This window comes from Paenibacillus soyae (assembly GCF_024623455.1).
GTDB lineage: Bacteria > Bacillota > Bacilli > Paenibacillales > Paenibacillaceae > Pristimantibacillus > Pristimantibacillus soyae.
In genome coordinates, this window is the sequence record NZ_JANIPJ010000015.1 from 57,672 (window position 1) to 113,785 (window position 56,114).

The 56,114-nt window shown below is 55.0% G+C and carries 57 protein-coding genes and 5 tRNA genes (2 of these 62 cut by a window edge); 49 read left to right on the forward strand and 13 right to left on the reverse strand.

Translation table 11 applies throughout. The features are described 5' to 3' along the window. From NQZ67_RS19680 to NQZ67_RS19715, 8 genes are all read left to right on the forward strand, one after another. Positions 1 to 500: the 3' portion of an alpha/beta hydrolase gene (locus NQZ67_RS19680; RefSeq protein ID WP_257449246.1), read on the forward strand. 355 nt of this gene lie to the left of the window's left edge; only the last 500 of its 855 coding nucleotides appear in the window; its start codon lies off the left edge, out of view; the stop codon is at positions 498 to 500. A gap of 28 nt (positions 501 to 528) precedes the next feature. Continuing rightward, positions 529 to 2,208 (forward strand): two-component system sensor histidine kinase NtrB, encoded by a 1,680-nt coding sequence (locus NQZ67_RS19685; RefSeq protein WP_257449248.1) that lies wholly within the window; start codon positions 529 to 531, stop codon positions 2,206 to 2,208. A 61-nt stretch (positions 2,209 to 2,269) separates the two neighbouring features. Next, a complete protein-coding gene (locus tag NQZ67_RS19690; RefSeq protein WP_257449250.1) occupies positions 2,270 to 2,404 on the forward strand; it encodes a hypothetical protein in 135 nt (44 codons plus the stop codon). A gap of 16 nt (positions 2,405 to 2,420) precedes the next feature. Next, on the forward strand, positions 2,421 to 2,774 hold the full coding sequence (locus tag NQZ67_RS19695; RefSeq protein ID WP_257449253.1) for a DUF3905 domain-containing protein: 354 nt from the start codon (positions 2,421 to 2,423) through the stop codon (positions 2,772 to 2,774). Between the two features lie 101 nt (positions 2,775 to 2,875). Next, positions 2,876 to 3,310 carry a BrxA/BrxB family bacilliredoxin gene (locus tag NQZ67_RS19700; RefSeq protein WP_257449255.1) on the forward strand — a complete coding sequence of 145 codons (435 nt, stop codon included), beginning with the start codon at positions 2,876 to 2,878 and terminating at the stop codon, positions 3,308 to 3,310. A gap of 13 nt (positions 3,311 to 3,323) precedes the next feature. Next, positions 3,324 to 4,133, forward strand: a complete 810-nt coding sequence (nadE, locus tag NQZ67_RS19705; protein WP_257449257.1) for an NAD(+) synthase — start codon at positions 3,324 to 3,326, stop codon at positions 4,131 to 4,133. A 139-nt stretch (positions 4,134 to 4,272) separates the two neighbouring features. Further along, positions 4,273 to 4,671 (forward strand): holo-ACP synthase, encoded by a 399-nt coding sequence (acpS, locus tag NQZ67_RS19710; protein ID WP_257449258.1) that lies wholly within the window; start codon positions 4,273 to 4,275, stop codon positions 4,669 to 4,671. Between the two features lie 63 nt (positions 4,672 to 4,734). Beyond that, on the forward strand, positions 4,735 to 4,962 hold the full coding sequence (locus tag NQZ67_RS19715; RefSeq protein ID WP_257449259.1) for a hypothetical protein: 228 nt from the start codon (positions 4,735 to 4,737) through the stop codon (positions 4,960 to 4,962). A 63-nt stretch (positions 4,963 to 5,025) separates the two neighbouring features. Here the strand turns inward: NQZ67_RS19715 and NQZ67_RS19720 are convergent, their stop codons facing one another. Beyond that, positions 5,026 to 5,385, reverse strand: coding sequence for a c-type cytochrome (locus NQZ67_RS19720; RefSeq protein WP_257449260.1), 360 nt, complete (start codon positions 5,383 to 5,385; stop codon positions 5,026 to 5,028). A gap of 96 nt (positions 5,386 to 5,481) precedes the next feature. On the opposite strand from NQZ67_RS19720, the gene mutY reads away from it, so the two are divergent. The 3 genes from mutY (at position 5,482) to NQZ67_RS19735 (ending at position 8,624) form a co-directional block, all read left to right on the forward strand. Continuing rightward, on the forward strand, positions 5,482 to 6,654 hold the full coding sequence (mutY, locus tag NQZ67_RS19725) for an A/G-specific adenine glycosylase (RefSeq protein ID WP_257449261.1): 1,173 nt from the start codon (positions 5,482 to 5,484) through the stop codon (positions 6,652 to 6,654). 17 nt (positions 6,655 to 6,671) lie between these two features. Continuing rightward, a complete protein-coding gene (locus NQZ67_RS19730) occupies positions 6,672 to 7,304 on the forward strand; it encodes a bifunctional 4-hydroxy-2-oxoglutarate aldolase/2-dehydro-3-deoxy-phosphogluconate aldolase (RefSeq protein WP_257449262.1) in 633 nt (210 codons plus the stop codon). Between the two features lie 132 nt (positions 7,305 to 7,436). Next, entirely contained in the window at positions 7,437 to 8,624 is a 1,188-nt protein-coding gene (locus tag NQZ67_RS19735) for a transglutaminase domain-containing protein (protein ID WP_257449263.1), read from the forward strand. Between the two features lie 83 nt (positions 8,625 to 8,707). On the opposite strand, the gene NQZ67_RS19740 is transcribed toward NQZ67_RS19735, so the two are convergent. Further along, entirely contained in the window at positions 8,708 to 9,850 is a 1,143-nt protein-coding gene (locus NQZ67_RS19740) for a conserved virulence factor C family protein (RefSeq protein WP_257449264.1), read from the reverse strand. A 254-nt stretch (positions 9,851 to 10,104) separates the two neighbouring features. Here NQZ67_RS19740 and NQZ67_RS19745 point away from each other — a divergent pair, with 254 nt between their 5' ends. From NQZ67_RS19745 to NQZ67_RS19765, 5 genes are all read left to right on the forward strand, one after another. Then, positions 10,105 to 11,214, forward strand: a complete 1,110-nt coding sequence (locus NQZ67_RS19745) for an MBL fold metallo-hydrolase (protein WP_257449266.1) — start codon at positions 10,105 to 10,107, stop codon at positions 11,212 to 11,214. 69 nt (positions 11,215 to 11,283) lie between these two features. After that, a complete protein-coding gene (locus tag NQZ67_RS19750; protein WP_257449268.1) occupies positions 11,284 to 12,351 on the forward strand; it encodes a Gfo/Idh/MocA family protein in 1,068 nt (355 codons plus the stop codon). A gap of 178 nt (positions 12,352 to 12,529) precedes the next feature. Then, positions 12,530 to 14,149 carry an ABC-F family ATP-binding cassette domain-containing protein gene (locus NQZ67_RS19755; protein WP_257449270.1) on the forward strand — a complete coding sequence of 540 codons (1,620 nt, stop codon included), beginning with the start codon at positions 12,530 to 12,532 and terminating at the stop codon, positions 14,147 to 14,149. A 203-nt stretch (positions 14,150 to 14,352) separates the two neighbouring features. Then, entirely contained in the window at positions 14,353 to 15,258 is a 906-nt protein-coding gene (locus tag NQZ67_RS19760; RefSeq protein WP_306812968.1) for a cation diffusion facilitator family transporter, read from the forward strand. 376 nt (positions 15,259 to 15,634) lie between these two features. Then, complete coding sequence (locus NQZ67_RS19765) at positions 15,635 to 16,723, forward strand: C40 family peptidase (RefSeq protein WP_257449272.1); 1,089 nt, start codon at positions 15,635 to 15,637, stop codon at positions 16,721 to 16,723. 88 nt (positions 16,724 to 16,811) lie between these two features. Here NQZ67_RS19765 and NQZ67_RS19770 read toward each other — a convergent pair whose 3' ends face one another. Beyond that, positions 16,812 to 17,477 (reverse strand): YqaA family protein, encoded by a 666-nt coding sequence (locus tag NQZ67_RS19770; RefSeq protein WP_257449274.1) that lies wholly within the window; start codon positions 17,475 to 17,477, stop codon positions 16,812 to 16,814. Positions 17,478 to 17,791: 314 nt separating this feature from the next. Here NQZ67_RS19770 and NQZ67_RS19775 point away from each other — a divergent pair, with 314 nt between their 5' ends. Continuing rightward, the gene (locus tag NQZ67_RS19775) at positions 17,792 to 19,012 is read left to right on the forward strand and encodes an MFS transporter (RefSeq protein ID WP_257449276.1); all 1,221 of its coding nucleotides are present in this window, start codon (positions 17,792 to 17,794) and stop codon (positions 19,010 to 19,012) included. 47 nt (positions 19,013 to 19,059) lie between these two features. Here NQZ67_RS19775 and NQZ67_RS19780 read toward each other — a convergent pair whose 3' ends face one another. Next, on the reverse strand, positions 19,060 to 20,475 hold the full coding sequence (locus NQZ67_RS19780) for an NAD-dependent malic enzyme (protein WP_257449517.1): 1,416 nt from the start codon (positions 20,473 to 20,475) through the stop codon (positions 19,060 to 19,062). 127 nt (positions 20,476 to 20,602) lie between these two features. After that, positions 20,603 to 21,718 (reverse strand): MGDG synthase family glycosyltransferase, encoded by a 1,116-nt coding sequence (locus tag NQZ67_RS19785; protein WP_257449278.1) that lies wholly within the window; start codon positions 21,716 to 21,718, stop codon positions 20,603 to 20,605. A 158-nt stretch (positions 21,719 to 21,876) separates the two neighbouring features. Between NQZ67_RS19785 and kapB the strand changes: the two genes are divergently transcribed. After that, a complete protein-coding gene (gene kapB / locus NQZ67_RS19790) occupies positions 21,877 to 22,272 on the forward strand; it encodes a kinase-associated lipoprotein KapB (RefSeq protein WP_257449280.1) in 396 nt (131 codons plus the stop codon). 11 nt (positions 22,273 to 22,283) lie between these two features. Here the strand turns inward: kapB and NQZ67_RS19795 are convergent, their stop codons facing one another. After that, entirely contained in the window at positions 22,284 to 23,621 is a 1,338-nt protein-coding gene (locus tag NQZ67_RS19795) for an SGNH/GDSL hydrolase family protein (RefSeq protein WP_257449282.1), read from the reverse strand. Between the two features lie 326 nt (positions 23,622 to 23,947). Between NQZ67_RS19795 and gltB the strand changes: the two genes are divergently transcribed. The 4 genes from gltB (at position 23,948) to NQZ67_RS19815 (ending at position 31,421) form a co-directional block, all read left to right on the forward strand. Continuing rightward, a complete protein-coding gene (gltB, locus tag NQZ67_RS19800; RefSeq protein WP_257449284.1) occupies positions 23,948 to 28,555 on the forward strand; it encodes a glutamate synthase large subunit in 4,608 nt (1,535 codons plus the stop codon). Positions 28,556 to 28,749: 194 nt separating this feature from the next. Next, positions 28,750 to 29,595, forward strand: a complete 846-nt coding sequence (locus NQZ67_RS19805) for a glycosyltransferase family protein (protein WP_257449286.1) — start codon at positions 28,750 to 28,752, stop codon at positions 29,593 to 29,595. An 88-nt stretch (positions 29,596 to 29,683) separates the two neighbouring features. Then, entirely contained in the window at positions 29,684 to 30,607 is a 924-nt protein-coding gene (locus tag NQZ67_RS19810; protein WP_257449288.1) for an ABC transporter ATP-binding protein, read from the forward strand. Beyond that, the gene (locus tag NQZ67_RS19815; protein WP_257449290.1) at positions 30,600 to 31,421 is read left to right on the forward strand and encodes an ABC transporter permease; all 822 of its coding nucleotides are present in this window, start codon (positions 30,600 to 30,602) and stop codon (positions 31,419 to 31,421) included. The genes NQZ67_RS19810 and NQZ67_RS19815 overlap by 8 nt, the downstream gene beginning before the upstream one ends. A 103-nt stretch (positions 31,422 to 31,524) precedes the next feature. Here the strand turns inward: NQZ67_RS19815 and NQZ67_RS19820 are convergent, their stop codons facing one another. After that, on the reverse strand, positions 31,525 to 31,980 hold the full coding sequence (locus tag NQZ67_RS19820; protein WP_257449292.1) for a bactofilin family protein: 456 nt from the start codon (positions 31,978 to 31,980) through the stop codon (positions 31,525 to 31,527). A 47-nt stretch (positions 31,981 to 32,027) separates the two neighbouring features. Continuing rightward, positions 32,028 to 33,047: a peptidoglycan DD-metalloendopeptidase family protein gene (locus tag NQZ67_RS19825; RefSeq protein ID WP_257449294.1), complete on the reverse strand. Its 1,020-nt coding sequence runs from the start codon at positions 33,045 to 33,047 to the stop codon at positions 32,028 to 32,030. A gap of 453 nt (positions 33,048 to 33,500) precedes the next feature. Between NQZ67_RS19825 and cls the strand changes: the two genes are divergently transcribed. From cls to NQZ67_RS19840, 3 genes are all read left to right on the forward strand, one after another. Next, the gene (cls, locus tag NQZ67_RS19830; RefSeq protein ID WP_257449296.1) at positions 33,501 to 34,937 is read left to right on the forward strand and encodes a cardiolipin synthase; all 1,437 of its coding nucleotides are present in this window, start codon (positions 33,501 to 33,503) and stop codon (positions 34,935 to 34,937) included. Positions 34,938 to 35,282: 345 nt separating this feature from the next. Further along, entirely contained in the window at positions 35,283 to 35,477 is a 195-nt protein-coding gene (locus NQZ67_RS19835) for a hypothetical protein (RefSeq protein ID WP_257449298.1), read from the forward strand. Next, positions 35,477 to 35,656, forward strand: a complete 180-nt coding sequence (locus NQZ67_RS19840) for an H-type small acid-soluble spore protein (protein ID WP_257449300.1) — start codon at positions 35,477 to 35,479, stop codon at positions 35,654 to 35,656. The genes NQZ67_RS19835 and NQZ67_RS19840 overlap by 1 nt, the downstream gene beginning before the upstream one ends. A gap of 68 nt (positions 35,657 to 35,724) precedes the next feature. Here the strand turns inward: NQZ67_RS19840 and NQZ67_RS19845 are convergent, their stop codons facing one another. Then, the gene (locus NQZ67_RS19845) at positions 35,725 to 36,036 is read right to left on the reverse strand and encodes a dehydrogenase (RefSeq protein ID WP_257449302.1); all 312 of its coding nucleotides are present in this window, start codon (positions 36,034 to 36,036) and stop codon (positions 35,725 to 35,727) included. A 170-nt stretch (positions 36,037 to 36,206) separates the two neighbouring features. Between NQZ67_RS19845 and NQZ67_RS19850 the strand changes: the two genes are divergently transcribed. The 5 genes from NQZ67_RS19850 to NQZ67_RS19870 all read left to right on the forward strand — a co-directional run bounded on the left by NQZ67_RS19850 (position 36,207) and on the right by NQZ67_RS19870 (position 41,318). Then, complete coding sequence (locus tag NQZ67_RS19850) at positions 36,207 to 36,815, forward strand: DedA family protein (protein WP_257449304.1); 609 nt, start codon at positions 36,207 to 36,209, stop codon at positions 36,813 to 36,815. 67 nt (positions 36,816 to 36,882) lie between these two features. Then, positions 36,883 to 37,455: a thioredoxin family protein gene (locus NQZ67_RS19855; protein WP_257449306.1), complete on the forward strand. Its 573-nt coding sequence runs from the start codon at positions 36,883 to 36,885 to the stop codon at positions 37,453 to 37,455. A gap of 3 nt (positions 37,456 to 37,458) precedes the next feature. Further along, the gene (locus tag NQZ67_RS19860; RefSeq protein ID WP_257449308.1) at positions 37,459 to 38,109 is read left to right on the forward strand and encodes an MBL fold metallo-hydrolase; all 651 of its coding nucleotides are present in this window, start codon (positions 37,459 to 37,461) and stop codon (positions 38,107 to 38,109) included. Between the two features lie 137 nt (positions 38,110 to 38,246). Next, entirely contained in the window at positions 38,247 to 40,475 is a 2,229-nt protein-coding gene (locus NQZ67_RS19865) for a Tex family protein (protein ID WP_257449519.1), read from the forward strand. Positions 40,476 to 40,661: 186 nt separating this feature from the next. Beyond that, positions 40,662 to 41,318 (forward strand): nitroreductase family protein, encoded by a 657-nt coding sequence (locus NQZ67_RS19870; RefSeq protein ID WP_257449309.1) that lies wholly within the window; start codon positions 40,662 to 40,664, stop codon positions 41,316 to 41,318. Positions 41,319 to 41,405: 87 nt separating this feature from the next. Here the strand turns inward: NQZ67_RS19870 and cmpA are convergent, their stop codons facing one another. Together cmpA and NQZ67_RS19880 are read right to left on the reverse strand one after the other, a co-directional pair. Then, entirely contained in the window at positions 41,406 to 41,546 is a 141-nt protein-coding gene (gene cmpA / locus NQZ67_RS19875) for a cortex morphogenetic protein CmpA (RefSeq protein WP_257449311.1), read from the reverse strand. An 81-nt stretch (positions 41,547 to 41,627) separates the two neighbouring features. Next, positions 41,628 to 41,990 (reverse strand): hydrolase/acyltransferase, encoded by a 363-nt coding sequence (locus NQZ67_RS19880; protein WP_257449313.1) that lies wholly within the window; start codon positions 41,988 to 41,990, stop codon positions 41,628 to 41,630. Between the two features lie 94 nt (positions 41,991 to 42,084). Here NQZ67_RS19880 and NQZ67_RS19885 point away from each other — a divergent pair, with 94 nt between their 5' ends. The 15 genes from NQZ67_RS19885 (at position 42,085) to NQZ67_RS19955 (ending at position 51,537) form a co-directional block, all read left to right on the forward strand. After that, positions 42,085 to 42,564 carry a SprT family protein gene (locus tag NQZ67_RS19885; RefSeq protein ID WP_257449315.1) on the forward strand — a complete coding sequence of 160 codons (480 nt, stop codon included), beginning with the start codon at positions 42,085 to 42,087 and terminating at the stop codon, positions 42,562 to 42,564. 35 nt (positions 42,565 to 42,599) lie between these two features. Beyond that, positions 42,600 to 42,675: transfer RNA gene (locus tag NQZ67_RS19890), tRNA-Asn, on the forward strand. A 6-nt stretch (positions 42,676 to 42,681) separates the two neighbouring features. Then, positions 42,682 to 42,772, forward strand: a tRNA-Ser gene (locus NQZ67_RS19895). A 159-nt stretch (positions 42,773 to 42,931) separates the two neighbouring features. Further along, a tRNA-Glu gene (locus tag NQZ67_RS19900) sits at positions 42,932 to 43,006 on the forward strand. A gap of 45 nt (positions 43,007 to 43,051) precedes the next feature. Beyond that, a tRNA-Lys gene (locus NQZ67_RS19905) sits at positions 43,052 to 43,127 on the forward strand. Positions 43,128 to 43,185: 58 nt separating this feature from the next. Continuing rightward, positions 43,186 to 43,271 (forward strand) — tRNA-Leu (locus NQZ67_RS19910). Positions 43,272 to 43,450: 179 nt separating this feature from the next. Beyond that, positions 43,451 to 44,497, forward strand: coding sequence for an FtsH protease activity modulator HflK (hflK, locus tag NQZ67_RS19915; protein WP_257449317.1), 1,047 nt, complete (start codon positions 43,451 to 43,453; stop codon positions 44,495 to 44,497). After that, on the forward strand, positions 44,494 to 45,360 hold the full coding sequence (gene hflC, locus NQZ67_RS19920) for a protease modulator HflC (RefSeq protein ID WP_257449319.1): 867 nt from the start codon (positions 44,494 to 44,496) through the stop codon (positions 45,358 to 45,360). Before hflK ends, hflC begins: the two co-directional genes overlap by 4 nt. Before the next feature lie 124 nt (positions 45,361 to 45,484). Next, complete coding sequence (locus tag NQZ67_RS19925; protein WP_257449321.1) at positions 45,485 to 46,303, forward strand: MerR family transcriptional regulator; 819 nt, start codon at positions 45,485 to 45,487, stop codon at positions 46,301 to 46,303. Positions 46,304 to 46,441: 138 nt separating this feature from the next. Continuing rightward, positions 46,442 to 46,870 carry an NfeD family protein gene (locus tag NQZ67_RS19930; protein ID WP_257449323.1) on the forward strand — a complete coding sequence of 143 codons (429 nt, stop codon included), beginning with the start codon at positions 46,442 to 46,444 and terminating at the stop codon, positions 46,868 to 46,870. Positions 46,871 to 46,886: 16 nt separating this feature from the next. Continuing rightward, on the forward strand, positions 46,887 to 47,807 hold the full coding sequence (locus NQZ67_RS19935; RefSeq protein ID WP_371825333.1) for an SPFH domain-containing protein: 921 nt from the start codon (positions 46,887 to 46,889) through the stop codon (positions 47,805 to 47,807). A 173-nt stretch (positions 47,808 to 47,980) separates the two neighbouring features. Continuing rightward, the gene (locus NQZ67_RS19940; RefSeq protein WP_306812969.1) at positions 47,981 to 48,757 is read left to right on the forward strand and encodes a YheC/YheD family protein; all 777 of its coding nucleotides are present in this window, start codon (positions 47,981 to 47,983) and stop codon (positions 48,755 to 48,757) included. 110 nt (positions 48,758 to 48,867) lie between these two features. Continuing rightward, positions 48,868 to 49,602 (forward strand): MBL fold metallo-hydrolase, encoded by a 735-nt coding sequence (locus NQZ67_RS19945; RefSeq protein WP_257449327.1) that lies wholly within the window; start codon positions 48,868 to 48,870, stop codon positions 49,600 to 49,602. Further along, entirely contained in the window at positions 49,592 to 50,161 is a 570-nt protein-coding gene (locus NQZ67_RS19950; RefSeq protein ID WP_257449328.1) for a TetR/AcrR family transcriptional regulator, read from the forward strand. The genes NQZ67_RS19945 and NQZ67_RS19950 overlap by 11 nt, the downstream gene beginning before the upstream one ends. A gap of 104 nt (positions 50,162 to 50,265) precedes the next feature. After that, positions 50,266 to 51,537, forward strand: coding sequence for an MFS transporter (locus NQZ67_RS19955; RefSeq protein WP_257449329.1), 1,272 nt, complete (start codon positions 50,266 to 50,268; stop codon positions 51,535 to 51,537). 61 nt (positions 51,538 to 51,598) lie between these two features. Here NQZ67_RS19955 and NQZ67_RS19960 read toward each other — a convergent pair whose 3' ends face one another. Next, entirely contained in the window at positions 51,599 to 51,826 is a 228-nt protein-coding gene (locus NQZ67_RS19960) for a 3-dehydroquinate dehydratase (RefSeq protein WP_257449330.1), read from the reverse strand. Between the two features lie 368 nt (positions 51,827 to 52,194). Between NQZ67_RS19960 and NQZ67_RS19965 the strand changes: the two genes are divergently transcribed. From NQZ67_RS19965 to NQZ67_RS19980, 4 genes are all read left to right on the forward strand, one after another. Next, on the forward strand, positions 52,195 to 52,968 hold the full coding sequence (locus NQZ67_RS19965) for a sugar phosphate isomerase/epimerase family protein (RefSeq protein WP_257449331.1): 774 nt from the start codon (positions 52,195 to 52,197) through the stop codon (positions 52,966 to 52,968). Positions 52,969 to 52,989: 21 nt separating this feature from the next. Continuing rightward, positions 52,990 to 54,015, forward strand: a complete 1,026-nt coding sequence (locus NQZ67_RS19970; protein WP_257449332.1) for a Gfo/Idh/MocA family protein — start codon at positions 52,990 to 52,992, stop codon at positions 54,013 to 54,015. A gap of 255 nt (positions 54,016 to 54,270) precedes the next feature. Further along, the gene (locus NQZ67_RS19975; RefSeq protein ID WP_257449333.1) at positions 54,271 to 55,041 is read left to right on the forward strand and encodes a CAP domain-containing protein; all 771 of its coding nucleotides are present in this window, start codon (positions 54,271 to 54,273) and stop codon (positions 55,039 to 55,041) included. A gap of 83 nt (positions 55,042 to 55,124) precedes the next feature. After that, the gene (locus tag NQZ67_RS19980) at positions 55,125 to 55,778 is read left to right on the forward strand and encodes a 3D domain-containing protein (RefSeq protein WP_257449334.1); all 654 of its coding nucleotides are present in this window, start codon (positions 55,125 to 55,127) and stop codon (positions 55,776 to 55,778) included. Positions 55,779 to 55,798: 20 nt separating this feature from the next. Here NQZ67_RS19980 and NQZ67_RS19985 read toward each other — a convergent pair whose 3' ends face one another. Beyond that, positions 55,799 to 56,114, reverse strand: partial view of a polysaccharide deacetylase family protein gene (locus tag NQZ67_RS19985; protein ID WP_257449335.1) — the 3' portion only. It continues 344 nt past the right edge of the window; only the last 316 of its 660 coding nucleotides appear in the window; its start codon lies beyond the right edge, outside the window — the gene reads right to left on this strand; it ends in the stop codon at positions 55,799 to 55,801.

A 56,114-nucleotide genomic window follows, 5' to 3' on the forward strand; every position in this document is an offset into this window, starting at 1 on the left:
CGCTTAGTCGCCGGCCGGATATGCAGGGGCTTATCATCTCCAGCCCTTGGCTGAGGCTCGCGTTCAAGCCGCCGGCGATCAAGGAATGGCTCGGGAGAGGCGTCGCGAAGCTGTGGCCCGCGCTGCGCATGGGATCGGGCCTGAAGCCGGAGGACCTTTACCGTCCCAGCGATTTGAACATATCGCCGATTCAAGATGATTCGCTTAATCATACCATTATTACGCCCAAAGCTTATTTGGAGGTGCAGGAAGCGGGGGAGCGGGCGCTTCGGAACGGACATGAGCTTCAGCTTCCGCTCTTGCTACTGCATGGCGACGCCGACCGCATCACTTGCTACGAATCCAGCAAGCGGCTGGCGTCCTCGCTTGGAGAGCGATGCGAGTGGATTTCCGTTGAAGGCGGCTATCATGAGCTTCATAACGATATCGATGGAGCGCGAACGATAGACATGATCATCGATTGGATTCACAGTCAGCTATCTTCACACGCACATAGATAAAGAGTAGGGTTAGGAGGCGCGGATTACAGTGCTCAAGGATTTGCTGCTCCAATTTTTTCTTTCGGTGCTGCCCGTATTCGCATTCCTTCTTTGGCATGACAAAGAACGCGGTTGGAATGGCTTTAGGCCTTTCATCGCGATAACGAGCGGATTATCCATAGTATTATGTTTGCTTACGACCTCATCGGTGAACGAATACGAAGTAGATTTTCGAATAATTCCATTGCTGATAGGTTCGTTATACGGCGGTTATCGCGCGATGATCGCCTTGACGGTTCTTCACACGGCGCTGCGAATTCCGACGCTGAGCAGCTTGGAGGAAACCTTCAGCTTCGTTGTTTTTTTGTGCTTTACGGTGTTGCTCCTGCTACTGGCGATCGGACGCTTTCAAAGGGCTTCGTCTATTAGGAGAGAGAGAATCGGACTATTCGTTATTTTCCTGCAGCTGCTGGTTACGACGATCATCATGAGCGTGCTTCTGGTGAGGGACGGCATACCTTGGACACTGTCCGCCGCGCTGGACGTCCTGATGGCCGTAGCGGGGATGCTTCTCGCGATCTGGCTGTCGATTTATATCATCGAGGGGATTAAAGAAAAGCAGCAGCTCCATAACAAAGTGAATCAATTGTCGACCAGCTATCGGAACGAGGTAGAGAAGCTTCAACAGTTTATCGACATCGCGCCCATCGCGGTTATGATCATCGACCGGGACGGACGGATCACGCATGTCAACGATGAAGGGCTTCGGCGGTTTCATTTGACGGATACGTACAAAAGCGTGGACGACCTGAAGAAGAAGAGATACGATTACGTATTTCAAGAAAGCGCCGGCGGCATGTGCGTCAACCTGCTGGAACGCGGATTACAGGGCATTCCATCCGGAACGGTGCCTCATATGGAGGAAGGGAAGATGCTGCTCTATTCGTCCGTGACGCTCCGGGACGAAGGTAATCTGGAGGTGACGGGCGCCGCGTTGATCGCTCAGGATATTACGGAGCTGAGCGTGCTGCGGGACGAGATCGGCCGGATGGAGCGGCTCAGTCTAGTCGGGCAGATGGCCGCCAGCATAACGCACGAAATCCGAAATCCGATGGCCGTCATCCGAGGCTTCGTCCAATTGATTCAGGAGCGGAGCCCGCAGGCTCATCGCGAGTATTTCCGCGTTATTATGGAAGAGCTGGACCGGACGAATCTCATTATTAGCGACTTCCTCTCGCTTGCCCAGAACCGGGAGCTTGAGATGGAGACGGCTTCCCTGAACGCGAGCATCAACGATCTGGCGCCGCTGCTTCTCGCGGATGCCAATCTAAGAGGACAGTCGCTGGAAGTCGACATAAGCGAGGATCTGCCGCCGCTGAAGCTCAATGACCGGGAGATTAAGCAGATGCTCCTGAATATCGCGCGCAACGGCATGGAAGCGATGGGCGAGAAAGGCGTTCTCCGAATTCGAACCGCTTATGAGAACGGGGAAATTAAAGTTTACATATCGGATGAAGGCGTCGGAATTCCACCGGATACGATGAAAAGCTTGTTCGAGCCTTTTTTTACGACGAAGACCCAGGGGACGGGCCTTGGCTTGCCGCTGTGCCTCAGCATTGCCGAACGGCACGGGGGCAGAATCGACGTCCAAAGCGCGGAAGGAGGAGGCACGACATTTATCGTTTCCTTTAACATATTGAACGCGACGGGTGCGCATAATACTCCTTGAATGGCAAAGAGCGGATGCCGCTTGCCGGCAGCCGCGACCCCACTTGAAGGAGGAAGGCAACATGTCTGACCGTTACCAGTCAAGCGGAGATTCCGCCGAGCAGAAGGAGCAAGCGGCCCGCAATCAATCGAAGGCGAACCAAGAGGGCCCGGGCATCGACAAGAAGCTGAACGGACCGAACCGTCCGTCGACCTAAAGTCCGGGGCTAACCGATGACCGGGCCTGAGGAGAAGGATGATCCGTCGCTCGACCCTTACGAAATCGAGTTTCTTCCCGCTTTTCGGGATGACCGGGGACCGAGGGAACCGTTCGTTAACGAATACGGAGTCGTCATCGGCGATCACATGTACCAATCGGAGCATTCCCCCCTCGAGCAATGGAGCACGGAGACCGATCCGGCGATCATGTCCGGGGACCAGTGGGTGCATCCATTCAAAGACATCGGGTTCTTAACGTCTGAGAACCGGGATTGGTTCGAGAGAGGCATCCCGCCGGAGACAGGCGGCTTTGCCCATCCGGAAGAAGACGCCGCGAGCGGAGTCGATCTTCCGGACGTAAGCGGATAACATGGCGGAAGAGGGCAATCGGAGGCATAACTCCGGTTGCTTTCTTTTCGTAAGGGGCGTTATAATAGCTAAAAATAACCTATTTCAAGGAGTGGTTTGAAATGTCGATGTCGTTCGAGAGATACATGCTGGATATGGTTCAGCCGATGCGTGACGATCTGACGAAGCTGGGTATCCAGGAGCTTCGCACAGCAGAAGAAGTGGAAGCGAACGTGCCGGACGCGAAAGGCACGGCACTGATCGTAATCAACTCCGTGTGTGGATGCGCCGCGGGCCAATGCCGCCCAGGCGTTGCGCAAGCGTTGCAGAACGAGAAGCTGCCGGATCATCTGTTTACCGTGTTTGCCGGCCAAGACAAAGAAGCTACGGCGAAAGCCCGCGAATATTTTGCTCCTTACCCGCCGTCCTCCCCTTCCATCGCGCTGATGAAGGACGGAGAGCTGGTGCATTTCATCGAACGCCATCAAATCGAGAATCGTTCCGCCGCGGAGATTGCGGCTGATTTGACCGAAGCATTCGATAAATATTGCGGTTAATAGGAGCTGCCATATGACCTTACAGAAGGAAATTATTGAACGTCTTGGCGTGAAGCCGACGATAAATCCGGAGGAAGAGGTCCGCAAGCGGGTCGATTTCCTGAAGAAATACGTGCTGGCTTCGGGAACGACCGGTCTGCTGATTGCGATCAGCGGGGGAATCGACAGCGCGGTCGCGACCGGACTTTGCAAACGCGCAACGGATGAGCTCACGGCGGAGACGGGCAAGGATTATATGACGCTCGGCGTATTCCAGCCATACGGCGATCAAGTCGACATCGCGGACAGCTACGCGGTCGCGAAGGCGTTCGATCTGAAGCACACGGCGGAGACGAACATCGCCGAAGCGGTGGACGAAATTGCGCTGGAGGTCGAGCATTCCTTCAAATCGCTTGGCATTCCCCGTCATATCAGCCGGGCCGGCAAAGGCAACGTGAAGGCGAGAACGCGCATGGTGATGCAATACGCGCTGGCCTTCGATCTCAATTTGCTCGTCGTTGGCACCGATCATGCGTCCGAAGCGATTACCGGTTTCTATACGAAGTGGGGCGACGGCGCGGTCGACATTACGCCGCTCAGCACGCTCAACAAGCGTCAGGTTCGTCAGGTCGCGGCTTATCTAGGCGTCCCGGACAGCGTTCTGAATAAAGCGCCGACGGCCGGTCTATGGGAAGGCCAGACGGATGAGGACGAGCTGGGCATCAAGTACGACGACAACAGCGACTACCTGGAAGGCAAGGATGTTGCGCCGGAAGTACGGGAGAAGCTGGAGAAGCAGTATTTGAAAACCGAGCACAAACGATCGCCGATTCCCGGCATCTAGCTTTAAGGAAGGCTGCTTGGCAGGTCGTTCGCACGACTGCCTTGCAGCCTTTTTTTGCGGGGTGCGGCGAAACGAGCTCCTAGGTTGACATTGCTGGAACCATCTGCTAATGTCACCTTCAGGAAAAGGAGGCAATGGCGTGATTGTTGGGATCGGACATGACTTGACGGACGTGGTCCGCGTATCCGAGATGCTGGGCGGCAAATATGGCGAACGGCTGATGAAGCGGGTATTGACGGATGGGGAGAGAAAGCTGGCGGAGTCCTACAAGGGAGCAAGGCTTGAGCAATTCGTCGCGGGACGGTTCGCTGCCAAAGAAGCGATATCCAAAGCATTCGGCTGCGGAATCGGCGGCCTGCTCGGCTTCGGGGATATCGATATCCAGAGGGACGTATACGGTAAGCCGACCGTCTCGTTGACGGACGAGGCTTGGAGCAGACTATCGCTTCGGGCATTCGATACGGCTATCCATCTGACGATTACGCATGAGAGGGCGCTTGCTTCCGCGTTCGCCGTCATCGAGAGGATAAAGTTGTAACCTTTGGCCCATACTTGCATGTAATAGGTACATAAGCAGGTATGCGCTGAAAGGAGAACGGCCATGCATAGAAGACGTCAGGAAGGTACGAAGCGACGGTATAAAACCGGGCAGTGGGTACAAGTCGAAGGACTCTATTCCAATGATTGGGGCGACGATTTGCTCCTTATGCAAGGTGACTTGTTCCCTTCCCATCCGCAGATGGGAGAGACGGGCTGGACCTATGCCGGTCCCGTAATCGAGCATGCGTGCAAATCGCCGAAATGGAACGGCAATTTTATCGGTTACTAAGATGAAGCGGCTCCTCATACAAGCTGCCCGTCCCTAAGGGGGAACAGGCAGCTTTTTTTCGTGTTATTTTTTCCCGGCCAGCCAGTTCGCCAAACTGGAAATCTCAGCCTCCGTCAGCTTGTCCGAGAAGCCCTGCATAACGCCGCTTCCCTGCTCGATCTGGGTAATGATTTCGGCGGCGGTCATGCGCTCGCCGACCTTCTGTAGATTGGTTTTCTCTCCGATTTTTCCTTGCAGATCGGTGCCGTGGCAGCTGACGCAATTCGCTTTGTACAGGCTGGCTACCTCGGCGGGCGCGTCCTGAAGGGCGTTTCCCGCGGGTTTGGCATCGCCGCTTCCGCCGCAGCCCGCTAATGCCGTCAGTAAGACGGCGGCTCCCAGTCCTTTTATTACCACCCATCCGTAACCTCGCAAGAGATTCATAGGATCAACTCCTTCCATAGGCATAGAAGCTATTAACTCGTATAATAGAGCATAACGGAAAAACAAACAACGACGTAAGCGGAAGGAATCGATTGGATGGTTAAGCAAGAGGCATCATTGTATTTCAGCAGAGAACTGCTCGCCTGGTATAGGAGAGGCAATCGCGACCTGCCTTGGAGAAGGAATAAGGATCCGTATCGGATTTGGGTGTCCGAGATCATGCTGCAGCAGACGAGAGTAGAGACGGTCATTCCTTATTACGAAAGATTCATGGCGCAATTTCCTACCGTACAGGCTCTGGCAGATGCTCCCGAGGAAGAGGTGCTGAAGTGCTGGGAAGGGCTCGGATATTATTCGAGGGCTCGGAACCTGCAAGCGGGAGCGAGGATGGTCGTGCAGCTATACGGCGGGATTATCCCGGACGACAAAGAGGCGGTGGCCGGATTGAAGGGCGTAGGCCCCTACACGGCCGGCGCGATCATGAGCATCGCGTTCAACCGGCCCGAGCCGGCGGTCGACGGCAACGTGATGAGGGTATTATCGCGATTCTTCTGCCTGGAGGACGACATCGCGAAGCCGAAGACAAGAGTCGGCATCGAGAAGCTGGCGGCTTCGCTTATTCCGGAGGGGGCAGCGGGAGATTTCAACCAAGCGCTAATGGAGCTTGGCGCACTTGTATGCACCCCGAAGTCGCCAAGCTGTCTGCCTTGCCCGGTTATGGAGCATTGCGAGGCAAGACTTCAAGGAAGAGAGCTGGAGCTGCCGGTCAAGACAAAAGCGAAGCCGCCGCGTCCCGAGTACCGTCTGGCCGCTATCGTGCGAGGAAGCGGCGCGAACGAAGGCAAAATACTGGTGCGGCAGCGCCCGGAGTCGGGCTTGCTTGCGCAAATGTGGGAATTGCCGCATGTGCTTGCAGGTGACGCAGCCGGCGACTGGTACCGGGAAGACGCGCCGAAGGAACGCGCGGAGCTGGCCGAGGCGATCACCCGCGCGCTGGAGGATGAGGCGGGTCTGCTAATCCGGCCTACCGGCTGGCTTGCGGACGAGGAGCACGTGTTCAGCCATATTCACTGGCATATGCGGGTGTATGAGGCGGATCTGGGCGAAGGCCGCGCCGACGCGCAGAACATCATGGCTGCGGAGGCGGGGGCCGGCTACGAGACGGACGCCGCGCGATCGGCATACCGCTGGATCGGGCGGGAGGATATGGACAAGCTGCCGTTTCCGAATTTGTTTTTGCGAATATTGGGGCAGTATTGGAAGCGATAAGAACAGGGGGAAATCACATGGGCAGCATGCTGAACGAATTGCTGGAGCACAAGATTGTCGCCATCCTGCGCGGCATTGAAGACTCGCGGGCCGATGAGACGGCAAAAGCGCTTATCGACGGCGGAATTAAGCTGATGGAAATAACGATGAATACGGAAGGCGCGGCGAAGATGATCCATCGCTGGCGGGAGAAATTCGGGGATCAAGCGCATATCGGCGCGGGAACGGTCATCGACGTGAAGAAAGCCGAAGAAGCCGCCGCGGCCGGCGCTTGTTTTCTTATCTCGCCGAATCTCGATGAGGAAGTGATCGCTTACGGCAAGGAGCGGGGCATCGCGGTTTGGCCGGGGGTCATGACGCCGACGGAGATCGTGAAAGCGATCAAAGCCGGTGCCGATGCGGTGAAGCTGTTCCCGATGGGCACGCTTGGCGTCAATTACTTGAAGGAAATTCGCGGACCGCTGAACGAGATACCGATTCTGGCGACGGGCGGGGTGGATCTCCACAATATCCAGGACTACTTCCGCGCGGGAGCGAACGCGGTCGGCATGGGCGGCAAGCTTGTCAATATGGATTGGGTGAAGGAAGGACGGTTCGACCTGATCGCGGAGCGGGCGCGGGCATTCGCCGACGCCGTTCGCGCGAAGTAGAAGTCATCTTTCGGTCATACAAGCATATGATGATAGGAATAGCGCGGATTGCGGCTGCCTTCCGGCTGCCGTCGTTCGCGGCCGGCCATGCAGGCGGATGACTTCGACTTCGTAACCTTGGGGGAGGAACGTATGCGAAAAGGATGGTTCAAGCTGCTGATGCTGGTCGTCATCGTCGCAGCGGCATACAGCCTTAACAAGAAGATGGACGTGTTCCCGTCTACCGCCAGCTCGGAGGTTGCGATGCAATCGGCTGAAGGAGAGGGCGGATTGGAGAAGAGATACGTGAGCGGCGAGGAAACAGCAGACCGGCCTTACGGCAAGCTGGAGCAGGCTCTGGCCTCCGGCTTCAAGGAGCGCTCCGAGCGCTTCTCCGCCACTTACATAGGAGACAAGTCCAAGCTGTCCGACAATATGACGGCTATCATCCGAGAAGCGCTTACGTATGACGACTATTCCGCCTACATCCTGGAATCCTATCTGTATACGATCAGAAGCTGGGGCAATAAGTCGACGATTTCGGTGGAGGCGAGATACCGGGAGTCGCCCGAGGAGACGGCCGAAGTCGACCGCGTGATCGATGAGGCGCTAGCCGACATCATCAAGCCCGGCATGAACGACCACGAGAAGGTAAAAGCGATTCATGATTGGGTCGTCACGCATGTGGAATACGATCAATCGCTTACCTACTATACGGCATACGACGCGGTTGTCCGCGGCAAGGCGGTTTGTCAAGGATACTCGTTGATCGGTTACCGGATGCTGGACCAAGTAGGCATTCCCGTTCTGATCGCCGAAGGCACGGTCGATACGGGAGAGCACGCGTGGAACATGGTGCAGCTGGACGGCAAGTGGTATCATCTGGATCTGACGTGGGACGACCCGATCGGCGCGCAGGATGATCGAATCCGCTATACCTATTACTTGAAGACGGACGAAGAGCTCCGCAAGGATCACGGCTGGACGAGAAGCTATCCGGAGGCGTCGGCCGCTTATGCGGATACGCTGGACCAGCTGGAAGCGGAGAGCGGCGAAAGAGAGGCGCTGCGCTACGGCAAGCTGAAGCTGTCGCTTGGCTTGCACTGGCTCGAACAGGAGAATACGGTGACGGACGGCGAGCAGCTGCGGAAGAAGATTCATTCGGCCGTTCGATCCCGCACTACGCATCTGGAGTTCCGCTACGCGGACGGAGACGGATTTCCCGAGCAGCTAAAAGCGGCGTTCCAGGACGTAGGAGTGGCGGTCGGCTACCGGGCAAGCTACGAGAAGTTCGGCAGCGACAATTCCTTGCTGATTAACCTGCATCTTAATTACCCGTAAGGGGCTAAGCTCCAAAAAGAAAGCCCGCGTCATCGCGCGGTCCTCCCGGACCACGCGTTGCCGCGGGCTTCTATCATGTTAGATCAGCCGTTCCGATTGCGAGCGGCGGTCATCTGCTGCCATACGGTGCCCGCCGCTTCCTCGCCGCGCTTGATCCGCTCGAGCGCGATTTGCGCTTGCAGCTGGATTTCGAACTCGCTGTCCTTGGCCGCTTCTTCAAGCGCATCGACCGCGGATTCGTCCCCCGCCTCGTAGAGGAACCGGGCGGCTCTCCAGCGGACAAGCTTGTTCTTGTCCTTCAGAGCTTCGATCATCGGACCGATCGCGGCCGGATCGCCCATGTCGGATAATGTATCGCCGGCCGTTCTTCTGACGGACGAGGACTTATCCTTCAGCGCCTCGAACAGAAGCGGCAGCGATTCCGGCGAGCGCAGGTCGCCCAAATAGACGACGGCCAGCCTGCGGATCGAAGCGTTCTCGTCCCTTAGCGCTTCCGCTAGCAGCGGAATCCCTTCCGGCTCGCTTACGTAACGCTCGAGCGCCGCGTATCGTACCTGCCAGTCGTCGGACTGGAACTCGCGCTTGGTCTCTTCCAGCGTTAGAGGAGCGGGTCTCGGAGCGGGAGGAGCGGCTTGTTCGCCCGGTCTCGCGGCGAGCGAAGCTTCGACGAGAGCGGACAGACGCTCGTCCGTGTAGGTCGCGTCCAGCTCGCGGACGATCTCCTGCGCGATCTCCTCCGGTTCGCCGTAACGGACGCCGAATTCCTCGAGCTTCCGTTCCCTGATCATGCTGGAGCCCGCGGCCGCGTTAACCGCGTCCGTGAATTTGGCGGGGAGGGCAGAGCGCACTTCGCCGTCGTTCATGCGGACTCTCACCTGAATCGGTATGCCGCGGAACATCTGCACGAGCACCTGCGCTTCGCCGAAGCCGGCGTTCATCCCGCCTGCCGCCGCTCCGTCGCCTTCTTCGCCGGCCTGCAGCAGCACGCGCGCCTCCGCGAGAATACGGGCCCAGTCCGCGCCAGGCTTCCGGTCAAGCGCGATGAAGTCGGCCGTGCGGAACAGGCTTCGGACGCCTTCGATGAGCAGCAGTCCTCTGAGCGGCTCCGGCGCGTTCTCCGCTTCGTTCGTCTGGTAAGTCAGTCTTCGCCCGCGCGGCAGCGTCTCGTCCACGTTCAATTTCATGGAATTGGGGCTGGGGGTAGGTTCTATCGATATTAGCTTCATAAGAAGTTCGCCTCCTGTTTGCAGAAATCAATGGCGCATGCGGTTAATGCCCATTGAACTATCCTTTTTACTATACCATGACAGCTGCGGATAATCCCAGTATTCGGCACAAGGTCAGCCGTTCCCGGAGTACAATGGAACATAACGGTCCCCTCGCGAAAGCCGCTTTCGCGGGGCTGGGCATATTTGCAATGCATGCCTATCGCTTGGTATCTTATTGATAAGTCGTACTCGGCGAGGAGGGAGAGCTGAACTTGAGGATTAGAAGATTCGTCAACCAAGATCAGGTGGAACAGCATAATTCCTTAAAGCAGTTCAAAAGATGGCGTAAAGAACGAGTCCGGAAGCTGAGGCAGAAGGATTATTCCTATATCATTCCCAGCGTCGAACCGGAGCTGCCGTTCCTGCTCGAGAACAAGACGCTTCCCACGATAACATGGATCGGACATTCGACCTTTTTCATGCAGATCGGCGGACTGAATATCGTGACGGATCCGGTGTGGTCCGGCCAGATGGCCTTCCAGAAGCGCTTGTCGGCGCCGGGCATCCCGATCGACCGGATGCCTCCTGTAGATGTCGTGCTCGTGTCGCATTCGCATTACGATCATCTAAGCATTTCTTCCTTGAGGAGGCTTACGGGGACGAGGCGCCTGCTCGTGCCGGCCGGCCTCAGCGGGAAGCTGAGACTGAAGGGCTTCTCCAACGTGACGGAATTTAATTGGTGGGAATCCACGGTCATCCAGGGCGTGACCTTCACCTTCGTGCCTTCGCAGCACTGGACGCGCCGCAATCCTTGGGATACGAACAGCTCCCATTGGGGCGGCTGGGTTATCGAGTCCGCGGGCGCGGCTGGCGGACGTGCGATATCCGTTACCGGTGACGAGACCCGTGACGCACGGAAGGAGACGTTGTCGGCTTCGATGCGGGAAGCGGCGGCATCCGCCGATGCAGACGGCAGAGACAGCCGCAGAGCCGGCGCGGAAGGCAGGCCGCTTGTTTCGGCTGCTCCTACCGTTTATTTTGCCGGAGACAGCGGGTATTTCCGAGGCTTCCGGGAGATCGGGAGCCGGTTCCGCATCGATGTGGCGCTTATGCCGATCGGCGCCTACGAGCCTGAATGGTTCATGGGGCCGCAGCATGTCACTCCGGAAGAAGCGCTGCAAGCGTTCGAGGATATCCGGGCGGGATGGTTCGTCCCCATGCACTACGGAGCGTTCAAATTGGCGGACGACACGCCCCGGGAAGCGCTCGATCGGCTGGAGGCAGGCAGAATGAACAAAGGCATCGGCGAAGATCGGGTTATCGTCTTGCCCTTGGGCGAGACCTGGAGGCTTGCGAATTCATCGCCAATCGAGCCGACATAAGTGTTATACTCTACTCCATAGGTGCTGAAAACCGAACTTTTTTGAACACGATCTAAAAGGAGAATCAACATGACTCATAACATCATTACATTCGGCATCATCGGAGCAGGCGCGATCGGCAACGTGCACATGGGCACGCTGGCTCAGGTCGAAGGGGTAGAGACGAAGGCGGTAACGGATGCTTATTTGCCGCTCGCGCAGCAGCGGGCGGAGGAGCACGGCATCGGCGCCGTTCACGAGTCCCCGCAAGCTTTGCTGGAGGACGAAAGCATTGACGCGGTCATTATCGGCGTGCCGAATCAGTTCCATGCGTCGCTTGCCATCGAAGCGCTGAAGCGTGGCAAGCACGTGCTGCTTGAGAAGCCGATGGCTATTGATTCGGTAGCGGCCCGCGCCATCGTGGAGCAAGCAGAGAAGTCGGGCAAGGTGCTCATGATGTCCCATCAGATGAGGTGGAAAGGCCTCAGCCGAGCGGTAAAGGCGCGCATTGACAGCGGCGATGTCGGACGCATCTACAACGCGAAGACTGGCTGGCTTCGCAAGAAGGGGATTCCGGGCTGGGGCTCATGGTTCACTCGCAAGGATCTATCCGGCGGAGGTCCGCTCATCGACATCGGCGTTCATATGCTGGATCTGTCCCTCTATCTGATGGGAAATCCGAAGCCTGTTTCGGTATTCGGCTCCACCTACGCGGAGTTCGGCCCGAACAAAGAAGGCATCGGCAATTGGGGAACGCCGAACTGGGATGGCTACTATGACGTCGAGGATCTTGCCTCCGCGCTGATCAAGCTCGAGGGCGGCGCGACGCTGTCGCTTGACGTCAGCTGGGCGGCCCACGCGGCCGGCCTGCCGGAGGAGCCGTTCATTCATCTCATGGGGACCAAAGGCGGCATCGCGATCGTAGGCGAGAAAGCGACCTTCGTCACCCATGCGGATAATCAGGTCGTCGAGACCGAGATCGAGCCGCTGGAAGGCGAGGAAGACCGCATCTTAATGATCAAGCATTTCGCAGAGTGCATTCGCGAAGGCAAGACGCCGATCACCTCGGCCTTGTCGGGTTATACGAACAACCGCATTCTCGACGCGATCTACGAGTCATCCCGAACGGGCGGCATCGTGCCGCTGAGCTGGAATTAAACCGGAAGTGTAACACGGACAGAGCCTCCTTCATAACGCTTGAAGGAGGTTCTCTTTTGGCAGGACGGCTGCTTGTTCTTTTTCAATTAAACTTGTATAAACGTTCGTTTCCGCTAGCCGTATATGCTATAATAGTTCGAGAAAATGCGATTTTGTAGTGAAGGACGGGATTAATACCATGATTAGCACTAGCGGCATCACGCTTCGATACGGGAAGCGCGCGCTTTTTGAAGATGTAAATATCAAGTTTACGCCGGGCAACTGCTACGGTCTGATCGGAGCGAACGGAGCCGGCAAATCGACGTTTCTGAAAATTTTGTCCGGGGAAGTCGAGCAGACGTCGGGCGAGGTTCATATTACGCCGGGCGAGCGTCTGGCGGTTCTGAAGCAGAACCATTACGAATACGACCAGTTCAAGGTGCTGGAGACCGTTATTATGGGACATAAGAAGCTCTACGAGGTCATGAAAGAGAAGGACGCCCTCTACGCGAAAGCCGACTTCACAGACGAAGACGGCATGCGCGCCGGCGAGCTGGAAGCGGAATTTGCCGACATGAACGGCTGGGAAGCCGAGTCGGAAGCGGCGGAAATGTTGAACGGCCTGGGCATCGGCACGGATCTGCACGATAAGCAGATGTCGGAGCTCGGCGGCAACGAGAAGGTTCGCGTTCTCCTGGCGCAAGCGTTGTTCGGATCGCCTCAGATCCTTCTCCTCGATGAGCCTACGAACCATCTGGACATCGAGTCCATCCGCTGGCTGGAGGATTTCCTCTCCAGATATGAAGGCACCGTTATCGTGGTCAGCCATGACCGTCACTTCTTGAACCAAGTTTGTACGCATATCGCGGACATCGACTTCGGCAAAATCCAAATGTACGTGGGCAACTACGACTTCTGGTACGAGTCCAGCCAGCTGGCTCTGTCGCTGATGCGCAGCGAGAACAAGAAGAAGGAAGACAAGATCAAGGAGCTGCAGGCGTTCATTCAGCGCTTCAGCGCCAACAAATCCAAGTCCAAGCAGGCGACTTCCCGGAAGAAGCTCCTGGACAAAATCACCCTGGACGACATTCGTCCGTCGAACCGGAAATATCCTTTCATTCTGTTCAAAGGCGAGCGCGAAGCCGGCAAGCAATTGCTGCTCGTTGAAGGCCTGACGAAGTCCATCGAAGGCGAGAAGCTGATCGACAACCTGACGATCACGATCAACAAGGGCGACAAGATCGCTTTCGTAGGTCCGAACGGCCTGCCGAAAACGACGTTCTTCCAGACGATCGCGGGCGAGCTGGAGCCGGATGCGGGCACGTATTCGTGGGGCGTCACGACGACCCGCGCTTACTTCCCTAAGGATAACTCCAAGTACTTCGACGGCGTTGACCTTAACCTCGTCGAGTGGCTCCGCCAGTATTCCAAGGACCCGGACGAGACGTTCCTGCGCGGCTTCCTGGGACGGATGCTGTTCTCCGGCGACGATGCCATGAAGAAGGCAAGCGTGTTGTCCGGTGGCGAGAAGGTTCGCTGCATGCTGTCGAAGATGATGCTCGAAGGCGCGAACGTGTTCATCTTGGATGAGCCGACGAACCACTTGGATCTCGAATCGATCACGGCGCTCAACAATGGCTTGATCGATACGGAATGCACGATTCTGTTTACTTCGCATGACCATCAGTTCGTGCAGACGATCGCGAACCGCATCATCGAAATTACGCCTAACGGCGTCATTGACCGGATGATGACTTACGACGAATACCTGGAAAGCCCGGAAATCAAAGAAATCCGCGAGCGTATGTACGCGGTATAGAAGGCATAAACTAACCGTCTTGGGAGCAATAATTCCCGAGGCGGTTTTTTACATATATGGCGCGGCGCCCGTTTGGCGGCCGTCCCACTCTTTTGCCTTGATGCACAAAAGTGCGTACGGGGTCAACACTGTTTCTCTAGACCCACACGGAAACGATCGGGTATGATACCCTAGAGAGTTCGCTAGAGGATCGGTAGGAGGGTATGAATCTGACACAGTATGATGATATTAAACAAGGCGAGAAAGGCGCATGGGTCAGCATCGCGGCCTATATCGCATTATCGGCGCTGAAGCTCGGAGCGGGCTATTGGTTCGTCTCAGGTGCTCTAGTCGCGGACGGATACAATAATTTAACGGATATCGTAGCATCCGTGGCGGTATTGATCGGCCTGCGCATTTCGCAGAAGCCGCCGGACAAGGATCATCCGTACGGCCATTTCCGGGCGGAGACGATTGCGGCGTTGATCGCGTCGTTCATCATGGCAAGCGTAGGTTTGCAAGTGCTGATTTCCGCGGTACGATCCATCATCGCGGCGGAGCATGCGATGCCCAATCTCATTACGGCTTGGGTCGCGTTGTTCTCGGCGGCCTGTATGGGCGTCGTGTATTGGTTTAACAGCCGATTGGCCAAACGCATTCAAAACCAGGCGCTTATGGCGGCAGCCAAGGATAATTTGTCCGATGCGCTCGTCAGCGTAGGAGCGGCGGTCGGCATTATCGGGGCGCAATTCGGCATGCCATGGCTGGACCCCATTGCCGCGTTCGCCGTCGGCGTTATTATTTGCAAGACGGCTTGGGGCATCTTCTACAGCTCGACCCACGCATTGACCGACGGCTTCGACGAAAAAGAGCTGAAGACGTTCCGTTCGACGATCGCCAAGACAAAAGGCGTCATATCGATCAAGGACATCAAGGCGAGAGTTCATGGCAGCAACGTGCTGGTCGACGTTATTATCCAGGTCGATCCCGAGCTGTCGCTGATCGAAAGCCATCAGATTTGCGACGATATCGAAAGAAGGCTGGGTCGCAAACATAATATAATGGGCGTCCATGTGCACGTGGAGCCGCTGGAGGAAGCGGAAAGCCCATCGAATTCGACGATGAATTGAGGAATATATACGGTTAGAACCGCCTCTACTCGCATGGTAATTGTCACCAGTCCGATTTACTGGAAATGAAAATTAGAACTTTAGTCCTATTGTCGAATGAGAGGCTTCTCATATTTATGAGGTTTTTGGCGGATTCCCACACGTTCAGCCGGCACTAGGAAAAGCTTCTATCCGCATTCAAAAAACAAAGGCATCTCCTTAACCGGAGGTGCCTTTTATTAATATTCTCTCAGCAATTCCGATACGTCTTTCCTCCTAAATTACCGAAGACCTATTTGGGAGCATAGGTGGATGCTTGCCCGCTGCGGTCGACCGTACAATGGTTGTACAACGCCGGCTAACGGCAGCAAGCATACACAACAAGGAGGCGTATTCAATGAAATACACAATGAAGCACAAGATAGCAACAGCGACAATGGCGGCAGCGATGATGTTCGGAACACTCACGGTATTGCCATCACCTGCAGCTCACGCGGCGGCGGCGCAATCCGCGGAAGTAACGTGGGGAGTTAACATGAGAACGGCACCTTCCGCGTCGGGCAACGTTATTCGCATGCTGAAGAAAGGCGAGCAGGTTTCGGTTCTCGCAACGGTGGGCAGCTGGTACAAAGTAAGCGACGCAAGCGGCAGAGTCGGCTACATTTCGTCTTCTTCCAAATATACGGAATTGAATGCAAGCAGCTCCGGCACTGTGTCGGGCGGGACAAGCTCTCAGGTTACGGCTGCTTCGACCAAGGTAGGAACCATTCGGAAATCGGTTTCTTTCCGCGAGGGGGCTTCCACGTCGGCCGATCGCATCCGTTATTTGAAAGCAGGGGAGAAGGTCCAAATCACGGGCCAGCCTAGCAGCTACTGGTATGAAGTCGTTGACTCGAGCGGCGTCAAGGGTTATGTCTCGTCGCAGTCGCAGTATATATCCGTTGGCAGCGGCACAATCGGCACAGGCACGTCGAATTCGGGATCTTCCAGCACGGGCGGAAGCGCTAACACGCCGTCGACTGTAACGAAGCCTTCCGTTCCCGCGAGCTCTTCCGTAGAGAAGGTCATCGCCGCAGGCATGAAATATTTGGGCACGCCTTACGAATTCGGCTCGAACCGCAGCACGACGACGACTTTCGATTGCTCCGATTTCGTTAGACAAGCGTTCAAGGACGCTCTTGGCATTACGCTGCCTGCCGATTCGCGCCAGCAAGGCACATATGTCAAAGAAAAAGGCAACTACACGACGAACATTAACAACCTGAAACGCGGCGACCTTATGTTCTTTATGTCTTACAAAGGCTCCAGCGCGTCGTCGTACAGCGGACTGAACAAGCAGTCGCAAAAAATTACGCATGTGGGCATCTACCTTGGCGACGGCAAAATACTGCACACGTATTCGAATGAGAGCGGCGGCGTAACGACAAGCACCGTGACAGGCAAGCATTGGGAGTACCGCTTCATGTTCGGCGGCAGCGCGCTGTAATCTATTTCTTCCGGTTTTATCTTGAATCAAAAAAGCTATCCTATTCCGCTCCGAGAGCGGGATGGGATAGCTTTTTTTGGTGCGGACGTTAGGCTTGAAGATCGCTTTTCAGTTCGGCAGATTCCGGATGAGGCTGCGGGCTCGGAATGGATGATGGCTCATTGCTTGCGGCCTCTGCGGCTTCTGTGGCTTTCTTCTTCTTGCGGAGCCTTGCGCGGATAATAAGGAAAGCCGCGATCAGCGGGACGCTGCCCAGGAATATATACAGCGAAACGTCCTTAACCATTGATTCGGCCGCTCGTCCGTAGAAATAGAACAGAGCGCCTACGGCATAGAACTTGACGGCCCTTCCGATGGCCGCGTAGCCGATTAACCGCCAGAGCGGGAAGTTAAGCGCGCCGGATAGAATGGTAAACACTTTGAATGGAATAGGGGTGAAGGAACCGATCAGGATGGCGGATTCGCCGCTCTTCTGGAAGCGGGTCGTCGCCGCGTCAATCCATTCGGCCTTTAGAAAGCGGTAAAGAACGGATTTACCCATTAGCTTGCCCAAATAGTAGCCTACCGGAGTGCCCAGCAAACATGCGATATATCCGACGGTAGCCAGCCATAACGCGGTGGTCGGATTGACGATGCTAAGCGAAACTTGCAGGAAGAATGCGGGAATCGGGAATATGACGGCATCCAGGAACGAATGCGCGAATAATCCCCAAGGACCGTAATCCTCCAGAAAATCGACGATTGCTTGAAACATGAAGTAGGCTCCTTTTCGTTCGACTTACCTGTTAAGTATAGCATACAGCCGGTGATTCGTCGCTCGGAACCGGGACGAAAGTCACATGGTAATTGTTCCAAAGATTATCATGGAAAAAGGTTAAAAAATCGAAAGATTCGGCCTCAGAGGCTTATACGAAGGAGGAGGATGCATGGTTTCAAAAAAAATGGCTGTCCTCCCGTTTGGGTCGGATTATGAGGGCCTGCCCTTCTTTTCCTCCGAAATACGCCTGTATACGCGTTTTGAAGTATCGGGGGAGGAGGCGTATAGTGGAAGTGACGGGAGTGACATATATGCAATCTTGGAAACGAACGATGTGGATTTTATGGTTCGGCGTTTTGTTCTGCAGCTCGAGCTATACGATGTCCGTTCCGTTTCTGCCTTTGTTCCTGTACGATCTCGGCGTCGACAAAAGCTCGGTTAACCTGTGGGCAGGGGTCGTACATTCCTCCGCATTCCTGGTAGGGGCCGTAATGGCGCCCGTGTGGGGAATGCTCGCGGACAAATTCGGCAAGCGGAACATGGTCATTCGCGCCGGGCTTAGCCTGGCTGTTATTTATGCGCTTATCGCGTTCGTGCAGACGCCGCTGCAGCTTGTCGGCGTGCGCATGCTGCACGGCTTCGTAGGGGGCTTCGTGCCGGCCTCCATGTCGATCGTCGCGACGATCGCGCCGAAAGAGAAGCTGGGCTGGAGCCTTGGCATGATGCAAGCCGGGACGATGACAGGCGGCATTCTCGGGCCGCTCTTCGGCGGTCTGCTAGCGGAAGCTTTCGGCATGCGCAAGTCCTTCATAGTTGCGGCGGTCATTATATTCGCGGCTGCCCTCGCGGTCGTTATTTGGGTAAGGGAGGGAGCAAGCGCTCCGGGACGGGAGTCCTCCGAGAAGAAGCCGAAGCCTTCCCAGCCCATCACGTACCGCATGGCGTTCCGCAATCGGGCACTGATTCATATGCTGCTCATTTTGGTCATATTCCAATTGTCCATCAACATGATTCAGCCGCTTCTGTCGCTGCATATCGCCGATTTGCAAGGCGGGGACAAAGGAGCCGTGCTGTCGGCCGGATTCGTCCTGTCCCTGATCGGAATCGCCGGCATTATCGCCTCGCCGGTATGGGGCAAGCTTGGCGAACGCAAAGGCTATTATCGTATTCTGGTGCTGTGTCTGATGTGCGCGGGGACGGTCATTTGCCTTCAATATTTCGTGGAATCCCTATGGTTGTTCGCCTGCGTGCAATTTGTGTTCGGATTGTTCATGGCGGGGATCGGCCCGATCGTGAATACGCTGATGGTCCAAAGCACCGACGAGCAGTTCCGGGGAAGGTCGTTCGGTCTTACCGCCAGCGCCAATCAGTTCGGCTCGATGCTGGGGCCGCTCCTCGGAGGCTTGCTCGGCTTGTTCCTCGGCATACACTGGATATTCGTCGCCACGGGTGTCATAATGGCGGCAACCGGTATCGCCGTGCTCGCGAAGAGGAAGAGCGACAGGGTGACGGAACATCAATTCTCCAAATAAAAAGAAGCTGCAGGCGCGCATAACGGCCCTGCAGCTTCTTTGCTTTCTTATTCCCTCAATTTGCGGCGCGATACGCCGCTTCGCCGCGCAGCGGCGGCTACCCTGCGCCGCACTTCCTCCACGACTTTGGTATTGAACACGCTTGGTATGATATACAAGCGGTTCAATTCGTCTTCGCTGATGACGGACGCGATCGCTTCCGCCGCGGCAAGCTTCATCTCTTCATTGATTTCGGAGGAGCGGCTGTCGAGCGCGCCTCTGAAGATGCCGGGAAAGCATAATACGTTGTTAATTTGGTTCGGGTAATCGGAACGGCCGGTGGCGAACACGCCGACGATGTCTTCGATGAGCTCCGGCCTGATTTCGGGCTCCGGATTCGCCATGGCGAAGACGATAGGGTCGTTCGCCATGCTGGAGACATGCTCTCTTGTCAGCAGCCCGCCGGCGGATACGCCGATGAATACATCCGCTCCCTCCACCGCTTCCTTCAAGCCGCCCTTGCGCCTCTCCGGATTCGTGTTGTCCGCATACCACTGCCACACTTCATTATCGTATTTCTCGTCCGAGGTCAGAATGCCGGCGCGGTCTACGCCGACGATGTTCTGGGCTCCCCCGGCGAGCAGCATCTTCGTGCAGGCGGTGCCCGCGGCGCCAATGCCGCAAACGACGATGCGGGCGCTGCTCAGCTCGCGGCCCGTCAGCTTCAAAGCGTTCAAGAGCCCGGCATATAGCACGACGGCCGTACCGTGCTGATCGTCATGGAAGACGGGAATATCGAGCTCCTCCCGCAGCCGACGTTCGATCTCGAAGCAGCGCGGGGCCGAAATGTCTTCCAGATTAATGCCGCCGAATGCGGGAGCCAGATGCTTGACCGCCGCGATTACTTCTTCCGTATCCTGCGTATCCAGGCAGATCGGGAAAGCGTCGACGTCAGCGAATTGCTTGAACAGCATCGCTTTGCCTTCCATGACGGGCATGGCCGCGTATGGACCGATGTTGCCCAGCCCGAGCACCGCGCTTCCGTCGGACACAACGGCGACCGTGTTTCGCTTGATCGTTAGCGTGTGCGCTTTGGAAGGCTCCGCCTGAATCGCTTGGCATACGCGTGCGACATCCGGCGTGTACACCCTGGACAGATCGTCCCGATTTTGGATCGGCGTCTTGGGCTGTATCGTGATCTTCCCGCCCAGGTGCAAGAGGAAGGTTCTGTCGGATACGTGCAGAAGCCGGATGCCCGGAACCGCGCTTAACGCGTTAGACAGCCGCTCGGCGGCGCCTTGCTCCGTAATTTTTACCGTTAAGTCGCGAATGCTCTTGTTCTTATCGGTATGTATGACGTCTATGGCGACGATGTCGCCTTTGGCCTGCTCGATGGCGGTGGCCGCTTTGCCGAACTGGGCGGTCGCGGTATCGATCTCGAGCCGCATAATTATTGTTTTACCGTCTGTCATTTGCGATCGCATCATTAGTTCCCCCTTCATTATTTATTACTATTCCAAGAACGCCGCCAAAATTATGCTGATGGCATGCAGAAATGCCAGCTGTCGTCTTTGTCTTGCGGAATGCGAGGGTTTAGCGAAAAAAAAGCCGTTACTGCATGAGTTGCAGAACGGCCTCCGGGCATTTTTTGGCGTCGTATTGGAGGTTGCGCTTATTCAGAAGCTCTTCGCGGAACTCGGCGGACGCTTCCTTATCGTGAATCAGCTTGAACCAGCGGTCGACGGTATCGTTGGAATCCAGCATCTCGCCGAACCCGTTATGGATAAAATATTCGCAGTTCTCTTCCTCTTGGCCGGGAATCGGCTCGTAGAACAGCATGGGGAGCGCTTTGCTCATGCCTTCCGTGCAAGTCATGCCGCCAGGCTTGGTTACGAGCAGATCGGCGACGTCCATCAGCTTATGAACCTCGCGTGTAAATCCAATGATGCGGATATTGGGATGCTGGAACATCGGATCGGACAGCATCTTCTCCTTCATCTTCTCGTTGGAGCCGACGCAGAAGATCAGCTGAGTGCTCTCGCGCCACTTGGTCATGTAGGATAAGGCGTTGTCCTCGTATAAGATGCCCCAACCCCCGCCCATGATGAGAACGGTTGGCATTTCCTTCAGCTCGAACTGCCTTCGCACCTCTTCCTCCGGGACAGGAGCCCAGAAGTTCGGGTGAACCGGAATGCCGGTCACTTCCACGCGTTCGGGCAGGACGCCCTTCTCTACTAGACGACGCTTCACATCCGGAGAGGAGACCAAGTAATGATTCACTTCCTGACTCACCCATGAGCCGTGCGCGTCATAATCGGTAATAAGCGTATATAAAGGCATGTCGAGGCCCAATCGCTTCAATCTGGAGACAACCGAATTCGGAACGGGATGCGTGCATACGATAAGATCCGGCTTGAGTTGGGCGATCACCTGGGAAGTCTGCGTATAGAACATTCGGTGGAGCGCCATTTGCGCCAATCGGTTTGTCGGTTTTTTGTAATTGCTTCGGTACATGAGACCGACCATCTTCGGCCTGGTGCTGACCGTCTTGCGATAAGCTGATACTATCCAAGGACCAAGTACAGGATTGAGGAATTTTCCTAGTTCGATGACCCTGGCTGAGATGCTGGGGCATAACTGCTTCAATCCGACCGCCAGCGCGTTCGCGGCCTGTGTGTGGCCGGAGCCGAACCCCTCCGAGAGCAGCAGCACTCTCTTCTTGCGCATATTCTCACCCACTTTTCTATTTCCATATTACTTTGCATGTCAGGTTAATACAAGCACCGTTTCTCGTGCTTGCCATTGAAAACCCGTTCCTTTACAGTAATCACAAGAGAGAGCGCGAGCCTATTTCTATAAAATATGTTTCTTGGGAGGAAATAATCATGACAAGCGCCATGAGGGAAATGCCCGAATTGCATGTGGGAGATCATGTCAAGTTTGAGGTTAGGACAGGCCATTATGTAGGAGAATTGATGGAGTTGAACGGTCCGAGAGCGCTCGTGAAGGTGCTCGCCGTATTGAAGCACCCGGAGCAGGGAGACCTGCACAACCCATACGATCCGGACGTCGCGATGTTCCATGAACGCCGCGCTCTTGCTTATACGGAAAAGACGAACGTGCTGCTGCGGGATATCCAGCCGTACGCCGGAACGATTCCGGAGTACAGGGAATCGCTGAAAGCCGCGGCGGCGGAGCTGGCGGAGGCGCTTGACCGCCTCCACCGCTGGACCGCGAAAGGTCTTGATATTATGAAGCAGCTGCAAAAGGATTATGAATAGAATGCCGGTTTTTACGGATTAATGAATGCGGTATCCAATATTTCGCGGTATTCCACCTGGAGGCCAAGTCCCTCGGACAAAGCGGCGAGAGGAACGTATGTCTTCTTCTCGCCAGGGAACTGCTCGAAGTAGGCGGGCTCCGCATTCAGAGGTACCGTTTTGCCGTCGACCTTGATCGTCTTGGCGCCGATCGTCAGCTCGACCGTACGGTTCTTCAGCTTGATCGTGGCGGTATTCGTTTTGGCGTCCCATGTCCGGGCAGCGCCGATCGCATCGGTAATATCGGCGATAGCGACGAAGGTGCGTCCGTTCTTGACTCGCGGCGTGTAGCTCGTCTTCAGCTCCTTGCCGTTCACGACGACGGAGATGGGTACGCCGGCCGGCTTCTTGCTGACCGTCTTGAATTCGCCGAAAATAGCCTCGGCGAATGCTTTGCCCATCGCGGCATAGCCGTCGCGGGTTGGATGCACGTCCTGCTCCTCGCCTTTCTTGCCGACGTTCGTATAGATCAGAACGTTCTTCTCGATCGCCGCGGCCGCGTCGGCCATCTTAATATCCACTTGCTCCGCTTCGAATTCCCCGATTACGTCTTCTAGAATTTCCAGCAGCTTCGCCTGGCCGTCCACGAGAAATTCTGCCGTGCTTTGCGGGATGTAATACATGACCTCGCCTTTGATCTTCGCGAACGGGATTGGCAAATATTGATTGGCGACAACGATCTGCGCATTCGGCTGAAGCTTACGGACTTCCTCAATCGTCGCTTTCAGCTGCTGCTCATAGCCGCTCAGCAGGCTGTCTAACGCGGTTTGGAGCGCTTGCTGGTCGGCCGGGGCCATGTCTTCATAAGCAGCAGGCGAATCTCCGTTCTGCAAGTTCTTGATCAGACTAAGGAAGTCGTTTCCTCCGATGGCGATGAGCACGAGCTCCGCCTCTTGAAGGTCCTTCTTCAGCTGCGCCGTTTGCGCGAATATTTGATCCGCTCGCGGATCGGACAGGCCCGGCTGAATGCTGTCCTTCCCGACGGAAGCCTCTCCCGCGGCCGCCGCGGCAACCCACTTGCTAAGCCCTTCGGATTTCAAGCCGATGACCCCGTAGTTCTCGTATTCGGCGCGCAGGCCTTGGAACAGCGCCTGCTCGTATACATGCTCGACGAATCCGTAAGGGACGGACTCTGCCGTAAATCCGTGCTCATAGCCCGCGGCCAGCGAATCTCCCAAAGCGACGATATCGTACGTTTCCGGCGTCGCGGCCGTCTCTGCGGCCGACAGTGCCGCGCCTTGCGTCAAGCAGGAGGCGACGACGGCGGCTGCAACGGCTATACCGGCAGTCTTCCTTAATTTACTATACATTTCCCACACATCCCTCTGTTAATATAGAAGAAAATAATCCAGTCCTTGCCGCTTGTCCCATCCTAGAGCCAATCCTGCCGCTAAACAATTATTATCGCAATTATAAAAAATATTAAATTGATTTCCGATTTGCCCTGATGTTAAAATCATATAATAATCGCTTAGCAACGGTAGATGGCAAGAGGGATGGCAAGGAGCAGGCGGTGCGCCTCGTACCCTACCATTCTATGATACTTCAAGCCAAAAATGAAGCCAATTAAGTGATCAAACCTGTTATTATTCTGCATTGCTTGCCCAAAAATCTTCTGATAGAGAGGTTGCACACAATGAAAGAAAATATTTTGGGATTGCCGCCTAAGCAAGGACTTTATGACCCGCAGAACGAGAAAGACGCTTGCGGAATGGGCTTCGTAGCCAGCATCAAAGGAGAGAAGTCTCACAAGGTTATCCGCCAGGCTCTGACGCTTCTGGAGAACATGGAGCATCGAGGCGGCCAAGGCGCGGAACCAAATACCGGCGACGGCGCAGGCATTCTGCTCCAAATTCCGCACGCGTTCTTCGCGGCGGAGCTGAACAAGCAAGGCATCGAGCTGCCAGCGGCAGGCGAATACGCCGTCGGCATGATTTTCATGCCGCATGAAGAAGAGGCGCGCGCCGCGATCGAGCGCGAGCTGGAAGGGATCATCGCGGAAGAGAAGCAATCGCTGATCGGATGGCGCACGGTGCCTACGAACGACGAGAAGCTGGGCAAATCGGCGCTTGCCGTCAAGCCTTACGTACGCCAAGTGTTCATCGGGAAGAACGCGGATCTGAAGGATACGCTCGCGTTCGAACGCAAGCTGTACGTCATCCGCAAGCGCGCGGAGCTGGCGATCCGTTACGCCGGCAAAGAAGGCGGAAGCATGTTCTATTTCTCCAGCTTGTCTACGAAGAAGATCGTATACAAGGGCATGCTGACGACGGAGCAGGTTCGCTCCTTCTATCAAGAATTGAACGATGAATCTGTTGTTTCCGCTATTGCTTTAGTGCATTCCCGTTTTAGTACGAATACGTTCCCGAGCTGGGAGCGCGCGCATCCTTTCCATTACCTGATCCACAACGGGGAGATCAACACGCTCCGCGGCAACGTCAACTGGATGCACGCCCGCCAGACGTTATTCGAATCCGAGCTGTTCGGCGACGATCTCGAGAAGATCAAGCCGATCATCAATCCGGACGGATCCGATACGGCCATGTTCGATAACACGCTGGAATTCCTGCACCTTGCCGGACGCTCGCTGCCTCATGTCGCGATGATGATGGTTCCGGAGCCTTGGTCGAACCACGAAAGCATGAGCGACGAGCGCAAAGCGTTCTACGAATACCACAGCACGCTGATGGAGCCGTGGGACGGACCTGCCGCGATGGGCTTCACCGACGGCACGCAGATCGGAGCGGTGCTTGACCGCAACGGACTTCGTCCGGCTCGTTACTACGTGACCAAAGACGATCACATTATTCTGGGCTCCGAAGCGGGAACGGTCGAGATTCCTGCCGAGGACATTCTGTACAAGGACAGACTGCGTCCAGGACGCATGCTTCTGGTCGATACGGAGCAAGGCCGCATCATTTCCGACGAGGAAGTGAAAGCGCAGATCGCATCCGAGCATCCTTACCGCGAGTGGCTCGACGAGCATCTCGTGGATCTCGAGGATCTTCCGGACGCGCCCGAGCTACCGGAGCCGAATCATGATACCGTGCAACGACGCCAGCAGGCTTTCGGCTACACCTTCGAGGACATCCGCAAGGTGCTCGAGCCGATGGCGGGCAGCGGTCAAGAGCCGATCGCGTCCATGGGCTACGACGCTCCGCTTGCCGTATTATCCGAGCGCCCGCAGCGTCTGTATAACTACTTCAAGCAGCTGTTCGCGCAAGTGACGAACCCGCCGATCGACGCGATCCGCGAGGAGATCATCACTTCGACGGCGACGACGATCGGTCCGGAGCGCAATCTGTTGAATCCGGAGCCGGAGAGCTGCCGCCATATCAAGCTGGACACACCGATTCTGTCCAACGAGCAATTCGCGAAGCTGCGCCATATTCGCCGCGAAGGCTTCAAGTCCATTACGCTGCCGATCTTCTTCACGGCGAGCGAAGGCGAAGAAGGACTGCGCTCCGCGCTGAAGGGCATGTGCGAAGCGGCTGACCGCGTTATCGCCAAAGGCCATAACATCCTGATCCTGTCTGACCGCGGCGTGGATAAGGAGAATGCAGCGATTCCGGCTCTTCTGGCCGTGTCGGCGCTTCATCACCACCTGATCCGTCAAGGAACCCGGACGAAAGTCGGCATCATGCTGGAATCCGGCGAGCCGCGCGAGGTGCATCACTTCGCCCTGCTGCTCGGCTACGGCGTCAATGCCGTGAATCCTTATCTGGCGTTCGAATCGCTTGACGACATGATCAAGCAGGGCATGCTGAGAGGCGTGTCGCATGAGAAGGCCGTGAAGAACTTTATCAAAGCCGCGACCAAAGGCGTCGTGAAGGTATTGTCCAAGATGGGCATTTCCACGATCCAATCGTACCGCGGCGCACAGATCTTCGAGGCGCTTGGTCTCCGCGAAGACGTCATTAACGAATATTTCACTTGGACGCAATCCCGTATCGGCGGCATCGGCCTGGACGTTATTGCCGAAGAGACTTTGAAGCATCATAACCGCGCGTTCGCGGAGCAGGAAGGCTCCGAGAAGGAGCTCGACTCCGGCGGCGACTACCAGTGGCGCAAGGACGGCGAGGACCATCTGTTCACGCCGCAGACGATCCATACGCTGCAGATGGCATCCCGCAAGAACGACTACAAGCTGTACAAGAAGTTCTCCGAGCTCGTTCAGGGCGAGAATAAGAAGCATCTGACGCTTCGTTCCCTGCTCGACTTCAAGAAGGACGGCCAATCGTCCGTTCCGCTGGACGAAGTCGAATCCGTGGAATCGATCGTAAGACGCTTCAAGACGGGAGCGATGTCCTTCGGTTCGATCAGCAAGGAAGCGCACGAGAGCCTCGCGATCGCGATGAACCGCCTCGGCGGCAAGTCCAACACGGGCGAGGGCGGGGAAGACCCTGCGCGCTTCACGCCTGACGCCAACGGCGATTCCCGCCGCAGCGCGATCAAGCAGGTGGCTTCCGGACGCTTCGGCGTTACGAGCCATTACCTGGTGAACGCCGATGAAATTCAAATCAAGATGGCTCAGGGCGCCAAGCCTGGCGAAGGCGGACAGCTGCCTGGCCTGAAGGTTTATCCATGGGTTGCGGAAGTTCGCGGCTCTACGCCTGGCGTAGGTCTTATCTCGCCGCCTCCGCATCATGATATTTATTCGATCGAGGATCTTGCGGAGCTGATCCACGACCTGAAGAACGCGAACCCTCGCGCTCGCATTAACGTGAAGCTCGTATCCGAAGTCGGCGTCGGCACGATCGCGGCAGGCGTTGCCAAAGGCCGCGCGGACGTGATCATGGTCAGCGGCTACGACGGCGGCACGGGAGCTTCTCCGATGGGCTCGATCCGCCATGCGGGTCTGCCTTGGGAGCTTGGCCTCGCCGAGACGCATCAGACGCTTATGCTGAACAATCTACGCGACCGCGTAGTGATCGAGACGGACGGCAAGATGATGAACGGCCGCGACGTCGCGATCGCAGCATTGCTCGGAGCCGAAGAGTACGGCTTCTCTACGGCGCCGCTCATCGTGCTTGGCTGTATCATGATGCGCGTCTGCCAGCTGGACACTTGCCCGGTCGGCGTAGCGACGCAGAATCCGGAGCTTCGCAAGAAGTTCATGGGCGATCCTTCCCATGTCGTGAACTACCTGCGCTTCATCGCGGAGGAAATGCGCGAGATCATGGCGGAGCTGGGCTTCCGCACGATCCAGGAGATGGTGGGACGCGTCGACCGTCTGGAGACGAAGAAGCTGACGGACCACTACAAGGCGAAAGGCCTCGATCTCTCCGGCATTCTGTACGAAGGAGAGTACGGTGCGGACGCGAATCGCTACAACGTGCAGGAGCAGAACCACGGCCTGGAGCTTTCCCTCGATATGCAGGAGCTTCTGCCTAAGGCTAAGCCTGCGCTCGAGAATGGCGAGCTGGTGCGCGGAACGTTCCCGATTCTGAACACGAACCGCGTCGTGGGCACGATTCTCGGCTCCGAGGTGACGAGGTTGTACGGAGCCAAAGGCTTGCCTGAGGACACGATCTGGTATCACTTCGTGGGCACGGCGGGACAAAGCTTCGGCGCGTTCGTACCGAAAGGCATCACGCTGTCGGTCGAAGGCGACTCGAATGACTACTTCGGCAAAGGCCTATCCGGCGGCAAAGTGATCGTTGCTCCATCGCCGAAAGCGACATTCGCGGCAGAGGACAATATCATCATCGGCAACACGGCGCTTTACGGCGCTACCAGCGGCGAAGCCTATATTCGCGGGATTGCCGGCGAACGCTTCGCGGTACGGAACTCCGGCGTGAACGTTGTTGTCGAAGGAGTCGGCGACCATGGCTGCGAATATATGACGGGCGGACGCGTTGTGGTTCTCGGTTCTACCGGACGCAATTTCGGAGCTGGTATGTCCGGCGGCGTCGCTTATGTCTATGACGCGAACGGAGATTTCTACAACCATTCGAATCTGGAGATGATTCTGCTAGAGCGTCTGGAAGAAGAAGCCGATATCGCCGAGCTTCGCGGCATGATCGAGAAGCACGTGAAGTATACGGACAGCGCGGTCGGCAAGCGTGTTCTGGAGAACTGGGATGCATCGCTCGCGAAATTCGTGAAGGTCATTCCGAAGGACTACAAGCGCATGCTCGAGCAAATCCGTAAAGCGGAAGATTCCGGCCTCCAAGGCGGAGAAGCGCTTCTCGCCGCCTTCGAAGCGAACAAACGCGAGCTTGCTCGCGCCGGCGGCAAATAATAGATTGGATTCATCGCAATGAAGCTTATGCTTCATTGCGATTTTTTTTGCTGTCTATCCCTCTTACGGATAGGATTTGCTTTCGACAAAAACAGTACCAATTGCCTAACGGATGGCGTCAGCAATCGACAAGCTCCACTCGGGGGGTCAGGTATAATAGTACTTATTTGTTATGCATGGAGGAGGACGAAGCGTTGAAGATCTTGATCTTGTCGAACGGTCGCGGAGGACGGGAGCGGCTGTCCAGCGATTTGCCGGAGCCGTATCTTCCCGTGCTGAACGGACCGGACGGAAAGCCGGAGTCCATGCTTGGCCGGTTATGGAGGCAGCTTATGACCGCCGACTTGCTGGAGGAGACGAGCGTCGTCACGTGCAGCGAGCATGTCGGCGAGCTGAGGAAGCAGCTTGGCGCGAACGCGCTGATTCATATAGAACCTTCGGCAAGAGGAAGCTATCCCGCAACGATGCTTGCCGCGGCTCATTTGTATACCGTTGCGGGTGTCACGCCGAATGAGACGATTATCGTGCTGCCGATCGATTTTTGCGTCGAAGGAGATTTTTATCACTGCGTCCGCAGCTTGCCTAAGCTGCTTCGCGAGAGCGAATCGTCCATCATGATGATCGGCGCGAAAGCGGTTCAGCCAAGCGCAAGATACGACTACATCGTACCGGAGCAGACGGATGACTCGGTTGAGGAATGCGGATACGATTGGAAGGTCAGAGGCTATCATGCAAACGTAAGCGAATCGGAAGCGGCAAAGTGGATCGCATCAGGAGCTTTATGGAACAGCGGCGTTTATGCGTTCCGCCTTGATTTCCTGCTTAACCGCATTTCGGAGTCGGGATTGCCCGTCCATTATGACGAACTCTGCAAGCAGTACTCCCAGCTCCAGACGCAAAGCCTGGAGGAAGCGTTGATCATGGACGCTTCCATCGTCAAATCTTGTATTCGTTATGACGGACCGTGGGATAGCCTCGGAAGCGGCCAATCTTCATCCCTGAATAGGAATATGGCGCTAACAAGCAATCGATCCAGCTAACCTACCAATTGTTTCCTTCTTCGGTTATAATAGAAGAGTTGGACTAAGCTCGCCAAATGGGGGAAGGTCCTAAGAAGGAGGGGCAATCATGCAGCAAAGCATCGTCCGGATGCTGGACGTGACGAAGCGGATCGGCGGCCGTACGTTAATTGACCGGTTAAGTCTTGACGTGCCGAATGGCGAGGTGTTTGGGTTCCTCGGCCCGAACGGAGCGGGCAAGACAACGACGATCCGCATGATGGTCGGGTTAATGTCCATCACGTCCGGCGACATTCTGATCGACGGCCATAGCATAGCGAAGGATTTCGAGAAAGCGATCCGGCACGTCGGCGCGATCGTCGAAAATCCAGAAATGTATAAATATTTGACAGGCTACGAAAATCTCATTCATTTCGCCCGGATGATTCCGGGCATTACGGCCCATCGCGTCAAGGAAGTCGTTGCGCTGGTTGGGCTCGAAGCGAGAATTCACGACAAGGTGAAGACGTATTCGCTCGGGATGAGACAGCGTCTTGGCGTCGCCCAAGCGATTCTTCATAAGCCGAAGCTGCTTATTCTGGACGAGCCGACTAACGGACTCGACCCGGCGGGGATACGCGAGCTCCGCGATTATTTGCGAAGGTTGGCGAAGAACGAGGGCGTCGCCGTATTCGTCTCCAGCCACTTGCTCTCCGAGATGGAGCTCATGTGCGACCGCGTCGCCATCATACAGAACGGAAGATTGATCGACGTGCGCACGGTGCATCAATCCAAAGCCGCGGCCGAGGCGAATGCCAAAATATTGGTAGAGGTCGATAATCGGCAAGGGGCGGCGGAAGTATTAGCCGCAATGGGGCAGCAGACGGCGGAGGATGCCGATGGATATATCGTTATTCATGGCGATAAGGAACGCGCTGCGGAGATCAACGCGGCTCTGGTTAACGCCGGAATCAAAGTGTACGGCATACGCGCCGAAGTGAAATCGCTCGAGGACCAATTCCTGGAGATGACTGGAGGCGAGCGCATTGGTTGACTTTCTGAATTTGGTGCGCAACGAGAACATGAAGATGTTCAGGGCGCCGCGGTTGTTTGTCATGCTTGGCATCGTGATCGGCCTCATCTTCGTCGTTTCCATCATCTGGTTCAGCTACGACTATGGCAGCCTGACTTCGGATATGTGGGAAGTGACGCTCGTGGAGACGTCGGTGCTGTTCTGGGTCGTCACGATATTCGCGGTCATCGCCGCATCGGGAACGGTAGCGGAAGAGTTCTCGTCCGGGACGATCAAGCTGTTGCTTATTCGGCCTTGGAGCAGGTCCAAAATATTAATGTCCAAATATATAGCGAGCCTGCTGTTCGCTTTATTTATGACGCTTGTTTTCCTGCTGGCAGCGCTCCTTATCAACTGGATCCTGTTCGATCTGATCGGCAACGCGCAAAGCAGCGCCGGCTCGGGCTTTGGTTCGGCGTTAGTCGGAGGAGGAGAGGAGTCTGACGCGGCTCTGATCACAAGATATTATTTATTGACGTTCCTTAATACGGTCATGACGGTAACCATTTCGTTTATGCTCTCGACCATATTCCGGAGCAATGTGCTCGCGATCGCGATGGCTTTGTTCATCGAAATCGTGCTGAACAATCTGCTGCAGCTTCTCCAGCTGTTCGACAAGAAATGGATCGATTATTTGATCTTCGTTCATTTGAACCTGACGAAATACGCAGGGGGCAACGTGTCCGCAACGGACGGCATGACGCTTGGTTTCTCGTTGTCCGTGCTCGCCGTTTATTATGTGGTGTTCATCGCCCTGACGTGGTATATCTTCAACAAGCGGGACGTGGCTTCCTAGCCGATTTCCGCCTGGCAAAAAGCCGCTCCTCTTCGCGCCTTCCATGGAAGGCTGCGGAGGAGCGGCTTTCTTCATGGCCGCAAATATAACATATTGCGGCGTGTTATCCCGCCTGGCGCGCCTTGGCTTTCGCGTCGCCCTGCTGTTGGTTGTCTTTGCCGGCAGCTTTGGCGTTCGCGGCGTCTTTGTCGGCCTGCGCCTTCTGCTTGCCGTCCGCGGACTGCTCCATGACGCAGCTTCCGTTCAGCATCGCGCCATCTTGCACAATAAGAGTTTGTGCGGTAATATTGCCGACCAGCTGGCCGGATGCCGTAATAATGAGCCGGCCTTTCGTGACGATGTCGCCGAACAGCTTGCCGGCGAGCGTCACGTCATTGGCCGTAATATTCGAACGGGCGATTCCGCATTCCCCGATAATGACATCCCCGCGGCATTCGATATCTCCCCGGTACTCCCCTTCGATTCGAAGATTCGCTTCGCTGATCAATTTTCCTTCGGCGATCGTGCCCTGCCCGATTAGTGTGTCGGTCGCTATTGCGCGTTTCGTTTCTTTAAACATGAATGAGTTCCTCCTTCAGGCATCGTAAGTGTCGTCACGAGATTCCATCAGCTATGCTGCGCGAGATATTTTAAGGGATTGACGGGCTCGTTTTTTTGCATGATTTCAAAATGGAGATGGGGGCCGGTGCTTCGGCCGGTCGATCCCAGCTGGCCGATTTTTTCGCCGCGCACCACGACGTCTCCGGCCTTCGCGTCGATACGCTTCAGATGATAGTAGGCGGTTTGGAGGCCGCCGAGATGATCGATAATGACGAAATTGCCGAGTCTGGAATCGTAGCCCGTATCGCTCACCGTTCCGTCCGCCGCGCTGAACACGGCGTCGCCGAGCTCGCCGTTGATATCGATGCCGGCGTGAAAGGTCGCTCTTCCGGTGAAGGGGTCCTTCCGATAGCCGAAGCCCGATGTGAGACTCTTGGAGCGCGTCGGCCAGAAGTTCGGATATGCGTCTACCGTCATTCGGCGGTTCTGGGCCTTCTTCAGCGTCTGCTCCATCGATTCCTCCATGGAGTCGACCATGTCGCTTAACGCCTGGAAATCGAGCGAGGTATGCTGCGCAAGCGACGCCATTTGCATCATGTTTTGCGGAGCTGGGCTCGAATCTCTTGAACGCGCGGATAAGGTCTGGATTTGCCCCTCCGTCTTCTCGGCTGGAGCATCGCTGGTCGTATCGATAATGGAGCTGCCGTACTTCTCGATGAACAGCTTCAGCTTGTCTTCCAGCTCCTTCAGCTCGTTCATCTTGTTTTTCATATCCTGCGCTTGGCGCGACAATTCCTGTAGCTCCTGCTGCAAGGAGACGATGGCTTCGTCCTTCCCGGTGATAACGTCATCCATCCCGGTAATGGTTTGTGTGAATTGTGCTGACTGGGAGGCCAGCTCATTCTCCAGCTGCTTAAGCTCGTAGGCAGCCTTCAGTTGAAGGCCTGCAATTGTTCCCGTTACCGCGATGGCAGCGGCGACAGGAGCGGCTACGACCGATCGCTTCGATACGGAGAACTGCTTGACTGTCTTGTCTGCGCCGCGCATCACAACAAATGACCATGCTGGCTTCCGCGCTCGTTTCACTCATTAACTCCTTCCGGCCGGCAATATTGTCCTGCAGAACGTTCTATGACTATTTATTCTTGGATGCTATAAAACATACCTTAAAACTTCCTCATATAAATCGAATCTAAACGAATTATTCGTATGTAGTTGCCGTAAAACGAAGATATCATCACTATCCTTCTACATTAAGAAGGAGAAGCCAAAAAATGTGGTCAGGGGGGAGGACGGTTATGAATATCGCGGTGTTCGGCGCGGGCTATGTGGGATTAGCGACTGCCGTTTGTTTGGCAAGGCAGGGGGAATAAAGTGACGGTCGTAGAGAAGGGCGCCGATAAGCTGTAAAGGCTTCAGGGCTTTCCTGATCGATGAGAGCCTAAAGGCGTACGGGTTCGCGCGGAGCTAAACGAATAGACGGGAGAAGCGGGGATCAAACTATACACTCATAGCTGAATCGAAAGTCGAGGTGGGAGAATGGTCTCGTGGCTGGGGTGGCTGCTTGCGTTATACGTCGTTCAATTCGCTGCTATCTTGCTGCTGGAGCATCGCCGCCAAGGCTACATGACGGCATGGCTGTTCATTACGTTCGTATGTCCGTTTATCGGATTTGCAGCCTACTTCTTGGTCGGAAGGAGAAAACGGCAATCCATTCTAGAATCGAGGACGGGTGAAGCTGCAATGGAGGAGCGGATCGCGGCCGCCGCTGCCAAAGCGGAAATCGTCGAGACCTCCGGTTGGGGCGATCAATCGGACCTTGGACGGGAAAGTCGCCTCCAGCAGGCTCTAGCTATGCTGTCCCCATTCCCCGTCACCGGCCGCAATCGGACGAAGGTGCTGAGGAACGGGGATCAAACCTTCGACGCGATGATGGATGCGATGCGGTCCGCGCGGCATCATATCCATATGGATTATTATACGATCCGGCACGTAGGCGTCGGCAAGCTGTTCTTGGATCTTCTGGCAGAGAAGGCCCGCAAGGGGATCGAGGTTCGGCTGCTTTACGACGGCATCGGCAGCTTGAATCTGGACGAAGGCGTCATACGGGCTTTGCGGGAGGCCGGCGCCGAAACATGCTGCTTTGCTCCGCCCAAAGCCGCATTCTTAGAACGGCGGCTGAACTACCGCAATCATCGGAAGATCGCGGTCATCGACGGCAGAGTAGGCTTCCTGGGCGGCATTAACATCGGGGACGAATACTTAGGGATGGATGAGAAAATCGGTTATTGGCGGGATACTCACTTAAGCGTTCACGGCGATGCCGTCTATTATCTTCAAGCGCTGTTCATGCAGGACTGGCAGAGAGCCAGCGGGAAGCATCTCCCGCTCAGCGACGTCTACATGCCGAAGCACGGCATACAGGAGAAGGAGCGCGTCATGATCGTGCCCGGCAAGCCCGGCGTGAACGATAGGGAGATCGTCGAGGTGATGTTCGCGGCCATGGCGGCCGCGAGAACGCGCATATACGCCGCCACGCCTTATTTCATTCCCGATCCCGCGATTGCGATGAGTCTGCGCGTCGCGGCGAGAAGCGGCGTCGATGTCAAGCTGATCATTCCGGGGATCCCGGATACGGATCTCGTGCTTCTAGCTACCCTGTCCTATGTTCAGGACATGCTGGAGGCCGGCGTGCGGGTGTACCGGTATTGGAAAGGGTTCATCCATGCCAAGGTCCTAATCGTGGACGATATGCTCGCCTCCGTCGGCACGGCGAACTTGGACATGCGAAGCTTGTACAGCAACTATGAATCGATTGCCCTGGTTTTCGACGAGAAGCCGATCCGCTCGCTGGAGCGGGATTTCGAGGAGGATCTTAAAGCTTGCGAGGAGCTGGAGCTTGAGCGGTTCGCGCGGCGCCCGCGCAAGCAGAAGGCGGCAGAAGCCGTTATGCATATGCTCTCTCCTCTGCTGTAAGACCCGATTTTCAGCACATTAGCTGATGCTTCCGATGATGCGTTTTTTCAAAACGCTGTAGAAGGTTGAATGAAGCTAGGAAATATGGAGCGGTCCACGTTTTTGAGAAAACGACTTCGTAAGCTTACGCTTTAGTTCCGGCTTAATAGGGCCCCGCGAAAGTAATCGGAATAGGCTTCGGAGCTTCACATCACTTTCGTGGGTATCAGGAAAGATTTGACGTCGAATTTTCTACTTGAGTATGCATCGTGATCAAAGGCGGGGCGAATGAGAAGAGCTGAATAGGGGCATATTTTGTGCGTAAGAGGTTACTCTTCAATTACACCTTAGGAGGCGAGTCCGAACTTGAGCGAACAGCTTCGATCCGAGGAAGAAAGGCTGGCGGCTGCCGAAGGGCAGTATGAAGGCCGGGATGTGTACGACATGGATATTGACCGAATGGTCAACGAAGGGCTCGGCGGCGGTCAGGTAACGCTGCATAACGGCCTGATCGCGGAATCCACGACGGATACGATGGTTGAGAAGCCGGAGGGCGAATGATGGAAGCGGCAAGAGCGAAAGAAATTTTGGAATCCAAAGACACGTATGCGGTCAAGCTCGAAGGCGACTCCGTTTGGATCGAAAACGTAGATGTCGCAAGGGGCACGGCGACCGTCACGGTTGGCCATAATCAGTCCGACGTCCAGACGGTGGACTGCGGCAGGTTGGAAGAAGTATAAGTAACGCATAGCCCGAGATGCAGCTTGGCGACCAAGCTCAACTCGGGCTTTTCTGCGGGCTGCCCCCTTTAACCGCCGTACGCGTCGCGGAACGCCTCGCATAACCGGCCGCGGTCGACCTCCCATAGCTCGGCGATCTCCGCGCTGACGTTATCGTCCCACCAGTCCGCCTGCGCTTTGCGGTTGCTCTTATTCTCGTAGATCCATTGCAAATTCAGAATCACCTTCTTAAAATAAAGAGCTTCCGCTTGCTCCATCTTGTCCTTGGGCACCCAAACCTTCAGCCGTTTCGCCGCCCGGTACAGCTCATTGCTGCAGGACCTGCGAATTTTGCGGGCCGAAGGGTAATCGGCGGAATGCTTCTGCGCGTTAGGATTCATGATGACCGTCTCCTCTCCCTTCATATGTATGCGCCAGCGGGGACGTCGGTCACCAGCCTAGGAGCGATATCCTCTCGCAGGAGTGGATGCGCCGCCAAGGGCTATGTTAAAATAGGTGAGGCGCAGCCTGAAATTGGCCGGAGGCGCAAATAAAGGATGGAGGATCATGCATGGAAAGTTGGATTACCGAGTTTATGGAGCAGTTCGGATATCTGGGTATTCTGCTCTTGATCGCGCTGGAAAATCTGTTCCCGCCGATTCCTTCGGAAGTCATCTTGACGTTCGGGGGCTTCATGACGACGTACACGAGTCTAACGCCGCTGGGGGTCATTGTCGTGGCCACGCTCGGCTCGCTCATTGGCGCAATTATTCTGTTTTATATCGGTCGTTTGCTTGGCGTTGAGCGTCTGGAGAAAATCGTGGATCGCTGGGGCCGCCTGCTTCGCGTGAAGAAGGAAGACATCCGCAAGGCGGACGCATGGTTCGACAAGTATGGCTATTGGGCGGTATTCCTATGCCGGATGGTCCCTTTGATCCGAAGCTTGATTTCGCTGCCTGCCGGCATGTCCGGCATGAAGCTCGTTCCGTTTTTGTTTTTCACGACGATCGGCACGCTCATCTGGAACACGATTCTAGTGTTTGTGGGAGCGGCGGTTGGCGACAATTGGGAGCAAATCGTTGAATTTATGGATGTCTACTCCAATATCGCATACGCGCTTATCGCGTTGGTTGCCATTGCGGTGATTATCCTGTACATTCGCAGAGCGCGCAAGTTTTAAAGGCGGGGCCCCGATATCGTATAATAGGGAGATAACGATTCAATCACGATAGAGACGAGGGATACATATGGATACGGGAAGAAGCGTGGCGGATAAGCTAGGCAAAGGAATCAGCGCCCAGCAGTTCGTGGACGGCATGACCAAAAACAAAGAAGCCTTCATCGGCTGGATGGAACAATTTAGCTGGCCGTCGGCGGACGACCGGGAATATTTCGAATCGTTGAGCAGCCGCGATGACCTCCGCTGCCTGATTCTGATGGCGGATTGGTGCGGCGACGTCGTGCGCAACGTTCCCGCCGTATTCGGAGCGCTCGAGGTGAGCGGGATTCCGACGGAGGTTCTGATCATGGAAGAGAATCTGGACACGATGGATCAGTTCCTGACGATGGGCGGACGTTCCATTCCGGTCGTCATCTTCGCCGATTCGGACGGAGCGGTTCTAGGGACATGGGGACCGCGGCCGAAGCATATTCAGGAGCCGATGGTTGCGTTCAAGCAGGCGAACGCGGACCGCGAAGCGCCGGACTATCAGGATAACCTCGCGGCGGCCCGCCAGGAGATCATGAAGCGCTACGGCGAAGGACCGGGCTACCAGGCGCTCGTCATCAAGGAACTTCGCGAATTGCTGGAGTCGTTCTAAGCGATGGCGACGGTAACCTTCAAAGTCGAGACGTTTACGCTGGGGCCGCTGCAGACGAACGCTTATCTCTTGACGGTCAAAGACGCGGATTCCGATCGGGAACGAGGCATAATCATCGATCCGGGCATGAATCCGAAGCGGTTGCTTGACCGTATCGCGGATGTGCAGATCGAAGCCATTCTTCTGACGCATGCGCATTTCGACCATATGGGCGGCGTGGAGGACGTGCGCAAAGCGGCCGGCTGTCCGGTGTATATCCATGATCTGGAGGCGGACTGGCTCACGGATCCGCGCAAGAACGGATCGATGAGATGGCAGGACGTCACGCCTCCGCTATCCACGGATCCCGCCGAGCATGCGCTCGCCGAAGGCCAGAAGCTCGAGCTGATCGGGCATGTCTTCGCCGTTATGCATACGCCAGGCCATTCGCCCGGCAGCGTCAGCTTCGTGTGCGGGCAGCATCTGTTCTCGGGCGACGTGCTGTTCCGTCAATCCGTCGGGCGGACGGATCTCCCGGGAGGCCGGGAGCGCGATCTGTACGATTCAATCCGTCTGAAGCTGTACAAGCTGGATGGCGAAACGATCGTCTATCCCGGACACGGAGGAAGAACGACCATCGGGTTCGAGAAGGCGAACAATCCTTATACGGCATAAGAGAAGGAGCATTCTTGGACGGAGACGGACAGGGATGCTTCTCTAGTTTTTACGGAATAGGCAAAGAGAGCCGAATGATACGACGAAAAGGACGGTGCTTATACATGGCAAACGAGACGAAAGCTCCCGCTGCCGGAATGGAGCTTGGGGAGCAAACCGGCAGCCAGAAGCTGACGGCGGAGGAGAAGGAAGCGGAGAGCAAACGAATCGTTGCCGGGATCGCGGCACAGCTCGGTATTCCGCTGACGAAGGTGAAATCCGCCGTATCGCTTCTGGACGAAGGCAACACGATCCCGTTCATCGCCAGGTACCGCAAGGAAATGACCGGCGAGCTGGACGAGAACGAGCTGCGCTCCATTGAAGAGAAGCTGCAATATATGCGGAACCTGGAGGAACGCAAGCGCGAGGTCATCCGTCTGATCGACGAGCAGGGCAAGCTGACGGAGGAGCTGCGCGCGGGAATCGTCGGAGCCGTCAAGCTGCAAGAAGTCGAGGACCTGTACCGTCCTTACCGCCAGAAGCGGAAGACGCGGGCCAGCGTGGCCAAGGAGCGGGGGCTCGAGCCGCTTGCGAATTGGATTTGGGCTCAGCCGCGCCAAGGGGATCCGATAGCGGAAGCCGCCCGTTACATTAGCGAAGAGAAGGGCGTTCAGACGGCCGAGGAGGCGCTTCAAGGCGCGATGGACATTCTTGCGGAGCAGTTCGCCGATGATGCATCCATCCGCTCTTGGGTAAGGAAGTTTACGTTCGATCAGTCTCTGCTGCGAACGGAGGCTCGCAACGCGGAGGAAGAGTCCGTCTACGAGATGTATTACAGCTATCAAGAACCGATCCGCAAGCTGCCGCCGCACCGCATTCTGGCGATCAACCGCGGGGAGCGGGAAGACATATTGCGCGTATCGTTCGATACGCCCGTCGACCGCATTCATGAGCACATGAAACGCAAGCTGCTGCGCGGCGGAACGGCGGCTTCCATCCGGCAGGTGCTGGAGACGGTTATCGAGGATGCTTATAAGCGTCTGATCGCTCCCTCGATCGAACGCGAGGTAAGGGGCGAGCTGACGGAGAAAGCCGAAGAGCATGCCATTACGATCTTCTCGGAGAACCTGCGCAATCTGCTGCTGCAGCCGCCCGTGCGCGGTCACGTCGTTCTGGGCGTCGATCCCGCGTTCCGGACAGGCTGCAAGCTGGCGGTCATCGACGATACCGGCAAGCTTCTGGAGGTTGCGGTATCGTATCCGACGCCGCCGAACAACAAGGTGGCGGAGGCTGAGAAGCTGATAAACGGATTGATCGACAAATACAAAGTCGAGCTCATCGTCATCGGCAACGGAACGGCCTCCCGGGAGACGGAGCAGTTCATCGCTGCATTGATCGGCAAACGCAAGAGCGCCGGCGCGAAGGGCGGCGAGCTGAGATACATCATCGTTAACGAAGCGGGAGCGAGCGTCTACTCGGCCTCGAAGCTGGCGCAGGAGGAGTTCCCGTCCTTAGACGTCGCGGAACGAAGCGCCGTATCGATCGCCCGCAGGCTGCAGGATCCGCTCGCGGAGCTTGTGAAGATCGAGCCGAAGGCGATCGGCGTCGGCCAATATCAGCATGACGTCAGCCAGAAGCGGCTCGACGAATCGCTTGGCGGCGTCGTGGAATCGGCCGTCAACCATGTCGGCGTCGACGTGAACACGGCGTCCGCTTCGCTGCTCTCTTACGTGGCGGGCGTGAATGCGACCATCGCCAAAAATATCGTGAAATACCGCGAGGAGAACGGCCGCTTCGCGAAGCGCTCCCAGCTGCAGAAGGTGCCTCGTCTAGGGGCCAAATCCTACGAGCAGTGCATCGGATTCCTGCGCATTCCGGACGGCGGCAATCCGCTCGACAGAACGCCGATTCACCCGGAATCTTACGAGGTGGTCGATCGTCTGTTCAAGGAGCTCGGCATGAAGCTGGACGAGCTCGGCGCGGATAGCGCCAAGTCGAAGCTGTCCACAATCGATGCGTCGGCGCTTGCGGACAAGCTCGGCGTTGGCGTTCCGACCCTGCGCGACATCATCGACAGCCTGCTGAAGCCGGGCCGCGACCCGCGCGAGGAGCTGCCGCCTCCAATCTTCCATACCGACGTGCTGAACATCGAAGACTTGACTCCAGGCATGGAACTGCAGGGGACCGTTCGCAACGTCATCGACTTCGGGGCGTTCGTCGATATCGGCATCAAAAACGACGGACTCGTCCATATCTCGCAGATGAGCGACAAGTTCGTGAAGCACCCGATGGATGTCGTTTCGGTAGGCGATACGGTGACCGTATGGGTGCTCAGCGTCGATACCAAAAAAGGACGAGTTGGCTTAACGATGAGAAAACCGAATTAAAGATCTTCCTTTACGGAGGGAAAGCGAAAAGGCAGCCGGATCGGCTGTCTTTTTTGCACTGTTATAAATAAAGTATATTAGACAAAGTTAGTCGATTGACAAAAGCGAGTTCGAGGATTATACTGTGCTTAAATCAGTTGCAGTTAATGGGCAACGAAATAGAGAACCTTGGGAGGAATCATACGGATGACACAAAATACGCTGGCGGCAAAAGATGGAGTGGACGTTTCGTTTATCGGCATTGCAGAGGGCAGACGTTCGGTTCGAAAATATGACAGCAGCGCTGTCGTGACGGAGCAGGAAATTCGCGAGCTTCTGGAATTTGCGACGAAGGCGCCTTCTTCCTCCAACATGCAGCCTTGGCGCTTCCTGGTCGTGACGGACACGGAGCTGAAAGCCAAGCTGCTTCCGATCGCCTTCAATCAGCAGCAAGTCGTTGAAGCATCGGCAATCGTCATCGTGCTCGCGGATACCGAGATGTATACGTTGTCCGAACAGATATACGAGGCTGCGGCGGCAGCCGGTTATATGAGCGAAGAAGTGAAAAACAACATGATCGCGAACTCGACAAACATGTATTCTTCGCTTCCGGCAGAACGTTTGAAGGAAATCGTCGTGTTCGATACCGGCCTCGTTGCGATGCAGCTTATGTTGGCCGCAAGAACGAAAGGCTACGACACCGTACCAATGGGCGGCTACAACCGCGACCAACTGAAGGAACTGTTCGGCATCTCCGACCGTTATATCCCTACGCTCATGCTGCCAATTGGCAAAGCGGCGGCTCCGGGCCACCCGACTACGCGTCTGCCAATCGATCAAATTACGACCTTCAACAAGTTCTAATAAGCCTTGCTTTCAAAGCTAAAAACCCGGCTGCTCGCCCATAAGGGAGCGCCGGGTTTTCATTTGGCAGATCATATGGTCTGTTCATTACATCAGCGAACCGCTGCTTTGCTCCTTGGGTCCTTGCTTGGTGCGGTAGAAATACCAGCAATCGTTCAGGAGCTTGATCTGCCTGCGGTCCTTCTGTTGGAATGCGCGCATCAGTTGGTTGCACAGCCACTGCGGCATACGCATCTTCCTCCTCCCGGCCTAACCTGTTGTTCTACTACCATATGGCGGAGGGCGGATGTCCGTGCAGGTCCAACCGAATTAGCCTAGCTGTTCCTCTTCGTATTCCTCATACCACTGCTCGAGCTGCGCCTGAAGCGCCCGAATTTCCGTGAGCAGCGAGATGAGCGGATAGGATTTCTCTTGGATACCGGCGAAATCCCGTTCGAGGCCGTTAATGTATTCGAGGCCGCCGACGATCGACACCGCGGGATCGTGAATATCGACGTTGTCGCATTCCGCGAGCGCGTATGGCAGGGAAGGCACATTCTCCGCCGTTAACTTGTCGATCTCCTTGTGAAGCCTTAAATTCAGCGCGCTAAGCTGATAGGCGTGCGAAGCGGGCATTTCGACGAAGGATACGGTATCCTTCTCTTTCATTAATACATATCGCATGGTTGCCATATTGGTTGAAGCTCTCCCCTCGTTCCCTTATTCCTACTTGACAGTGTAGCTTATACAAGCGTTACAATTCAAGTAGTTGGGGAGGCTAACGGATATGGATAATCAAGCTTTGCAGCAATGGGTGGAGCGCGTCTCCATGGAGTCGTTCGGCAGGCCGTTTCTTCACGGGGCTACGTTTAATGCCCGGCTGAAAGCGACGGGAGGGCGTTACTTTATGCGTTCCCACGATATCGAGATCAGTCCCCATCAGCTTGCGGCGTTCGGCGAAGCGGAGACCGAAAAAATTATAAAGCACGAGCTTTGCCATTATCACCTTCATCTGATGAAGCGGGGCTATCGCCATAGGGATGCCGACTTCAAGCAGCTGCTGGCGCATGTCGGCGGATCGAGATATTGCAGCTCCTTACCGGAACGGGCGGATCGGAAGGCCATCGCTTACCGTTATAAGCTGATTTGCTCTTCGTGCGGCATGGAATATTTGCGAAAAAGAAAGGTTGATCCGGCGCGTTACGCGTGCGGACGCTGCAGGGGAAAGCTATTGATGAAGGTGCTTGACAACCCGAACACGCCGTGATAAATTATTAATTGTCACTGTCGATTTGCTTTCGTTCCCTGATAGCTCAGTTGGTAGAGCACTCGACTGTTAATCGAGTTGTCACAGGTTCGAGTCCTGTTCGGGGAGCCAATTCATGGAGAAGTACCCAAGTGGCTCAAGGGGACCCTCTGCTAAGGGGTTAGACTGCGTAAGTGGTGCGAGGGTTCGAATCCCTCCTTCTCCGCCACATTTTTTCTCGACTTATGGAACGAGGCCGAGCATCGGTCTTCTTTTTTTGACCGGATATCGGTCGACATGATAAGAGAAAAGATCTTGCATTTTTGTAGACAGGTTGATATAATCAATCTTGTCGCTAAAATGCGAATGAATGAATTGATTGAATTATGGCCCGTTGGTCAAGGGGTTAAGACACCTCCCTTTCACGGAGGTAACAGGGGTTCGAATCCCCTACGGGTCACCAACCATCCTTTCTGAAGCAGCTCTTATGAGTTCGTTTCCGTCATGAGAGCCATTAGCTCAGTTGGTAGAGCACCTGACTTTTAATCAGGGTGTCGAAGGTTCGAGTCCTTCATGGCTCACCAGTTTCTTCTTCCCTCGAAGTCGCTGGCATGAAGGGTCGGTAAGCAACATTTACAATGTGCGGTAGTGGTGGAATGGCAGACACGCTATCTTGAGGGGGTAGTGGGCGTACGCCCGTGGAGGTTCGAGTCCTCTCTACCGCACCATAATTTATAATGACAATAACTCTCGCAGCGATGCGGGAGTTTTTTTGCGTTCTTCAATTCCAAGCCTACAACGCGCGAACCTTAAAGGAACCTTAAAAAAGTGTGACGTTTTTGTCTCGCGTACGTATTAGAAGGCTATAACCCAGGTTAATCGGAAGGAGAGAACGAGTTTGAACTTTATGAATCAAGATCCACAGCCCAATCCGAGTCCGAACCCGAATCGCAAGCCGCCGGAATTGAAGCCGGGCACGGTCAAGAAGCTGGTCATTGGAATCGCGGCAGCCATCGTCCTTATTTATTTGGGATCGACATCGTTCTATACGGTGCAAGAGCAGGAACGGGCGGCCGTCATGACCTTCGGCAAATATTCGCACGAAACGACGTCGGGCCTTCACTTCAAGTGGCCTTCTCCGATCCAGCAAGTCATCGTCGTGCCCGCGGAGCTGACCCAGCATATTACGATCGGCTACCGCCAGAACGGGAACGATATTACGCCGGTTGAAGAAGAAGCGATAATGATTACGGGCGACGAGAATATTGTATCGGCGGATGCGGTCGTCACTTGGAAAATAAGCAATATTCAAAGCTACTTGTACAATATCAGCAACCCGGAGCAATTCCTTCGCAACGCGACCGGCGCTTCCATCCGCTCCGTCATCGGCTCTCAGAAGCTGGACTACGCGATTACGGACGGAAAAACCGAGATCCAGGACCAGGTTCGCGAACGACTGATCGAATTGCAGGCGAGGTATGACACGGGCATCCAGATCATCGATTTGAAGTTTCAGGATATCGAGCCGCCGGGAGGAGAAGTGGAGGACGCTTTCCGCGCGGTCACCAATGCGCGCGAAGAGAAGAATACGAAAATCAACAACGCCGCTAAATACGAGAACGACCGGATTCCGAAGGCAAGGGGCGAAGCCCAGGCGCTGCTCGAGCATGCGGAGGCAGAAAAAAAATCCCGGATCTTGAACGCCGAGGGCGACGTCGCCAAGTTTAACGCGATCTACGCCGAATACGCCAAAAATCCGGGCGTTACGGAAAGCCGCTTGATTCTCGAGACGCTGGAGAAAATATTGCCGGGCGCGAAAATCTTCATAACAAATTCCGGCAGCGATACGGTTAATTATTTGCCGCTGAACGAGCTGCTTAAAAATAATGCCTCGTCCGCATCCTCGAATGCTGACACAAGCCCGGCGCCACAGGGAGGGAATGAACAGCAATGAAAACAAAACACTGGATAACGATAGTCGCGGTCTTATTCGCGTTCATTCTATGCGCCGGCTCGATGTTCATCGTCAAGGAAGGCGAATACAAGGTGGTTCTCCGGTTTGGGGAAGCGATGCGGACGGTCAAGGAGCCCGGATTGAACTTCAAAATTCCTTTCATCGAGTCGACGACTATGCTGCCGAAATATCAAATGACGTTCGAAAGCAACCCTGGTCAAATCATGACAAAGGACAAAAAGCCGATTCTCGTCGATAATTACACGATTTGGCGCATCTCCGACCCGGAGAAGTTTTTCCGCAATCTGAACACGGTTAGCGGAGGCGTGCAGCGGATTGACGAGGCTGTCTACAATTCCGTCAGAAGAAAGCTGTCGGAAGTCGATTACGACGTTATAATCAGCGAAAATTCGGCTCGCGGTAACATTAACGACGAAATTACGGAAGACGTGTCTCTGGCTCTGCAGCGGGGCGATTACGGCATCGATATCGTGGACGTTCGCATCAAGCGGACCGACTTGCCCGAGAGCAACAAACAAAGCGTGTACAACCGGATGATCTCGGATCGCCAATCGATAGCCGCCCGTTATTTGTCAGAGGGCGACGAGGAATCGCGGAAAATTACGTCCAAGGCGGATCGTACCGCAACGGAGCTCCTTGCCCAGGCGGAAGCCGACGCGAAGAAGATCATTGCCGAAGGCGAGCAGGAAGCCGCTCAGATCTATAACAACGCATACGGCAAAGATCCGGCCTTCTACAAACTGTACCGCACGCTTGAAAGTTATGTCATAACGCTGAAGAACGAGCCGGTCATCATGATGCCGATCGAATCGCCGTATGCTCAAATACTAATAGGCGAATAGGCAGGCGGTCCGCTCGCAACTCTTCCCTGGCCTCGAGCGTTCTATAAAGGCGGTTGAACCCAAAGAGGTTGACACTTCCCTTACGTAAGAATGTATGGTACGGGGGAGAGGAGCTGAGCAGAGGTTGAAAATAAAAGAGGTATGCAGGCGATCGGGATTAACGGAGCGGACGATTCGGTATTACGTGGAGGAAGGCTTGATTGCGCCCGTAACGACGGCTCGAAACGGCAGAGATTACAGGGAGTACTCGGAGCATGACGTCGAGGCGCTGAACACCATTGCCGGACTCCGAAAGCTGTTTTTCACCATCGACGAAATCAAAGATATGCAGAAGCATCCCGAGCGAATCGGCGAGGTGTTGGGGGCCTACAAGCTGAAGATGGCTGCCGACGTCAAAGCGAAAGCGGCAATCGTGGAAGCGTTAGACGGATTGGAATTGCGGGAGCTTCGAGATATTGGCATGATTGCGGCAAAGCTTCGTGCGTTATCGGATAAGCTGGAGCTGCCGCCGCGCGACGTCAATCCAAACTTCGGGAAGTTCGAAGCGGGCACGAAGGCGGACAGGGAGAGGGAATACGAATTATTCCTCGTGAGGCAGGCCAAGCAATTCAAGCGGGGCAAAATAATGGTGACCGCTATTGCTTCCCTGAACGTTCTGATCTCGCTCTTCTCGTTAATCGCGAGCGGAGATTTCATTTCGTTTATTATTCAGACCGTTTTGTCGATCTGTTTGTTTCTCGGCGTATCGTGGGTTAGATATTTTTTCGCCGTGGGGGCTGCGTTTACCGCGTTTATCTCGATTCAGATACTGGTTCTGGGACTGATGGAACCGCTGATCGCCATCATTGGGCTGGTACAGTTGATTTATTCCGTCGCCATATGCGTGCTGCTCTTCCGCAGTGAAGCGATTAGCGAGTTTCTGTACAGTCAGAAGAACGGATAAAGTCTCGGACAGCATTCGACATGATGAAATGGATGGAAAGGTCTTTGCGCGCCGCGTATGGAATACATTATGTCTGAGTCTTTTCTTCCAATTCGGTATTGTTCCACTTCGTTCCAATAACTTAAGGGGGTGTATGGGATGGACTGGTGGTTAATTTGGCTCATCGTTGCAGGGGTTTTATTCGTGGTCGAGATGCTGACGCTAACCTTCTATCTCCTGTGGCTTGGAATCGGGGCGCTTGCGGCGGCGCTTGTCGATGTGATTTTCCCAGGCGCCGTATTGCTTGAAGTAATTGTAGGCTGTATCGTTGCGCTGCTGCTCACCATATTTACGAAGCCATTAACGCGGCGGATCCAGACGGGCCGAGGCTTCAAGGACGCGGTGGACGATTTGATCGGCATGCGCGGTACGGTGATCGAAGACATAAGCCCGGAGGCGCCAGGCATCGTGAAGGTCGGTGGAGATACGTGGAGCGCAACCTCGACCGAACCGATTGGGAAAGGCGAAAGCGTTATCGTTGTAAGCAGAGGCAGTGCATTTCTAGAAGTTAACAAATGGGGAGGTTGATGGTATGGAGACGGGTATGATTATAACCGTTGTCATTGTCGTATTAGCTGTTGTGTTTATATCGATGTCGGTAAAAATTATTCCGCAGCAAAGGGTAGGCGTCGTCGAACGGCTTGGTAAATTCAGCCGGCTGCTGACGCCGGGGATTAACATCCTCATTCCGGTCATTGACCATGTGAGAACGTATCACGATCTGCGCATTCAGCAGGCGAACGTGCCGCCGCAAACCGTTATTACGAAAGATAACGTGCAGGTAAAGATCGATACGATCATTTTCTATCAGGTAACCGGGCCCGAGCAAGCGACCTACGGTATCTCCGACTACGTCTATGGGGTACGCAACATCAGCACCGCGACGATGAGGCAGATCATTGGCAAGATGGAGCTGGACGAAACCTTGTCCGGACGCGAAAAAATATCGACGGATATCCGGATTGCGCTTGACGAGGCGACCGAAAAGTGGGGCGTACGCATCGAACGCGTCGAGGTTATCGACATTCAGCCTCCTACGGACATCCAGGACGCGATGGATAAGCAGATGAAAGCGGAGCGCAGCAAGCGTGCGATGGTGCTCGAGGCGGAAGCCGCAAAGCAGGATATGATTCTCCGCGCGGAAGGCGACAAGCAAAGCAAAATTTTGAAGGCCGAGGGCGAGAAGGAAGCGCGCATCCGCGCCGCGGAAGGTCAACGCCAGGCTCAGGAGCTGGAAGCGCTCGGCGAAGCGAAAGCAATTCAGTCGATCGCGGAAGCGGAGAAGAACAGAATCGAGCTGCTCCGCGCCGCCGGATTGGATGAACATGTGCTTACTTACCGCTCGCTTGAAGCGCTCACGGATATCGCGAATGGCCCTGCCAACAAGGTGTTTATCCCAACGCGGGCGATCGAGACGCTTGGCAGCATCGGCGCGATCGGCGATATGCTGAAGGAGAAAAAATAACGCGAAGCAAAAAAGCTTCCACCGCGATTTGCGGAGGAAGCTTTTTTTGCATGACATTGCGGGCGGAATAACTGAATGATGCGGGATAAGACGACCACAATATGCTATTAACCTATGGATAAACGTACTTACGTTCATAGACTTGGTTCATAGAGTATATAGAGGTGAATCCATTGGCCAAAAATTATGCAAGCCGCAATATTAGGGGAAAGCTGCGCGTCTGCGATTACATGCGGGCAGATAGTAAGCTGCGCGAATATGTGCCTAGGACGGTTGCCTTCAACAGGGCGAATCTCGAGATGATGACCGATCGTTATTCGGCCGTGTACGTGAAGCCGGATGTGGGCTCGCAGGGTATTGGGGTCTGCAGGGTTCGGAAGACGGAAGCGGGTTACGAGTTGAAGACGGTTGAAGGCAAAAAGCAATGGAAGGCCGCTTACGAAACGATTGAAGCGTTATATAACCGGATCGTCAAGCTGAGGCGAAGCAAGCTGATCGTTCAACAAGGGATCGGACTCGACCGTGTCAAAGGCAGGCCGTACGATATCCGGGCTATGGTACAACGCAAACCGGGAAAATCGTGGGAATGCACCGGCTATATGGTGAAAGTGGGCGGCGCGAACAAGATCGTCACGAATTATTATCAGGGAGGAGCCATCTACACGCTTCGGAGGCTGGAGAAAGAACGCGGGCTTTCTTCGGGCGAAGGGAAGGCCAGGAAGCGTATGATGACTGAGGTCGCGCTCCGGATCGCCAGTACATTAAGCGCGAGGCGATCCGGCATGCACGAGATGGGTATTGATTTTGCGTTCGATGGAGCGGGCAGGCTGTGGGTGCTCGAAGTGAACTCGAACCACCCCCAGTTCCACCCCCTGAAGCAGCTTGCGCCGAAGATGTATTACAAAATGCAGGAGTTCGCCGAATCGTATGGCCGATACAGCGCGAAGTAACCAAGGCAGACCGGACGATAGGGTACCGGTCTGTTTTTTGGGCTTGAAAAACTAATGGTATTAGTTTAAACTAAAACTAACGATATTAGTTTTATGGAGGGCGTGATGTTATGAGAATGGTTCAGGAGAGTAAGGTTACCCAGCTAACGTATTTGCCTGTTATGTTCCCGGTTAATTGCTATTTGGTGGAGGAAGACGAAGGCTTGACCTTGGTGGATGCCGCGCTGCCTAACAATGTTGGGGCGATTCTGGCGGCAGCAGAAAGGATTGGCAAGACGATCACCCGAATCGTGCTTACGCATGCGCATGGCGACCATGTCGGCGCGTTGGACGGATTAAAAGAGCGGCTGCCGGAAGCCAAGGTGTATATTTCCGAGAGAGACGCGAAGCTGCTGCGCGGCGATGCATCGCTCGAAGAAGGAGAAGGCACTGCTCCGATTCGCGGCGGTATACCGAAGGGGATTCTGACAAAGCCTGACGTTCTGCTTCGGGAGAATGACCGGATCGGCTCCTTATCGGCGATAGCCGTTCCCGGACATACGCCCGGTTCGATGGCTTTCCGGGATGAGCGGTCCGGCATTGTTATCGCGGGAGATGCGTTTCAGACACGCGGCGGCGTAGCCGTAGCCGGCCATATGAAGCTAACCTTCCCGTTTCCGGCGATGGCGACGTGGAACGCGGCGGCCAGCCTCGAGAGCGCGAGGAAGCTTGCGGCCCTGAAGCCGTCGGTATTGGCGATCGGACACGGCAATATGCTGAGCTCGCCGGTTCAAGCGATGGAGCATGCGATAAGGGCCGCAGAAGCGAATTTGAAGAAGAAAGGTTTGATTCGGCATGTCACCTAGAGCAGGTCTAGACCTCCATACCATCGTAAGGCAAGCCGCGGAGATGGCGGATACCGAAGGGGTAGAAGCGGTGACGCTCGCTTCTCTTGCCCAGAAGCTGGGGGTGCGCTCTCCGTCTCTATACAACCATGTGAACGGATTGCCGGCGCTTCGGTCTCATCTCGCGGTGCACGGATTGACTCTATTGGATGAAGCGTTGGAACGCGGGGAGAGCGGGAAGGAGGGCGAGGACGCTATTATCGGGGTAGCGAATGCTTATTTGAGCTTTGCCAGGCAGCACCCGGGACTCTACATCTTAACCCTGCAGTCGCCTGCGGTGGAGAATGAGGAGCAGGTCCGTCTGGGTGAGCGGCTTGTTGCCCGCCTGCTGCATGTTCTGAAGCCCTTCGGATTGACGGAAGAAGAGGGTATCCATGCCGTCAGAGGTTTAAGAAGCTTGCTTCATGGCTTCGCTGCTCTCGAGTATCAAGGCGGCTTCGGAATGCCGATCGATAGTCATGCAAGCCTGATGTACGTGCTGCATCGATTGCTGGATGGATTGCGCGGATCAAACCGCTAAGAAGTGGTACTGTACAAAACCAATTCGCTGTAGTAATATCCAATCGAATGAATCGGGAAGAGAAACCGTTCTAACATCCTAGCGAAGAAGGTATCGATCATCTTATGGCACGCGTGACGAAATCAAATGCTCATCTCGTGAAATTCGGTATGCCCATGACGGCGAGGGTGTGGCGAAACGCGCGCATCGATCTTTGGGCAACTTGCTTGTTCGGTTTATTTAACGTCGTCATGAACCAATTTTATGTGGCGTTTGCCATTCAACAGGGAGCCAGCCACCTGCAGGTAGGTCTGCTGACCGCTGCTCCGGCGGTCGGATTGATCTTCTCCCCGTTATGGGCCGCATGGATTGAGAAGTCCTCCAATCCGAAGCCTTTTATGATTATTCCTAACGCGCTCGGCAGGCTGTTGCTGCTGTTCCCCGCCTTTTTTCCCGATCCGGCCGTTTATGTGGTCACCGCATTGGCGTTCCAGATGCTGATGGGGATTCAAGCGCCGGCCTATGCTTCGCTCGTATCCCGTATGTATCCAACGGATATAAGAGGCCGGCTGATGGGGTATGTGCGGGTAGCGATGGGGATTCTGATGATCCCGCTCGCTTACGCCGTTGGCAGCTGGTCGGAGGCGTTTGGTCCGTCGGGACCGTTAATCGCCGCTTCGATCGCCGGTTTTCTATCCATCGGACTATTTAATACGTTAAAGCTGTCCAAAAAGGTGGAACGCACCTCGCTCCCCGTAAAGGAAGCTGACTCCGAACCGGCGCAGAGGAAACGGAAGTTCGCGTTCAAGGAGCAGCTGGAGCTCGTCTCCTCGAACAAGATTTTGGCCGTTTTTCTGGCGGCCACTACATTCGCCGGCTTTGGCAACATGCTGGCAAGCCCGTTATATCAGATCATACAGGTTGACGTCCTGGAGCTGTCCAACATCCAGATCGGCCTTGCAAGGGTGGCTTATTTTACGGCCTTGCTGCTTACGTTCTGGGTTGCGGGCCGAATGATCGACCGTTATCCAATTAAATATGTGCTGATGGTCGGCATTGGCGCTTATGCGGTCGTTCCGATGTTATACGGCATCTGGGGGACTTATCCGGCGGTCATTCTAGGAAACGCGATACAAGGCATAGGCGAGGCGATATGGGATATCGGCATCCTGTCATTTATATTCCGGCTTGTGCCGGGCCGGGAAGCGATGGTTTTCGGCATTCATCTGATGCTGTTCGGGGTGCGGGGCACGCTCGGTCCGCTATTGGGATCTACGCTTACGTCCGAGGTTTCGATCAGCTCTCTTCTAATAGCCGCGTCTATCTGCGGGTGGATCGGCACCGCGTTGTTCGTGTTCGGCAATCGGGGCAAAGAAACGCGGCTAGCTCCAAGTTAACCAAAGCAAAAAAACGCCCTCCTCTGCACCTTATGGCGCAACGGGAGGGCGTTTTTTTTTTTTAATAGAGGGAAATCGTAAGGGTGTCTCTTTCGTAATAAGAATGAAGCGTAGCTTCGCTGCCGATTATTTCGACGCTGATTAAGGAAGCGATACACTTTTTCAGAGCGTTTTTGCCCGTGGTGAGCTTACGGTTCAGCACCGTTGTCAGCTTATCTATCGCTTGCTTGTTTGTATCGGTTAAGTAAACGGGAATTGTTTTATTCTGAAAGATTAGCATTGTTTTCATTATGAAAACCTCCATCCTGCGAAGGATTAATTTTCTAACCCCATTTTAACGCATAAATATTAAATAAGTCTTAAAAAAAATTGAGCATTAGGTTACAAAGTTGTCATCATTTCATGTCGGCGCCTATATGTAACGTCTGTTAGTTGTAATTAGTATACTCAATAAGGAACAATTTGCAAGGGTATGAGGATTATGCACATGGAGCACCCTGTAAGAGTGGCGGGACGATGGGAGAAAGGGAAATAGCAAAATCGCATAAAAAGAAGCTAATAATACAGCTGTTTTCGTTAGATAGCGGTCGATATAATGGAACAGGAAGAGCAAAATTATACATTTATGATCAACCGATACGAAGGAGTGAAGCGGCAATGAAAAGAATGAGCATTGGTTTGCAAATGTACACGCTTCGTGACGCGACAGCGCAAGATTTCGAAGGTACGCTGCGCCAAGTCGCCGCGTTGGGCTACGAAGGCGTCGAATTCGCGGGTTACGGCGACATTCCGGCAGAGCGCATGCGCGATTTGCTTCAGGAGCTGGGGCTTAAAGCGATCGGAAGCCACATTGGACTTCACCTGCTGGAGAATAATCTCGACAATGAAATCGCTTACCTGAAAACAATCGGAGCAAAATACGCGATCTGCCCATGGCTGCCGGTTGAAGCGCGCGACACGGAGGCTTGGCGTACCCATCTCGTCAATTTCGAGAAGTACGGCGCTCGTTTTGCCGAAGAGGGCATCGTGTTCTGCTACCATAATCACGATTTTGAATTCGAAGTGGAGATTGACGGCCAAATCGTATTCGATGCGCTTTACGAACGGATTACTCCGGAAAAGCTGCAAGTGGAAATGGATATCGGTTGGGTTCAATATTCGGGCGTTGATCCGCTTGCCTACATTCGTAAATATGCAGGAAGATTGCCGCTTCTTCACCTGAAGGATTACCGTGGCGGAGAAAAAGGCAAGCAAATCGATACGGTTGAGCTGGGAAGAGGCGATCTGCCTCTGAACGCGATCATCGAAACGGCTTCCGAAGCTTCCGTCGAATGGCTGATCGTTGAGCAGGACACCTGCGCGAATCCGCCGCTCGAGTCGGTTGCGACGAGCATGGAATGGGTAAAAGCAAACTATTTGAACAAATTTTAATAAAGCGGGGGAACTATTCAAATGTCTAAAGTACGCGTAGCAGTAATCGGATGCGGATCCATCTCGAAATATCGCCATATCCCGGAATATGCGGCACATCCAAACGTTGAGCTGGTCGCATTCGTCGACCCGGTTATCGAGCGCGCTCAGCATTATGCCGATCAATTCGGCGCCAAAGCGTTCGCCGATTACGAAACCATGCTGGCCGAAGTGAAGCCGGACGCGGTAAGCGTATGTACGCCTAACGCCCTGCATGCTTCGATGTCCATTGCCGCTGCCAAAGCCGGCGCGCATGTTCTTGTAGAGAAGCCGATGGCCGTGACCGACGCGGAAGCGGAAGCTATGATTCAAGCCGCGAGCGACAACGGCGTACGCCTCATGGTTGGACATAACCAACGCCTGATGCCGCCGCATGTCAAAGCAAAACAAATTCTTGAGTCGGGCGTACTTGGCAAAGTATTGACGTTCCGTACATCCTTCGGCCATCCAGGTCCGGACGCATGGAGCATTGACGGAGCAAGCAGCTGGTTCTTCCGCAAGGAAGAAGCGCTTATGGGCGCGATGGGCGACCTCGGCGTACATAAATCCGACTTGATCCGTTGGATGCTGAACGACGAAGTAGCAGAGATCGGCGCGTTTGTAGGCACGCTGCACAAAGAAGGAACGCAAGTGGACGATAACGCGTCCTGCATTCTTCGCATGAAGGGCGGCGCGATCGGAACGCTTGTCGCTAGCTGGACTTACTATAAAGGCGAAGACAACAGCACAATCCTCTGGTGTGAGAACGGCGTAATGAAGATCGGCACGCATCCTGACGATCAAGTTATCGTCGAGCTTCGCAACGGCACGGTTGAGAAACATAAAGTAGGAGCCATCTCGACTAACGAGAAGCAAGAGTCGAGCGGCGTAGTCGACGCCTTCCTGGACAGCATCCTGAACGACAAGACGCCGGCGATCTCCGGCGAAGAAGGACGCGCTTCCTTGAAGGTTATCCTTTGCGCGTTCGAATCGCAAGAAACCGGTAAGTTCGTAACTGTTAACGGCTAATTAATACTTCGAGCAACAGCCTTCCGGCCCATGGAGAACCATGGGTTCGGGAGGCTGTTTTTGCTTTCTATTTCTCTTAAAAGACGGGTGATAGGCGGATGAGTAGATTCTCATAATGCAGCAATGGCGCAACTTTGGGGCTGATTCCGATGGAATTGGAAAGTTTTGCGTCATGAAACGAGCATACCCCCATGCTAAGATTAGTGGCGTCGGGAGAGACCGAACAATAAATCCTAGCTTAGGGGGAAACGAATAATGAAATTGCAACCATTGCGCATTGGCGTAGCAAGCATAATTGCGGCAACAATGATCGGCACGGGCCTCGCAGCTCCGAAGGCGGATGCGGCGTCTGAAATCCGCATTATTACGAATACCCAGTACTTGAATTACACAACGCTGAATCAGATCGCTCAAAAATATGGCATCGACCTTAGCAAGCTCAACTTCAACTTTAACGGCATAACGATTAACTGGCCGACGCCTGCGCCAACGGCGAAGCCGACAGTAACGCCGGCACCGACGGCGAAGCCGACAGTAACGCCGGCACCGACGGCGAAGCCGACAGCAACGCCGGCACCGACGGCAAAGCCGACAGCGACACCAGCTCCAACGGCGAAGCCGACAGCGACGCCGGCGCCAACGACGACTGCTCCGGCAGCGTCGACAATCCAGCAGCAAGTCGTAACGCTGGTTAACCAAGAGCGCGCCAAGCTTGGACTTCCTGCCTTGCAAATGGACACGCTGCTTAACAAAGTTGCAACGGAAAAAGCAAGAGATATGGACGTAAACAATTACTTCAGCCATACTTCTCCAACGTACGGTTCGCCGTTCGATATGATGAAATCCTTTGGTGTGAAATACTCTTACGCAGGCGAGAACATTGCATCCGGTCAACCGACAGCGGCACGCGTCATGTCCGACTGGATGAACAGCCCGGGTCACCGCGCGAATATCGTTAGCCCGAACTTCACGAAAATCGGAGTCGGCTACGTGAACGGCGAATGGGTTCAAATGTTTATCGGCTAATAAGAAGGCATTGCACCAAGCAGAACGTTAAGCGCTAAGCTTGACGTTCTGCCATCTTTATTTCATCCAGGAGGTAGTTGGTTTTGAGAAAGTCAATCCTTGCGAGCGCGGCGATCGCCATTACCGTTGCGTTAGCGGCAGGTACAGGAACAGCACATGCGGCAACAAAAATACATACGGTGTCCGCTTCAGATACGTTTTGGAAGTTGTCACGGCAGTATAAGGTTTCTCTTCAATCGATTTTAGACGCGAATAAGGGCGTAAATCCGCAAAATCTTCGAATCGGCACAAGGCTGACCATCCCGGTCCGCGATGAAGCTGCCGAATCGAAGCAAGAAGCAGTAGTAACGATGAAAGCGGCATCAGCCGAATCGGAAACGATGTTGGTTCAAGGGCCGGGCGGATACGACTATAGCTTCACGAAGCAGATCAATCTTCAAGCGACGGCTTATTCTGCGGACCCATCGGAGAATGGCGGCTGGGGGGCTGTCGATTATTTCGGCAACAAGCTGAAGATTGGTACGGTAGCCGTCGATCCGAACGTCATCCCCCTTGGCACCAAGCTATACATCACTGGTTATGACTACATCGGATTGCCCAAGATCGGCATTATTGCTACCGCCTCGGATACGGGAGGCGCAATAAAAGGGAACCGAGTGGACATATTCGTACCGGGAAGCAGGCAGCAGGCGCTTAGCTTCGGTATCCAAAACGTTAAAGCTTATATTTTGAAATAAAGGAACGCCGCGCCAGCCTGCTAGCGGTAGGGTTCCTTCCCGAGTAGCTCGGGCAGCGTGACCAAGTCGTAGCCATTGCTTTGCAGCTGCTCAATTAATAGCGGCAGGGCTTGTATCGTCCCGGATAGATCTTGCCCTTCTCCCCCGCCGGCATGCTGCAGAACAATCGAGCCCGGCTGAAGAGTCCTCTTTATATTGGCCAGAACCCGCGCGCTGCTCGGGTTTTTCTTCCAATCCTCCGAATCGACATCCCAATTGACGATGGTAAAACCATTTTCTTTTCCCCACGATACTTGCTTGGAAAGCAAATCCCCGTACGGCGGTCTGATTAAGGTA

Excerpts from the sequence above, each read along its gene's own strand:
- NQZ67_RS19840 (WP_257449300.1), top strand. The coding sequence starts at position 35,477 with ATGGAAGCGGCAAGAGCGAAAGAAATTTTGGAATCCAAAGACACGTAT.
- NQZ67_RS19700 (WP_257449255.1), top strand. The coding sequence starts at position 2,876 with ATGTCGATGTCGTTCGAGAGATACATGCTGGATATGGTTCAGCCGATG.
- NQZ67_RS19690 (WP_257449250.1), top strand. The coding sequence starts at position 2,270 with ATGTCTGACCGTTACCAGTCAAGCGGAGATTCCGCCGAGCAGAAGGAG.
- NQZ67_RS19850 (WP_257449304.1), top strand. The coding sequence starts at position 36,207 with ATGGAAAGTTGGATTACCGAGTTTATGGAGCAGTTCGGATATCTGGGT.
- gltB (WP_257449284.1), top strand. The coding sequence starts at position 23,948 with ATGAAAGAAAATATTTTGGGATTGCCGCCTAAGCAAGGACTTTATGAC.
- NQZ67_RS19780 (WP_257449517.1), bottom strand. The coding sequence starts at position 20,475 with ATGCGATCGCAAATGACAGACGGTAAAACAATAATTATGCGGCTCGAG.
- NQZ67_RS19965 (WP_257449331.1), top strand. The coding sequence starts at position 52,195 with ATGAAAAGAATGAGCATTGGTTTGCAAATGTACACGCTTCGTGACGCG.
- NQZ67_RS19770 (WP_257449274.1), bottom strand. The coding sequence starts at position 17,477 with ATGTTTCAAGCAATCGTCGATTTTCTGGAGGATTACGGTCCTTGGGGA.
- NQZ67_RS19870 (WP_257449309.1), top strand. The coding sequence starts at position 40,662 with ATGACACAAAATACGCTGGCGGCAAAAGATGGAGTGGACGTTTCGTTT.
- NQZ67_RS19885 (WP_257449315.1), top strand. The coding sequence starts at position 42,085 with ATGGATAATCAAGCTTTGCAGCAATGGGTGGAGCGCGTCTCCATGGAG.
- NQZ67_RS19740 (WP_257449264.1), bottom strand. The coding sequence starts at position 9,850 with ATGAAGCTAATATCGATAGAACCTACCCCCAGCCCCAATTCCATGAAA.
- NQZ67_RS19760 (WP_306812968.1), top strand. The coding sequence starts at position 14,353 with ATGAATCTGACACAGTATGATGATATTAAACAAGGCGAGAAAGGCGCA.
- NQZ67_RS19845 (WP_257449302.1), bottom strand. The coding sequence starts at position 36,036 with ATGAATCCTAACGCGCAGAAGCATTCCGCCGATTACCCTTCGGCCCGC.
- cls (WP_257449296.1), top strand. The coding sequence starts at position 33,501 with ATGGTCTCGTGGCTGGGGTGGCTGCTTGCGTTATACGTCGTTCAATTC.
- NQZ67_RS19935 (WP_371825333.1), top strand. The coding sequence starts at position 46,887 with ATGATTATAACCGTTGTCATTGTCGTATTAGCTGTTGTGTTTATATCG.
- NQZ67_RS19810 (WP_257449288.1), top strand. The coding sequence starts at position 29,684 with ATGCAGCAAAGCATCGTCCGGATGCTGGACGTGACGAAGCGGATCGGC.
- NQZ67_RS19955 (WP_257449329.1), top strand. The coding sequence starts at position 50,266 with ATGGCACGCGTGACGAAATCAAATGCTCATCTCGTGAAATTCGGTATG.
- NQZ67_RS19750 (WP_257449268.1), top strand. The coding sequence starts at position 11,284 with ATGACTCATAACATCATTACATTCGGCATCATCGGAGCAGGCGCGATC.
- NQZ67_RS19715 (WP_257449259.1), top strand. The coding sequence starts at position 4,735 with ATGCATAGAAGACGTCAGGAAGGTACGAAGCGACGGTATAAAACCGGG.
- NQZ67_RS19950 (WP_257449328.1), top strand. The coding sequence starts at position 49,592 with ATGTCACCTAGAGCAGGTCTAGACCTCCATACCATCGTAAGGCAAGCC.
- NQZ67_RS19945 (WP_257449327.1), top strand. The coding sequence starts at position 48,868 with ATGAGAATGGTTCAGGAGAGTAAGGTTACCCAGCTAACGTATTTGCCT.
- NQZ67_RS19785 (WP_257449278.1), bottom strand. The coding sequence starts at position 21,718 with ATGCGCAAGAAGAGAGTGCTGCTGCTCTCGGAGGGGTTCGGCTCCGGC.
- NQZ67_RS19820 (WP_257449292.1), bottom strand. The coding sequence starts at position 31,980 with ATGTTTAAAGAAACGAAACGCGCAATAGCGACCGACACACTAATCGGG.
- NQZ67_RS19755 (WP_257449270.1), top strand. The coding sequence starts at position 12,530 with ATGATTAGCACTAGCGGCATCACGCTTCGATACGGGAAGCGCGCGCTT.
- NQZ67_RS19970 (WP_257449332.1), top strand. The coding sequence starts at position 52,990 with ATGTCTAAAGTACGCGTAGCAGTAATCGGATGCGGATCCATCTCGAAA.
- NQZ67_RS19860 (WP_257449308.1), top strand. The coding sequence starts at position 37,459 with ATGGCGACGGTAACCTTCAAAGTCGAGACGTTTACGCTGGGGCCGCTG.
- NQZ67_RS19880 (WP_257449313.1), bottom strand. The coding sequence starts at position 41,990 with ATGGCAACCATGCGATATGTATTAATGAAAGAGAAGGATACCGTATCC.
- hflK (WP_257449317.1), top strand. The coding sequence starts at position 43,451 with ATGAATCAAGATCCACAGCCCAATCCGAGTCCGAACCCGAATCGCAAG.
- NQZ67_RS19975 (WP_257449333.1), top strand. The coding sequence starts at position 54,271 with ATGAAATTGCAACCATTGCGCATTGGCGTAGCAAGCATAATTGCGGCA.
- kapB (WP_257449280.1), top strand. The coding sequence starts at position 21,877 with ATGACAAGCGCCATGAGGGAAATGCCCGAATTGCATGTGGGAGATCAT.
- NQZ67_RS19775 (WP_257449276.1), top strand. The coding sequence starts at position 17,792 with ATGCAATCTTGGAAACGAACGATGTGGATTTTATGGTTCGGCGTTTTG.
- NQZ67_RS19795 (WP_257449282.1), bottom strand. The coding sequence starts at position 23,621 with ATGTATAGTAAATTAAGGAAGACTGCCGGTATAGCCGTTGCAGCCGCC.
- nadE (WP_257449257.1), top strand. The coding sequence starts at position 3,324 with ATGACCTTACAGAAGGAAATTATTGAACGTCTTGGCGTGAAGCCGACG.
- mutY (WP_257449261.1), top strand. The coding sequence starts at position 5,482 with ATGGTTAAGCAAGAGGCATCATTGTATTTCAGCAGAGAACTGCTCGCC.
- hflC (WP_257449319.1), top strand. The coding sequence starts at position 44,494 with ATGAAAACAAAACACTGGATAACGATAGTCGCGGTCTTATTCGCGTTC.
- NQZ67_RS19865 (WP_257449519.1), top strand. The coding sequence starts at position 38,247 with ATGGAGCTTGGGGAGCAAACCGGCAGCCAGAAGCTGACGGCGGAGGAG.
- NQZ67_RS19855 (WP_257449306.1), top strand. The coding sequence starts at position 36,883 with ATGGATACGGGAAGAAGCGTGGCGGATAAGCTAGGCAAAGGAATCAGC.
- NQZ67_RS19730 (WP_257449262.1), top strand. The coding sequence starts at position 6,672 with ATGGGCAGCATGCTGAACGAATTGCTGGAGCACAAGATTGTCGCCATC.
- NQZ67_RS19960 (WP_257449330.1), bottom strand. The coding sequence starts at position 51,826 with ATGAAAACAATGCTAATCTTTCAGAATAAAACAATTCCCGTTTACTTA.
- NQZ67_RS19765 (WP_257449272.1), top strand. The coding sequence starts at position 15,635 with ATGAAATACACAATGAAGCACAAGATAGCAACAGCGACAATGGCGGCA.
- cmpA (WP_257449311.1), bottom strand. The coding sequence starts at position 41,546 with ATGCCGCAGTGGCTGTGCAACCAACTGATGCGCGCATTCCAACAGAAG.
- NQZ67_RS19930 (WP_257449323.1), top strand. The coding sequence starts at position 46,442 with ATGGACTGGTGGTTAATTTGGCTCATCGTTGCAGGGGTTTTATTCGTG.
- NQZ67_RS19720 (WP_257449260.1), bottom strand. The coding sequence starts at position 5,385 with ATGAATCTCTTGCGAGGTTACGGATGGGTGGTAATAAAAGGACTGGGA.
- NQZ67_RS19735 (WP_257449263.1), top strand. The coding sequence starts at position 7,437 with ATGCGAAAAGGATGGTTCAAGCTGCTGATGCTGGTCGTCATCGTCGCA.
- NQZ67_RS19695 (WP_257449253.1), top strand. The coding sequence starts at position 2,421 with ATGACCGGGCCTGAGGAGAAGGATGATCCGTCGCTCGACCCTTACGAA.